Raw genomic sequence first — 57,671 nt, forward strand, 5'->3', positions numbered from 1 at the left:
GGGCTCGCCGCGCCCAACCGGCCAGCAGGCAAGGCGTCAGAACCGCCTTGCAGAAGCTGAGGGGCAGGTTAAGAGCCACACAACAGCACCAACACCAACACCAACACCAACACCAACACAGGGGGGGTGAAGAACCCACGCCTCAGCTCATCCATTAACCTCAAGTCCGACAGACTGCTAGGAAGGAACAGAGAGGCGAAGACCATTTTCAGCGCCCCAATAATGTTATATTATCACATAACATATACTATGAAAGGTCTTGGCAATGTCGTTGCTTTCTCCCTTACCCGTGACCGTGCTTTCCGGCTTTTTAGGTGCCGGCAAAACCACCGTGCTCAACCATATCCTGGCGAACCGTGAAGGCCTCCGGGTGGCGGTGATCGTCAATGACATGAGCGACGTCAATATCGATGGTGCCCTGGTACGCGGCGGCCCAGGCGAGTCAACACTCGACAGTAATGTTGCGCTCAACCGCGCAGACGAGCGCTTGGTCGAAATGAGCAATGGCTGCATCTGCTGCACCCTGCGTGAAGATCTGTTGGTCGAGGTCAGCCAACTGGCCCGTGAAGGTAAGTTTGATTACCTGGTGATCGAGTCGACCGGTATTTCTGAACCGCTGCCTGTCGCCGAAACCTTCACCTTTGAAGATGAGAGTGGTCAAAGCCTTTCCCACGTTGCCCGGCTAGACACCCTCGTGACGGTGGTGGACGGGGCTAACTTCCTCGCCCAATACCAGGAAGCGCAAAGCCTTGAAGAGGTCGGAGAGAGCCTGGGCGAAGAGGACGAACGTAACGTCGCAGACCTGTTGGTCGACCAAATTGAGTTTTGCAATGTCCTACTGATCAGCAAGACCGACCTGATCACTGAGAAAGAGCTGGACGCTTTGAAAGCGATTCTACGCTCGCTCAATCCCGACGCAGACATCGTGCCCATCACCCAAGGTGGCGTGCCGCTAGAAAAAGTGCTGAATACAGGCAAGTTCAACTTTGAACACGCGCAGCAAGCGCCCGGCTGGCTGAAAGAGCTACGTGGCGAACACATCCCCGAAACCGAAGAGTACGGTATTGGCAGCTTCGCCTACCACGCTCGCCGCCCCTTTCACCCTCAAAAGTTTCACGACCTGTTAAACGCCGAATGGTTTGGCAAAGGCCTGCTACGCTCGAAAGGTTTCTTCTGGCTGGCGACTCGCCCCCGTTACGCAGGCCAGTGGAGCCAGGCAGGTGGCATTGCCCATCACGGCCCGGCGGGCGTGTTCTGGAAAGCCATTCCTGAAGCCGACTGGCCAGAGGACCCGGAGTATCGCCAATTCATTATGGAGAAGTGGCAGGAGCCGTTTGGCGATATGCGCCAAGAGCTGGTATTTATCGGCCAAAACCTAGATGAGGCCAGAATGCGTGAAGCGCTGGACGGCTGCCTGCTCAGCGAGGCGGAGCTTTTGGAAGGTATGAAGGTATGGCAGCAACTGCCCGATCCATTCCCAGCCTGGGAGTGACAAAACCACGTCACACCGACACCACCCCAGCACTGGCCGGATGCGCCAACGCTTGCCAAGCGTCATAGGTGGTAAAGAACACTTGGCCGGTGAGCTCGTGGTAGAACGCCGTGTGCGTTAGGCGATCCATCACCGGCCCTTTCACCTCGGCCAAGTGGAGCATGGCACCGGCGTCTTTCAGCCGACCGTTGATCGCCTCCAGGCTCTCCAGGGCCGAAGCATCGATGACATTCACTGCCTGACAGGTGAGCACAATGTGCTTGATCGACGGCGAGCGGGAGGCCAGCGCCATGACGGTATCTTCAAGATAGCGGGCGTTGGCAAAATAGAGGCTTTCATCGATGCGCAGCATGGCGACATGCTCGTCGGTTTCTACCTGATGGCGCTTCACGTTACGAAAATGCTCGGTGCCCGGCACCCGCCCTACCACCGCACTATGGGGCTGGCTGGTGCGGTAAAGGTGTAGCCCCAGCGAGAGCACCACCCCGCTGATAATGCCCACTTCCACGCTGTGCAGAAGGGTCAGCAGCAAAGTAGCGACCATCGCCACCCCATCGCTGCTGGAGTATTGCCAGGTTCGCTTTACCGCAGGCAAATCAATCAACGTCCCCACTGCCACGATAATCGTGGCGGCCAGCGTGGCGGTGGGTAAAAAGGCCAGTAAGTCGGTGAGTAGCAGCGTGGCCAACACAATCCCAAGCGCGGTAAACGCCCCCGCCAGCGGCGTTGCTGCCCCGGCTTCAAAATTGACCACCGAGCGCGAAAAACCGCCCGACACCGGCGAGCCGCCGCTAATGCCAGCGCCAAGATTCGCCATGCCGAGCGCAATCAGCTCTTGGTTGGGGTCGATACGCTGACGACGCTTGGCGGCCAGGGTCTGCGCCACGGACACCGACTCTACAAACCCTACCAAGCTGATCAGCAGCGCCGCCGGGAGCAGACCGAGCCACAGCGATTGATCCAGACTCGGCAGCGTAATGGCAGGCAGGCCACTGGGCACAAAGCCCACCAAATCGACCCCGCGCTGCTCTAGTTGGAAGCCCCAGGCCAACAGGGTGGTCACTACCACGGCCGAAATAGGCGCGGCTTTGACCATTAACCCTGCCCCGCACCGATATACTCCGGGCTGCCCGGCGCGGCAAAACTGCTCAGCGCCGAGGCCGTCATGAGTGCTGCCACCGCCACCGGCCCTACTGCCAAACTCGCGCTGGTGCCAAAGACGGCGTACAGCACCAGCGGCAGCATGCTGGCATAGAGCCCCATTTCCGGCGGCAACCCTGCCAGCATGGCGTAGGCCAGCGCTTGCGGCACCAGCATCAGCGTGACGATCACCGCGGCAAGTACATCCCGCGTGAGCAAGCCCCGATGATACGTTCGCAGCCAGCCGATTAGCGGCACCCAGCGCTCAATGATCATGATGCAGTCTCATAATAGGTATCTGCTGATACGGGGCCTTCGTACTAGGGTTTCACGCGTCTTCGCTTTTTATTGGGCGCTTCGTTCAAGGCCATGGCGCTGATCTTCCAAGTCAACCCCTGCCGCATGGGCCGCCGCAAACAGCTCCGCCAAATCGCACTGCTCGTGCTGACGCTTGGCGTAGGCCCACAGGTGCGTGGCCCGCTTACCTGAGCGGCAAAATGCCAATAGCGGGCGCGGCAGTTGTTGGAGCGCTTCAGCAAAGGCGCGGATGTCAGCCTCACTGTACTCGCCTGGCTTCACGGGGATATGCACCCAGGCAAGGCCAAGCTGCTCAGCTTTTTCGCGGTAGCGCGCCTCGTCGGGAAAATCTTCGCTCTCACCCTCGATGCGGTTACACACCACCGCGTGAAAACCACGGGCTTTTACCTCTTCCAACTCATCCAACGTCAGCGCTGAGGTGATCTCAACGCCTGGCTCCAATGGCTTCGTTTGCATGACCACACCTCCTCTTGGTTTGGATAACATCAATCCCAGGCCGCACCTTCCAGGGCATCCAGGGGGATTTTTAGATAGCGCTTGCCGTTGGCTTCTGGTTCCGGTAAACGGCCACCGCGAGTATTCACCTGCAGCGCGTGCAAAATCAGCTTGGGCATGGGTAGCTCGCTATCCCGCTGGTGGCGTAGGGCGATGTACTCCTCCTCGCTTTTGCCAACCAAGTGCGGGTTGTTGGCTCGCTGCTCATCGACACTGCTCTGCCACGTTGGCTCACGGCCATCGGGCATATAGTCGTGGCCGGTGAACAGCCGCGTATCGTCCGGCAGCGTGAGAATCTGCTGAATGGAGTTCCATAGAGACTTGGCATCCCCACCGGGAAAATCGGCGCGCGCCGTCCCAAAATCAGGCTGGAAAAGGGTGTCATGCACAAAGGCGGCATCACCGATGACGTAGGTGATGGAGGCCAGCGTATGGCCAGGCGAGTGCAGCACGCGGGCGCTGAGTTCACCAATGGCAAACGTATCGCCCTCGACAAACAGCGTGTCCCACTGGCGGCCATCGGTGGGCATCTCCGGCCAGTGATAAATCTCCTTCCACAGGGCCTGCACTTGCGTGACGTACTGGCCAATCGCCGTCGGCGCGCCGGTTTTTTCTTTTAGGTACTGGGCTGCTGAAAAGTGGTCTGCGTGTGGGTGCGTATCCAGAATCCACGCCACTGTCAGTCCCTCTTCCTTAATATATTTCAGCAACGCATCAGCGCAGAAAGTCGCCGTTGCGCCGGATTTCTCGTCGAAATCCAGCACCGGGTCAATAATCGCGCACTGTTTGGTAGCGGGGTCGCTGACGATGTACTGAACGCTAAAGGTGCGCGGATCAAAAAAGCCCGCTACGTCGGGTGACCCCGCACCGGTGCTTTGAGATAGGGCAAAGGTCTTCATGCTTATCTCCTAGATACGTGAGTATGTATGCTTGACGCTTATGCGCCAACTATTGTTATAAAGATAGCTAATTATTGAATATAAGCAATCACCACCACAAAAATGCCGCCTCCCTGGCAACAGGGGGCGGCAATCCATAAGAGTACTAGTGGCGCAATCGATACGGGCTAAAACGCCTTCTCCAACGCAAAGCGCGGCTGGGTGCTCCCCTCTTTCGTCACGCTCTCCGTGAACATCGCTAGCGGGCGCACCCAGAGGCCGTAGTCGCCGTAGAGCGCGCGGTAGACCACCAGCGGCTCTTCGCTTTCGCTGTGCTGGGCGGTGCCCACCACCTCGTAAAGGCTGCCTTTGTAGTGGCGGTAAATACCGGGAACGGGAGTGGTCATTCGTTTTCCTCTTGAATGGCTTGAGTGGCGGCGGGCTGATTCGCTTTCTTAGCGAGGCGCTCCAACACTTTGGAGGCGGCCACGAAGCCAAAGGTGCCGGTTAGAAACGTCGCGGCGCCAAAGCCTGAAGCGCAGTCCAGCCGTGTAGCCTCGTTGCTGTCGGGCTTTTGCAGGCACACTTCGCCGTCGCCGCTGGGGTAGACCAGCTGCTCGTCGGAGTAGACGCACTCCACCGAGAAACGCCGTTTAGGGTTGCGGGAGAAGCCGTAATCCCGGCGCAATCTTGAGCGCACTTTGGAGAGCAGCGGGTCGTGCTCGGTGCGGGTCAAGTCCGCCACTTGAATGCGCGTGGGGTCGGTTTGTCCGCCCGCTGCGCCGGTGACGGTAATCGGGATTTTGCGTCGCTTGCACCAGGCGATTAGCGCCGCTTTGGCGATGACGCTATCAATGGCATCCACCACATGGTCGGCATCCTCAGGAATGCGCTCGGCTAGGTTGGTGGGCGTGACGAAAGCGGTATCCGCGATGATCTCGATCTCGGGAGCAATCAGGCGGCAGCGCTCGGCCAGCACGTCTACTTTGGGCTGGCCAATCGTGCCATCCAGCGCGTGGAGTTGGCGGTTGACGTTGGAGACGCACACGTCGTCCAGATCAATCAGCGTAAGTTTGCCGATGCCCGAGCGGGCGAGCGCCTCGACCGCCCAGCTACCCACGCCGCCAACCCCGACCACCACCACATGGGCACGGCGAAATGCCTGCACCGCACGCTGGCCGTAAAGGCGCCGAATACCGCCAAAGCGGAAGTCATAATCGCTAGAGGAAGTCGTGGATTCATTCAATGACATGGGCAGGCTCACAGTGCTTGCAGGGCAGAAGGCGTGGCAATGGGCGGCGTTCGCACGCTATCTAGCGGTAAATGCCCCTGCCAGCCAAACTGCTCGAACAGGTTTTTCATCGTCTCATCCACGGCGCAGCTGAGCTGAATGCGTTTATCCAGCAGCGGGTGATCAAACGCTAAATAGGTCGCGGCCAAGAGTAGCCTCGGTGCGGCCAGCTGCTCGGCAAAAAAGCGGTTGTGGACACTTTTGCCGTGCTTGGCGTCGCCAATGATCGGGTAGCCACGGCGGGATAAGTGGCGGCGTATTTGGTGCCGTCGACCGGTCAGCGGCCGCGCTTCCACCAGCGAGTAGCGCGCCACCGGGTAGCGGTCTACCTGCACGGGTAGCTCGACGCTGTCCAGGCGGCGAATGTCGGTCATCGCGGGCATGGCGGGCATTTCCGCCTTGGGGCGCGTGCCGTCCTCCTCCCGTAACGGGTAATCCAACCGCTCCTGCTCCGGCGCTTTGCCGCGCACTACCGCGAGGTAGCGCTTCTCCACTTGACGTTCGCTAAAGCCCTCGCTGAGCAGGGCGGCCACCTCAGAGGAGAGACCAAACACCATCACGCCGGAGGTAGGCCGGTCCAGCCGGTGCACCGGGTAGACCCGCTTGCCGAGCTGGTCGCGCAGGCGCTGAAGCAGGAACTCAGTTTCCCCACGCGCCAGCGCTGAGCGGTGCACTAACAGGCCTGACGGCTTATGCACCGCTACAAGATGCTCATCCTGATAAAGGATGTTAAGTGGCGGCATGGAACTCCTTGATACATAGGCAGAGCATTTGGACATGAAACAGAAACATGAAACAGGGACATAAAACAGAGATGTGGAATCGCGGGCTATTGTCGCGGCTTGGCGCGCTCATGTCATCCGTTGCCAGCACGCTAGGCGGAGATTTCGTCGCCATTGGCAGAGTAGCGGTAGGCCAACTACTGTTAAAGAGTGCCCTTTGTGAGGGCTTCCACGGAAAAGGAAAGGAGCAATTATTATGCGCTATTCACTACCCCTTACCGGTATCGCGGCGGGTGTGCTGCTGGCCACCACGGTACAGGCCAATGAACCGCTTAAGGTTGAAATGCATAAGGTCAGCGCCGACGGTGTGGAGGAGTCTATCGGCACGGCGGCCGTTGAGCATACCGAGCATGGCGTGCTGCTCACCCCTTCGTTAACCGGCCTGGAGCCGGGCGTGTACGGCTTTCACGTTCACCAAAACGCCAGCTGTGAGCCCGCCGAGAACGACAGCGGCGAGATGACCGCCGCGCTGTCAGCTGGCGGCCACTACGACCCAGAAGAGGCGGGCACCCACCAAGGCCCCTACGGTGACGGCCACTTGGGCGATCTACCTGTACTCACCGTCAATGGCGATGGCGAAGCCAATCTGCCGGTACTGGCCCCACGCCTCAGTATGGAAGATATGCCGGGCCGCAGCCTGATGATTCATGCTGGTGGCGACACTTACGCGGATGAGCCCCACCTCGGCGGCGGCGGCGCCCGCATGGCTTGCGGCGTTGTCTCCTCTTAACCCTCAATTTGATGGCATTTTCACTTCGGGCAGCCAAACGGTTGCCCGTTTTTCTTTGTTAATCAGCCACTAAAGTCGCAGACCACTAAAGTCGTAAAGCACTAACCGGTACGTCTCTGTACATTCACCCAGGCTAAATAAGCGCGGCTTGCTGCATGGCTGTTCGCTTGACACCCTCCCTGACCAGTTGAGTGCTTTCTATGATTACGTTCATTTTCTCGATAGTGCTATTAGTCGTGGGTTACTTTACCTACGGCAAGTTCGTCGAGCGCGTGTTTGTCGCCGATCGTAAGCGTCAAACACCGGCGTTCAGTATGCGCGACGACATCGACTATGTACCGATGAATACCACGCGCAACTCGCTCATTCAGCTGCTGAACATTGCTGGGGTAGGCCCCATTTTCGGCCCTATCCTGGGGGCGCTCTATGGTCCGGTGGCGTTTGTGTGGATCGTGATTGGCTGTATTTTTGCAGGCGCGGTTCACGACTACCTAACTGGCATGATCTCCATCCGTAACCACGGCGCTCACCTGCCCCAGTTGGCGGGCAAATTCCTGGGCAAAACGATGAAGCACGTGGTGAATGGCTTTGCGATTTTGCTGCTGCTATTGGTCGGCACCGTGTTCGTGACCTCTCCGGCGGCCCTGCTCGCTAACATGACATCGCTGTCGCTGACACTGATCATCCTGGCGATTTTTGCCTACTACCTGATTGCCACGCTGCTGCCGATTGATAAAGTGATTGGGCGTATTTACCCCTACTTCGGCGCGCTTTTGCTGTTCAGCGCCGCTGGCATCGGCATTGGTTTGGTGGTAACCGGCGCGCCTATCCCGGAGCTCTCTTTCCAGAACATGCACCCGGATAATGCACCGATCTTCCCGCTGCTGTTCCTGACCATCTCCTGCGGTGCGCTTTCCGGCTTCCACGCCACACAGACGCCAATCATTTCGCGCACTACTGAAAACGAAACCAACGGACGCAAAATCTTCTACGGCATGATGATCGCTGAAGGCGTGATTGCCATGATTTGGGCAGCGGCGGCCATGAGCCTGTTCCAAGGTGAACAGTCGCTTTCCGATGTATTAGCAGCAGGCGGCCCTGCCGCTGTTGTGGGCGAAGTCTCTACCACCATGCTGGGCGCCGTTGGTGGCACCCTGGCCGTGCTGGGTGTCATTGTGCTGCCGATCACCTCCGGCGATACCGCCTTCCGCAGCGCTCGGATGATTATTGCCGACTATTTGAAAGTAGAGCAGAAGCCTATCGTTAAGCGCATCCTGATTGCGCTGCCGCTGTTTGTGGCGTCTTACGCGCTCACCCATATGGACTTCACGCTGCTGTGGCGCTACTTCTCCTGGGCCAACCAAACCACCGCCGTGATTGCGCTCTGGACCGGCACGATGTATCTGGTGCTATCGCGTAAGCCTTACCTGATCACTTCGATTCCGGCGGTATTTATGACCATGGCGACCTTCACCTACCTCGCCTATGCGCCGATTGGCTTTAACCTGCCGCTGCAAACCAGCTATATCGTGGCGGCACTTGGCACGCTGGTCTGCATTGCGCTGTTTATGAAGCGCGTACGCCGCCTGAGCCGCGCCACCTTTAGCGTGGATGAGCCGGTGCCAGGTGCGCTGGATCAAGACGCTACGCTGGCCACTAGCAGTCGGTAAATATCAGGTCAACACTTTGCATTGAAATGCAAAACGGGCAGCCCCAAGGGGCTGCCCGTTTTGTATTAGCTAGCGCTCGGCGCTTAATCGCCTACTGCCAAGCGGACGAAGTCTTATTCTTCGTCAGTGGCCAGTGCCATATGTTTTTGCAGATAGTTCTGGATACCCACTTGCTCGATCAGTTTTAGCTGCGTTTCGATGTGGTCGATATGACCCTCTTCATCGGCCAGCAGGTCACGCAGCAGATCGCGCGTCACGTAATCTTTCACGCTTTCGCAGTAGGTAATGGCTTCGATGTAGTCGTTGCGGCCGTCATGCTCGATCTTCAAATCACACTCGAGCATCTCTTTGACGTTTTCACCGATATGCAGCTTGCCGAGATCCTGAAGGTTAGGAATACCTTCCAAGAACAGGATGCGCTCGATCAGCTTATCGGCGTGCCGCATCTCTTCAATGGACTCATCGTACTCCCACTTAGCCAGTACTTTCAGGCCCCAGTCTTTGTACATCTTGGCATGCAGGAAGTACTGGTTGATAGCGACTAGCTCGTTGCCCAGTGCGATATTGAGATGCTGAATAACCTTCGGATCACCTTTCATGCCATCACCTTTTTTTAGCGTACAAGTCTTATCGGACAGTACTGAAGCGTACTGTTTTTCAAAGGTACCATTACATTAACTAAGGAGTATAGGCCATTAAAAGGCTTACTCCCAACGATGTTGGGAGCATAGACAGGAAAGAAAAAATTTCAAATAAATCAATTATTTGCTAACGATAAGCCTAACAAGAGTGATTCGCGTCATACGGCGTAAGCAAGACTCATATCAGACTCTAAGCGAGCAGCTTGAACGGCCTCACGGGTGAGCGACTTGGCAAAGCAAGCGCACTTGCCGCACTGAGTGCCGCAGCCAGTGGCTTCGCGTACTTCTCGCCAGCTGCGCGCTCCGTCGCTAACCTGTTGGCGAATCTGGTGGTCGGTTACTCCCTTGCACACACATACGTACATGGCAACACCTCATAAAAATCATGAGGTGAATGTAAATGATTCGCATACATCTTTTCAAGTAGAAAACGTTGTTCTTTAGTATCGATTCGCCTTAAGGCAACTAAAGTTTTCGCTAACCTACTGGCTGAACAAATATTTTCTCTCCAGCTGCTGAAAATTATTTTTTCGGGAGCACCACGGTTTCGGTCTTGGAGGCGATGTCTGGCCAGCTTCTACGCTGCCCATCGAACAGCACCCACCAATAGCCGATACCGAAGGCCGCCAAGGACAGCCAGGCCGTCGCGCAGCGAATCAGGCTCTGCTTTAAGGTAATCGCGTGACCATCCAGGGTTTGTACGCGCAGCCGCCAGGCTTGCATGCCGAGCGTCATCCCTCCCCGGCGCCAGGAGTAGACGAAGAACAGCGTCACGAAAAACAGCAGCATGAGCCGCAGGCTCCAGATATCGAAGGCCGTGGTACCGATCTCTTCTGCCGTTTGGCCCAGCACGAAGCGGAAAAAGGCCAAGTGAGCCACGGTGACGGCGATCCAGATAGCCGTCACCAAAAAACCGTCGTACAGCATGGCGCCCAATCGGCGACCTATGCCGGCGGGCCAAACGTCATCCAACTGGGTAAAACGTCGCGTCGTCACTGCTCTATTCTCCTGATGTGCGTCTGCGCGGCCTTTAGCCATTTCGGCGCAAGAAATAGATCCCCACCGCGGCACAGGCAAGAGTCGGCACTAGCACCGCCCAGACTGGGGAAAAGCCAAAGATGGTCGACGCCGGGGCGAGCAAATCCTGCACGTACTTGAACACCAGACCGGTCACTACGCCATAAAAGACCCGCGTGCCCGCCGCCACCGAACGCAGCGGACCAAACACAAACGAGGCGGCAATCAGTACCAGTGACCCCATGGTGAGCGGCATCAATACCTTTTGCCAGAAATAGAGCAGCGGCTGGTCTGCCTGAAGGTTCTGGCTTTGGAGGAAATTGGCGTAGGCCCATAGCTCGCTGGGTGCCTGGCTTTCGATGTTACGTAGCAGCCGCTCCAACTGAGTCGGGGTGAGCGCCGTTTCCCAAGCCGCACTGGGCTGGTACTCCGACTCAGTGCGATTATCAAAAATGCGCGTGGTGGTCACGCCTTCCAGCTGCCATGCCCCCTCCTCCCAGTGGGCACGATTGGCATGGGTCGCTTCGATGAGACGGCGCTCGTCGAAGCGGTAGCGGGTTAAATCCAGCACCACGTTATCCGCCCGAATGGCCCCAAAGCGGTAAACGCTGTCGCCTTCGAACTGCCAGCCGCTGCGGGTGGTGAGCATGGCTCCCTCACCTTGGCGCTGCTCTAAGCGCCAGGCTTCGGCGTACTGCTCGGTTCGTGGGCTGACGAACTCTGCCACCAGCAGCACGACCACAACAACCAGCAGCACGGGCTTCATCACGCCCCACACAATCCGCGCCAGCGAACGGCCAGCAGCACGCATCACCGTAAGCTCATTGCTGGAAGCCATACTGCCCAGGCCAATGAGTGCCCCAATCAGCACCGCCACTGGAGCATACTGATAAAAGCGCCAGGGCAACCTCATACCTAAATAGAGCAGCACGTCTAGTGCGCTATAGTCGCCTTGGGTGTCGCCTAAATCACCAATGTAGGCAATGGTGATATCCAACCCCAGCAGTACAAACTGCACCACCACAATGGCTGCCAGCACGTTGCGGGCGATATAGCGATCCATTTGATCCATAGCGATCAGCATTAGCGCACTCCTTTACGTTGCGAGTGCCACAGCAGCAGCAATCCAAGCCCTAAGAACAGGCCATGCACGGGCCACACACCCACGGCAACCGCTAGAGAGCCGCTGCCAATAGCATCCACCGCTGCCAGCAACAGGCTTAAATAGGCGACGTAAAGAAATACCGCAGGAAGTAGCTTGCCAAAGCGCCCTTGACGCGGATTCACCCGAGAGAGCGGCTGGGCCAATAGCGCCAAAATAAATACCATTACCGGCAAGCCTGCCCGCCACTGAAACTGCGCCTGCGCTCGTGGGTCTGGGTCGTTCCACAGCTCAGTGGTGGTCGCATACTCAAGCGAGTTTAACTCTTGCCGGTCACGGCTTAGCCCCAGCCGCAGCGTATAGCGCTCGAAGGTCAAACGCTCGGCATCCTGGCGTCCGGGCGTTACGCCGTAGCGCTCGCCGTCTTCCAAAATGAGAAAACGGCTGCCGGTATCGACGTTCGTTTCCTGATAGCCCGACCCCGCGCGCGTGATGTAACTATGCGTTTTTTCTGCCCCCGCCATGGGCTGCTCGTGCACCAGCACTTCCTGCATTTCCGTGCCGTCGCTATTGAAGTCAGTGATATAGGCTGTGCGCCCGCCGCCAAAATCTTGGAAACGCCCTGGCGCCAGCACTGAGACATCTAAACGGCTGCGCTGCTCTTCTAATATGGCCTCAGTTTGCAACGCCCCGGCAGGGGTTAGCCACAGGCTACACAGCCCTACCAATACCGCGACCACTGTTGCGGGCAGCAGGGTTACCCGTAAAAGCCGAGTGGGGCTCATACCGCAGGCCACCATCACGGTGATTTCGCTGTTCATATAAAGCTGCCCATAGGCCAACAAAATGCCTAAAAAAAACGACAGCGGCAGGATCAGCTCCATAAACCCAGGCAAATGAAAAACCATCAGGCTGCCTAGAATCGTGACGGGAAAATCGCCCTCGGCGGCATCTGAAAAGTAGCGGATAAAGCGGCTGCCCATAATCACCAGCAGCAGGATGCCCGCCACAGCGGACATCGTCAGTAACACTTCGCGAGTTAAGTACCGAAATAAAATCAACGCACTCTCCGACTAGTGGTGCAGGTTGCCATGCAATGCGCCCATGGCTTGGGTACACTAATCAAACTGGTAGCAAACACTAAATAACGGGGCATTATCCCGAATCACTCGTTGCTTGTCTTGTTGGAGACGTCATGGAATTTTCCGTTCAGACCACGAACCCAGCCAAAGCCGAAACGGCTTGCCTCGTTCTCCCTGTCTATAAAGGTAGCGACTTACTGCCCTCTGTCGCCAAATTAGACGACGCCAGCGAGCGGTTAATCGGCCAACTGCTGGAGCGCGGCGACTTCGATGCCGCGCTGGGCAACACGCAATTGGTGCCTTTCGCACCGGGCCTGGGGGCTGATCGCATCCTATTGGTAGGCTTGGGCGAACGCGCCAAATGTCAGGAAGCGGCCTTTATTAAAGCGCTGGACGCAGCCATGGTTGCGCTCACCAAACTGCCTATCGATGAAGCCAACGCCACCTTTACCGATGTGCCGCTTGAAGGCCGCGACGCCGTCTGGAAAGCACGTAAAACGCTGGAAGCCGCCGAACGCGCGATTTACCGCTTTGATCAATTTAAGTCATCGCCTGCCAAAGCGCCCAGCTTGGCCAAGCTCACCCTGATCGTTAGCGATGCCAGCGACGCCCCCCTCGCCAAGCAGGGGGCTGCTTTAGGCACCGCCATTGGCCAGGGCATTAATTTCACCCGCACGCTCGGCAACCTACCGGGCAATGTGTGCACGCCGCGCTACTTAGCCGAGCAGGCAGAAGCATTAGGTCGCGATTCTCAAGGCGCGCTCGACGTTGAGATTCTAGACGAAGCGGCGCTAGAGGCCCTGGGCGCTTATTCACTGCTGTCAGTAGGCCGTGGCAGCGTCGAGCCAACACGGCTCATCGTGATGAAGTATCAGGGTGCAGAAAACCCAGAGGAAGCGCCCCATGTACTGGTAGGTAAAGGCATCACCTTCGATACCGGCGGTATTTCACTGAAGCCCGGCGAAGGCATGGATGAAATGAAGTTTGATATGGGCGGCGCGGCCAGCGTCTTTGGCACCGTAAAAGCCGTGCTGGCGATCAAACCCAAGCTCAACGCCGTGTTTATCGTTGCCGCTGCCGAGAACATGCCTGATGGCGCCGCCACCAAGCCGGGCGACATTATCAAAACGCTCAAAGGCCTGACGGTTGAAGTCCTCAACACCGATGCCGAAGGCCGTTTGGTGCTGTGCGATGCGCTCACCTATGCCGAGCGCTTTACCCCGGCCAGCGTGGTCGATATCGCCACGTTGACAGGCGCGGCCATTATTGCCCTTGGCCACCACGCCACCGGCCTGCTCTCCAACGACGATGACCTAGCGCTTGATCTGCTGGATGCTGGTGAAACCGCCTGGGACCGCGCGTGGCACCTGCCGCTATGGGATGAGTATCAGGAGCAGCTGGACTCCAACTTCGCCGACTTAGCCAACATTGGCGGTCGCCCGGCGGGTACGATTACCGCCGCCTGCTTCCTATCACGCTTTGCCGACCACTTCCCCTGGGCGCACCTGGATATTGCCGGCACCGCTTGGCATTCGGGCAAACAAAAAGGCGCCACCGGCCGCCCGGTGGGTCTACTGACCCAATACCTGCTCGACCGTGAAGCCGACGCTCAAGTCGAAAATGGCGACGCCTAACCACACAAACAGGCCACCAATGGTTGCCTTTCGTTAACGCAACCGTTAAACCTGAAAGTATGAGCGTGTGCCGCTGCCAAGCAGGCACATGCTATCCAAACGATACGCTTAATAGATGCCCTTCGGGGCTTGGCTCTAGCGGAGAGAACACGCCGTGCCCACAGCTTCAGATGCTCAACTTGAATCACGTTTTGAAATTTTGCCGTCCAACCAGCCGGCGGCCGATGACATTCGTGACAACATCCTGCAAAACCCAGGATTTGGTAAATACTTCACCGACCACATGGCCCACGTGCGCTGGACCGTCGATGCCGATTGGCACGGTCACCAAGTACGCCCCTACGGCCCGCTGACCCTGGACCCCGCCGCCTCGGTGCTGCACTACGGCCAGGAAATTTTTGAGGGAATCAAGGCGTACCGCCATGCCGATGGCTCTATCTGGACCTTCCGCCCAGAGAAAAACGCCGAGCGTTTTCGCCGTAGCGCTCGCCGTTTAGCGCTGCCCGAGCTTTCCGATGACGACTTCATCGGCTCGCTGAAAGCACTGCTGGCCCAAGACCACGCCTGGGTACCCACCCCGGCTAGTGAAGCCGACGAGTGCAGCCTCTACCTGCGTCCGTTCATGATCGCTTCGGAAGCGTTTCTGGGCGTGCGTCCGGCTCACGAAGTCGACTACTACGTGATTGCATCCCCGGCGGCGGCCTACTTCAAAGGCGGAATCGAGCCGGTCTCTATTTGGCTCTCCTCACACTACAAGCGCGCGGCCCCTGGCGGTACCGGTTTTGCCAAGTGCGGTGGCAACTACGCCGCCTCGCTGGCCGCCCAAAAAGAAGCCGCTGCCAACGGTTGCAGCCAGGTCGCCTTCCTGGACGCTGCTGAAAACAAGTGGATCGAAGAGCTGGGTGGCATGAACCTGTTCTTCGTTTACAAGGATGGCCGCATCGTCACACCGCGCCTGACCGACACCATCTTGGAAGGCGTGACCCGCAACTCTGTCCTGACCCTGGCTAAAGACGCGGGCCTCATCCCCGAAGAGCGCGCGATCAGCATCGACGAGTGGCGCGAAGGTGCCGCCTCCGGCGAGATTACCGAGGTCTTCGCCTGCGGTACGGCCGCCGTAATTACCCCGGTTGGCGAGCTGGTCACGGAAAACGAGCGTATTCGCCTGCAGGGCGATGGCAATAACGAAGTGGCCAAGCGCATTCGCAAGACACTGCTCGACCTTCAGTATGGCCGCAGCGACGATAAATACGGCTGGCTGACCCGCTTGGTATGACCCTCTAGCGTTACTCAACACCTGGCCGCCACTCACCGTGGCGGCCAGGCTGCCAAGCGCGTTGACCCCGCTGGAGCCACCGATGGCACGCATCGATTTTTATATTCTGCCCGATACCACCCTTGAAGCGCGTTTACAGTTTGCCTGCAAGCTCGCCGAAACGATCCACCGCAAAGGGTACCGACTGCACCTGCACTGCGAAGACAAAGCGCTGGCCGAACAGGCCGACGAAGCGCTGTGGCAGTTCCGCGATGATGCTTACCTGCCCCATGCATTGGAAGATAGCGAGCTAGCCGACAGTGTGCCCATCACACTAGGCTGGCAGCAGCTACCGGTGCCCACTGAAGAGACGGCGCTGCTGAACCTACACCCCGATATTCCCGAAGGTATTGAGCACTTCGCCCGGATTGCCGAGATCATCAACCAACACCAACATGTGCTGGTCGCTAAACGCGCCTGCTGGCAGCGCTACAAGGCGCTTGGGCATGAGGTCGTGCCGCATAAATTAGGGTAGTAAAACAACCACTCAATGGATGAGACACCCCATGCTTTCTCATGCCCTGTTAGCCCGCACACCGCTGGCGGTCATCGTTATCGCCCAACTGTTTGGCACATCACTCTGGTTTAGCGTTAATGGCGTTGGCTTGGCGCTGCAAGAAGCCGTGGGGCTAAGTGAAAGCGACCTGGGGCTGCTTACCATTGCCGTGCAGGCGGGGTTTATTACCGGTACGCTGCTGATTGCCACTACCGGCCTCGCCGACCGCATACGTGCCAGCCACCTGTTTGCGATGTCCGCTGTACTCGGCGCGCTGATTAACGCAGCGTTTATTGGCGTGGCAGAAAGCGTCACGCTGGCGGCAGTGGCACGCTTTTTAGTCGGGCTTTGTCTGGCGGGCATTTATCCGCTGGGCATGAAGCTGGTGGTGAGCTGGACACCCACTCATGCAGGCTCGGCGCTTGGCTGGTTGGTCGGCATGCTCACCCTTGGCATTGCTTCGCCGCACCTGCTGCGCGGGCTTACCCTGCATCTTCCCTGGCAGTGGCCACTGCTGTTGGCCTCTGCCCTTGCTCTTCTGGCAGCGCTGATGATTTTTAAGCTAGGCGTGGGGCCACACCTGCCTGCTAAGGCCAACGGCGGGCGACCCTGGGCGGGGCTTGCCGCATTTAAAGAGAAGAACTTCCGCGCCGCCGCGCTGGGCTACTTCGGCCACTGCTGGGAGCTTTACGCCCTCTGGGCGCTGGTGCCTTTTTTGGTCGCCAGAGAGCTGGAACGCTTAGGCGCAGCCCCGGGCCTGCAGCCGTGGCTAAGCTTTGCGGTCATCGCCTTGGGGCTTCCCGGCTGCGTATGGGCCGGCTGGTGGAGCCGACGCATCGGTAGCGCGCGGGTCGCGTTTATCGCGCTGGCGGTATCTGGCACCCTGTGCCTTATCTATCCGCTGCTAGGTGGCCTCTCCCCCTGGCTGCTACTGGCGCTACTCGCGCTTTGGGGCGTGAGCGTGATTGCCGACTCGGCCCAGTTCTCTGCCCTGGCCTCCGCCAGCGCGCCGCCCGAGCGGCTGGGCGCGGCGCTGGCCATGATGAATGCGATTGGCTTTGGCCTCACGATTCCCTCCATCGCGTTAGTGACAGCCCTATGGGCAAGCCAAGGGCCTTGGGTGATTTGGTGGTTGCTGCCTGGGCCAGTGCTTGGACTGATAGCCATGCGTGGATTGCATCTGCGAACACACCTACGCACAACACAACCCTGACGAGCGCGGGGCGTTCGCGCTATACTTGCCACCATTTTTTGCAAGCCGTGAGCCGACTCCCCATGGAAAAGACCTACCAACCCGAACAGATCGAAACCCGCTGGTACGAACGCTGGGAAGCCGATAACCGCTTCGCGCCGTCTGGCCGCGGCAAGCCCTTCTCGATCATGATTCCGCCGCCCAACGTCACCGGCAGCCTGCACATGGGCCACGCGTTCCAGGACACCATCATGGATACCCTGACGCGCTGGAAGCGGATGCAGGGCAACAACACCCTGTGGCAGGTAGGCACCGACCACGCCGGTATCGCCACGCAGATGCTGGTGGAGCGCAAGATTGCAGCCGAAGAGGGCAAGACCCGCCATGACCTCGGCCGCGAGGCGTTCATCGAAAAAGTGTGGGAGTGGAAGGAAGAGTCCGGCGGCCACATTACCCGACAGCTGCGCCGCATGGGCGCCAGCGTCGACTGGAGCCGTGAGCGCTTCACCATGGACGATGGCTTCTATAAAGCGGTTCAAGAAGTTTTCGTGCGCCTGCACGAAGAGGGCCTGATCTATCGCGGCAAGCGGCTGGTGAACTGGGACCCCACCCTGCACACCGCCATTTCCGACCTGGAAGTCGAAAACAAGGAGCAGCAGGGTAGCTTCTGGCACTTCCGCTACCCGCTGGCCGACGGCGTCAAGACCGACGACGGCAAGGATTACGTAGTGGTCGCCACCACCCGCCCGGAAACCCTGTTGGGTGACACCGGCGTGGCGGTCAACCCAGAAGACCCGCGCTACGCCTCCTTGGTAGGCAAGTTCATCGAACTGCCGCTGGTAGGCCGCCGTATTCCCATCGTGGCGGACGAGCACGCCGATATGGAGAAAGGTTCGGGCTGTGTGAAGATTACCCCGGCCCACGACTTCAACGACTACGAAGTCGGCAAGCGCCAGAACCACCTGCTGATCAACGTCTTCACCAAAGATGCGACGATTCTTGAGCAGGCAGAAATTTTCGACCTGAAAGGTCAGCCGCAGCCCGATGAAGACGCTACCCTGCCGGCCAAATACGCGGGCTTGGATCGTTTCGAAGCGCGCAAGCAGATCGTCGCCGATATGGAGGCCCTCGGCCTGCTGGAGCAAGTGGAAAGCGTCAACAACACCCTGCCCTACGGCGACCGCTCCGGCGATGTCATCGAGCCGCTGCTGACTGATCAGTGGTTCGTGGCCGTGGAGAGCCTCGCCAAGCCCGCCATCGAAGCGGTAGAGAACGGCGACATTCAGTTCGTGCCGAAGAACTACGAGAACATGTACTTCGCCTGGATGCACGACCTACAGGACTGGTGTATTTCTCGCCAGCTGTGGTGGGGCCACCGCATTCCGGCTTGGTACGACGCCGACGGCAATGTTTACGTGGCTCGCAGTGAAGAGGAAGCCCGCGAGAAGCATGGTCTTGATGCTGACGTCGCCCTGACCCAGGACGAAGACGTCCTGGACACCTGGTTCAGCTCGGGCCTATGGACGTTTGGCACCCTCGGCTGGCCGGAGAAAACGCCGGAGTTGGAAACCTTCCACCCCTCCAGCGTGCTGGTGACGGGTTTCGACATCATCTTCTTCTGGGTCGCCCGGATGATCATGATGACGCTGAAATTTACCGGTGAAGTCCCCTTCAAGACCGTTTACGTCCATGGCCTGGTGCGCGATGGCCAGGGCCAGAAGATGTCCAAGTCCAAGGGCAACGTGCTGGACCCCATCGACCTGATCGACGGCATCAGCCTGGACGCGCTGCTGGAAAAGCGCACCGGTAACATGATGCAGCCCCAGAAGGCCAAGGCGATTGCCAAGGCGACCAAAGAAGAGTTCAAAGACGGCATCGAGCCCCACGGTACCGATGCACTGCGCTTTACCTTCCTTTCCCAAGCCACCACCGGGCGCGATATCAAGTTCGATATGAACCGCCTGGATGGCTACCGCAACTTCTGTAACAAGCTGTGGAACGCCTCGCGCTATGTGCTGATGAATGCCGAAGGCGAAGATTGCGGCACCAGCGGCGAAGAAGTGGAGCTGTCGCTAGCCGATCGCTGGATTATCTCCCAGCTACAGAAAACCGAAGCGCAGGTCACCAAGGCGATGGACGAGTACCGCTTCGACCACGCCTCCCAAGCGCTGTACGAGTTCGTCTGGAACGAGTACTGCGACTGGTACCTGGAGCTTTCCAAGCCTGTTTTATGGGACGAAGCGGCCAGCGCCGAAGCCAAACGCGGCACGCGCCGCACCCTGGTGCGGGTGCTGGAAACCATCCTGCGCCTGGCCCATCCGATGATGCCCTATATCTCGGAAGAGATCTGGCAGCGGGTCGCCCCTCTGGCGGGCACCTATGTGGGCGACGATGCCTCCATCATGCATCAAGCGTGGCCGGAAGCCGACGAGAGCAAGATCGACGAGCAGGCCACCCGCGACATCGAGTGGCTGAAAGGCGTGATCATCGCCGTGCGCAACATCCGCGCCGAGATGAACATTGCCCCCGGCAAGCCGCTGGACGTGCTGCTGACCAAAGGTCAGCCCGAAGACGCCGAGCGCCTGGAGCAGAACCGCCGCTTCCTGGCCAAGCTAGCGAAACTGGAAAGTGTGACGTGGCTGGCCAACCCAGAAGACGCCCCGCTTTCGGCCACGCAGCTGGTCGGCGATATGGAAGTGTTGGTGCCGATGGCAGACCTGATCGATAAAGACGCGGAGCTTGCCCGCCTCGCCAAAGAGATCGAGAAACAGGATAAGCTCATCGGCGGTATCGAGAAGAAGCTGGGCAACGAAGGCTTTATCGCCAAAGCCCCCGACGCCGTGATCGAGAAAGAGCGCGGCAAACTGGCAGAGTACCAGTCCGCCAAAAAGCTGTTGGAAGAGCAGCAGGCGAAGATTGCCGCGATGTAATCCCCCGCTCATGACAGTCTCACAACGGCACCTACTGGGTGCCGTTGTCGTATCTACAGCGCCTTTTTCACGCGATGACTAAGCCGATAGCGGCTTAGTTAGCTTCCCGCCAACCGCCGAGCACACGGCTATCCGGTCCGAAGAACACCAAACGGTCGTGGTCAATCAAGTAACGATACGCGGTATCCAGCATATCGGTGACCCGCTTGGCGTCTTCCATATTGGGGCAGGCCATTCGGGTGGAGGCCAGTTCGCTGAACTCAATGCGCTGGCTTTCGCCCAGACTCACCTTGCCGGTGAACTGGTTGCAACCATCCGAGCCGCTAACCTTGCCGTCGCGGCCGATGCGGAAAAATGGCGTACTGCGCATCGACAAACGCTCATCGGTCCCCACCAGCAGCAGGTTCCAGCGCTGCTCGACGATCGGCCCCGACAAATCACCACGAGGGGGCGCATCCACTCGCTCCTGCTGCGGAGAGCTACCACAGGCAGCCACCAGTAGCGCCAGACTCAACCCCATCAGCGTATTGCGATAGTGTGCTTTCACCTTGCGTGTGCTCCTGCTCATTCACCAGCTGCCGCTGTTTTCCATGGATGCCCAAGGCTCTTGAGGCGTCAGGGCATCGCCTTTTTGCAATAACTCGATGGAGATGCCATCCGGCGACTTCACGAACGCCATATGGCCGTCCCGAGGCGGGCGATTGATGGTGACACCATTGTCCTGGAGCTTCTGGCACAGGTCATAGATGTTCTCGACACGATAAGCCAGGTGACCGAAATTGCGCCCGCCGGTGTACTCCTCGGGATCCCAGTTATAGGTCAGCTCCAGCTCGGGTGCCGTCAGGCGCGCTGAGCGCTCTTCATCGTCCGGCGCGGCCAGAAATACCAATGTAAAGCGCCCCTTCTCGTTCTCTTTGCGGCGCACTTCTTTCAGGCCGAGCAGGTCACAATAAAAGTGAAGCGAGGCGTCTAAGTCGCTGACACGTACCATGGTGTGTAAAAACTGCATGTCATTTCCTCTTCATTGAAGAATGGTAATTATATCCCGTGCTACCGCCGAGTGCGGTGCCGAGCTGGTCACGTAGCACCATTAAAACATAGACAATAGTGCGACACTAAAATAGAAAGTAGACACGTTGTATAATGGCATCACGGCTGTTCATCTAGTGTGTCACTCTTCAGTGACAATCACGATTCGCTATCGGCTCGTCGAGGAGAGGTCTGTGGATTCGATTACGCAAGCGGCGCTTGGCGCAGCGGTAGGTGGTGCCGTGTTAGGTAAGCGACTGGGCCGCAAGGCCATCGTCATAGGTGCGCTACTGGGTACTCTACCCGATTTGGATGTGGCGCTGGATTATGGCGACGCCATTGCCAACGTCACCGAGCACCGTGGCTTCAGCCATTCGCTGTTCGTATTGACGGGCCTTGCCACGCTGCTGGCCGTGCTGTGTGCCCGCTTTGCTCCAGCGCGGGACATCTCGTTGGGTTGCTGGTGGTGCTTTTTTACGTTGATATTAGTGACTCACCCGCTGCTCGACTCGCTGACCACCTACGGCACGCAGTTGCTCTGGCCGCTAGACGCACCGCCCGCCGCGTGGCCTATCGTCTTCATCATCGATCCGTTCTACACGCTACCGCTGCTTATGGCGCTGATCATCGGCAGCGTGTCGGGCAAGGTACGCAGTGCCTGCCGCACGGGGCTGGTGATCTCCTGCGCTTACCTCATGATGGCCGCAGGTGCCAAATGGAGCGTCGAGCAGCGCCTAACGCCAGCCCTAGCCGAAGCGGACTTAAAAGCAGCCCCCGTACTCATCCAACCCACGCCGTTCAATATCGCACTATGGCGGGCAACGGTCATCGATGAAGACCGCTATTACGAGAGTTTGATCAGTGTATTTGATCGTGACCGAGTCCCCGCACTGGAACCGCTGCGTCGTAACGTCGAACTGGAGGCCAGCGCTTTGGAGGGACCGCTAGGGCAGCGGCTGACGTGGTTCACCGGGCCGTTTTTGCGCTTTGAGACGCGCTATATTCATGGCCAAGAGACGTTGGTCGCCACCGATATTCGGCTGGGTTTTCCCGGTTTTCATCCTTTCAGCTTTACCCTAGCAACCCGAGAAGGCGATCGCTGGGTACCCGTTGCGATCAGTGAAGAAGTACGCAGCCCCAGAGGAGTGCACTTGGCGACACTGGCACGTCTTGCCGCCCGGGCAGGCGGCGATGTATCGGCCCTGTGCGCCAGCGACTACGTAGAGCCACAGTGGCGCGCAGAGCCGTTCCTCTATCGCTGCTAGTGGCCGTACAAGGCCATGACAGGCTACGGCGCAATGCCTTGTGCACATCCTTTATATTGTTCGCCACCAATGGTGAACGTCACGCGAGCAGGATAGGGTTCGCCACTCATATCGTCGAAACAGGCACCTGACTCAATACGTACGCGGAAAAACTGCTCGGCGTTGGCATTCTCGATCACCACCCGGCCCGCGTCGTTATCCATCACGCTGACCATATAAGGCATGGTGGTGGTGTCGCTGCCGTAGTTGGTAGTCCAGGTCATTACTGGCGCATCGTTCGCCAGCTCGATCGTCCAACCCGGCTCGTTGCCGCGGGCTAATAACATCACGCCTGGGTGGCGTGATCGGGTCGCAACCTCCCGGTCAACCCCTTGCTGGCACTGCAATTGCCCACGAGGCGTTTCAATTTGCGCCTGATCGCCGCGGTTCCAGAAGCTGATATCGCCATTTTGATAGCGGGCACCGCTGGCCACCACGGCTTGAGGCAGTCGCCACGCGCCATGTAGCGACCACAGCCGTAACTCTTCACCATTGACGGCCGTGACTAAGTCTTGATTGGCTGGTTGGCAGTTCCAAGCTTGAAAGCGCTCAGCGCTACCGGGAAACAGCACCGAAGGCAACAGTGGTGCACTGCTCTGCACGGTGGTTTTTACCGGCTGCTCCGGGGCGGGCGCACTGGTCGCGCAGCCCGCTAGCAGTAAACCGGCAGCCACCGCCGTGGCGAATCGTAGTGACGTAACATTAACACTCATTAAATACGCTCCCTGTTAATCCCTCATCGCTAATACCCTTGCGCGCGACTTACTTTTGTTTGAAAGCGCTCAAGTCATGCGGGTCAAACGTGGTGACTTCTTTGGGTAGGCCCAACGCTTCACGCTTCACTTTAACCTGCATTTTTTCCGCTAAACGCTCGGCATCGTCGTCGGTGGTGCGTCCATTTAGCTCGGCAAGCTGGGCCATGCCCTGGTGGTAAAAGGTCAGGATATCCAGCGCTAGGTGATTATCCTCTTCCACCGCGCGGCGCAGCGGCTGTAGGTAGCTGCTAATACGCGACAGGTGATGCTTGAGCTGCCAAACATAGCGCACCTCAGTCATCCATGGGCGCTCTCTTAACGCAGCGAACATAGCGCTGGTGGCGAGCAGGCCCAACAATACGCCCAGAGCGTTCAGCCAGACGCTGCTGCCAAAGGTAGTGGTGAGGAGCATTGAAAACAGCAGGCCAAAAATAATCAGTTGCCCGGCCATCGCCACGCTGATAATGCGGGCTTTGCGCTGGTAAGACGCGGGGTCGTGCTGTTCAAGGGAAAAGGCCATGGCCAACCTCGTGATCAAAAGGAACTCTTATGATACGGGGCTGGCCGGGGCAGTCAACGCGCTAGGTCAGTCGTTCCGCGGCGGTTTTCAGCAAGCGCTCGGTGGTCTCCCAGCTGACGCAGGCATCAGTGACCGAGACGCCGTAGCGTAGCGCACTGGGCGTCAACGCTTGTTTGCCTTCGTACAAATGGCTCTCTAGCATCAGTGCCACCAAATTTGCGTCGCCCGCTTGACGCTGAGCCAATACATCCAGCATCACTTCGCTTTGGCGGCGGTGATCTTTGCGGGCATTGGCGTGGCTGCAGTCCACCATCAAACGCGGATTCTGGCCTGCTTCGCGCAGTGTATTAACTGCGCTGCGTACATGGTGGGCTTGGTAGTTGGGCTCGCCGTGGCCGCCGCGTAGCACCACGTGGGTGTGCGGGTTGCCTGCGGTCTCCTGCATGATAGGGCGGCCCTGGAGATCCATGGCAAAACGCTGATGGGAGTGGGCGGCAGCCTGCATAGCATCAATGGCCACCTGCACATCGCCGCTGGTGGCATTTTTGAAGCCTACGGCGGCGCTGAGGTCGCTGGCCAGCTCACGGTGCAACTGGGATTCCGTCGTGCGCGCCCCAATCGCTACCCAGCTCAGCAGGTCATCCAGGTACGGGGCTAACATGGGCTGTAACAGCTCGGTGGCCACCGGCAGGCCGCGAGAGGCGACGGCGTGCATAAGCTCACGGGAAAGGGCGATACCGCGCGGCATGTCGCCGCTGCCATCAAGATCAGGGTCGTAAGCCAGCCCCTTCCAACCGACCGTGGTGCGCGGCTTTTCAACGTACACTCGCATCACTGGCAAAATCTGCTCGCTGACCTCATCGCTAAGCGCTGCTAGCCGATCCGCATACTCCAAGGCAGCATCCGGGTCGTGGATGGAGCACGGACCCACTACGACCAGCAGACGGTTATCTTGACCACTGAGAATGCGCTGTACCGCTTGGCGCTGCTGGTCGATTTGTGCACTCAGCGTGCTATTCACCACCACACGCTGGCGTAGCTCAGCGGGTAGCGGCAGCGCCGTCGCAGACATAAGCGTGGAGGCCTGGGCAGTAGAGGAACAAGCGGTGTTGATTGGGGCATTCATAGGGTTAACTCTCCGAATTCGTATGACATAACGCGTGACATCGCATCATCAACTTGCCACCCAGGTGGGCACGATCGGAGGTGGCAGCTTGCACCGAACGCGCGTCGCTAAATCGCCAGCCATAGCCATAACCGAGATAACGGATGGCGTTGGGGCTAGCAATTGAGTGGGCGCGATAAGACATGGTGCAGCTCCTTAATAATCTACCTATGAAAAAATGAGGGTTAATAAAACGAAAGAAGCCTCGGTGGGATTACCCACCGAGGCTTCTTTGCATGCGGCAGGCAACCGGGGCGGTGTGCCTGTTGGCGCGACGCTAGGCGTCGGCCAGGGGCACACCGTGGCTAAACCAATACGCTGCATAGTTAAAGCTATAGGAAGTACCCACCTTCGCCCAGGCCTCAACCACCGTTTCCGGTTTGGTGTGAGTGCGCTGTAAAGGCTTGCCATGTGGCATGGTTACTTCCTCAATATGACGTGTGTACTACGTAATGACCTAATCCTGCCTGCCTGCGCGCTAAATGGCAACAAGCAATTACCGCGAGCGGTCAATTTCCTAGCGACGAGTATTAGCTGCTAAACGCCTGAATCCAGCCAATAGTGGCAGGCAATGCGCTCATACCTACCAATACCACGATACCGAGAATAATCGACAGAATGCCGGAATCGTCTTTAAAATTATCGTCGTGATGGCCCATGAAAGCCTCCTAGTGATCAGTAGTATCTACGGTGTATGCCGTACGCCAGAAAGTGACCCACTATTTTAGTGAGGGCGGGGTGCGTAGGCAAATACATCCGAGAACATACGTTCATTGCCCACGCCCAAACGCTCCAGCACGTCCACACAGGCATATACCATGCCCGGTGAGCCTGAGAGGTAAATATCGCAGTCGCTAGGCGTGACCGGTGCATTCGACAGCTCGCTTTCTAACACCAAATCAACGCGCCCCTGATGGTGGGCAATGCGCTCGCCCGACGCCAGCGGCTCGGTCAGCGGGAATTCAGTGACCGCATGAAACGCAACGTTTTCATACTGCTGCGCCCATTCGCAGGCAAGGTCTTCCGCATACAAATCGCGGTGCTCACGGTTCGCCCACCATAATGAAATGGGCCGTGTGGGCTGGTCACGAAGCGCAGCTTCGACGATGGCCTTCATTTGGGCAAAACCGGTCCCCGCGGCAATCAACAGCAGCGGGCGCTCACTTTGCGTATCCAGCACGCAATCACCGCTGGGCAGGCGCACCGTTAGCTGGTTGGCGACCTGCAACAGTTGGCGCAGCCGCTGAGAGTTATCACGCTCGGGCCAGTGCTGAATTTGCAGCTCCAGCGTGCCATCGCCACGATCACAGCTAGCAATCGAGAAAGGCACCCATGTGGCCTCGTCTAGCATTAGCTCAAGATACTGACCAGGGGCGTGCTGCATTGCTTCAGCGCGACCGGCAAGCGTGACTTTAAATACGTCAGGGTTAAGATCCTCGACGGCGGTGACTTGGCAGGTTAGCGTTTTACACGTTAACGTCCTAGCGCTCATGAAAGCCTCTTTATGGAAAATCGTTCGACCCAGACGGCCGATTAACCGTGGCGCGGTGTGGGTAGCGGAATATCAATGCCCAGCTCATCCCAACGCTCGTCAACGCGGGCTTTCACCGTCTCATCCATCACGATGGGAGTGCCCCACTCCCGGTCGGTTTCGCCGGGCCACTTATTCGTTGCATCCAGCCCCATCTTGGAGCCAAGTCCGGATACCGGTGAGGCGAAGTCGAGGTAGTCGATAGGCGTGTTTTCCACCATCACCGTGTCGCGGGCGGGATCCATGCGCGTGGTAATCGCCCACATCACGTCTTCCCAGTTACGCGCATCCACGTCATCATCCAGCACGATGACGAACTTGGTGTACATAAACTGGCGCAGGAAGCTCCAAACCCCCATCATCACGCGCTTCGCGTGGCCGGGGTACTGCTTCTTCATCGTCACAACCGCCATACGATAGGAGCAGCCTTCTGGCGGTAGATAGAAGTCGACGATCTCGGGGAACTGCTTGCATAGAATGGGCACGAACACTTCGTTAAGCGCTACACCTAAAATGGCGGGCTCATCGGGTGGACGACCAGTATAGGTAGAGTGATAAATGGCATCGCGGCGCATGGTCATCCGCGTCACGGTAAACACAGGGAAATGATCCACTTCGTTATAGTAACCGGTATGGTCACCAAACGGCCCTTCCGGTGCCATATCGTCCGGATAAATAAAGCCTTCCAGAATAATTTCGCTGGAGGCGGGGACTTCCAGGTCTGCGTGACCGCACTTCACCAGTTCGGTACGCGAACCGCGCAGCAGGCCAGCAAAGGCGTATTCTGAGAGCGAATCGGGCACCGGCGTGACCGCGCCTAATATAGTCGCCGGGTCAGCGCCTAGCGCCACGGCGACAGGAAAGGGCTCACCGGGATGGGCTTTTTGAAACTCAAGAAAGTCCAGCGCCCCGCCACGGTGGGAGAGCCAGCGCATAATCAGGCGATTCTTGGCGATTTTCTGCTGGCGATAAATCCCCAGGTTCTGGCGCTTTTTATGCGGGCCTTTGGTGATGACCAGCGGCCAAGTGACAAGCGGTGCCGCATCGCCGGGCCAGCAGTGCTGAATCGGCAGGCGGCCGAGGTCCACTTCATCGCCTTCGTAAACGACTTCCTGCACAGGAGCTCGCTTAACGCTTTTAGGCCCCATACTGAGTACCTGCTTAAAGATCGGCAGCTTATCCCAGGCATCTTTCAGGCCTTTGGGCGGATCTGGCTCTTTCAGAAATGCCAGCAGCTTCCCCACTTCACGCAACGCTTCTACTGAATCCTGGCCCATACCCAGCGCTACCCGCTTCGGGGTGCCGAACAGGTTGCCCAGTAGCGGCATATCGTGGCCCTTTACATTTTCAAACAGCAGTGCAGGGCCACCGGCGCGCAGCGTACGGTCGCAGATTTCAGTAATTTCTAGGTAAGGATCAACTTCCGCTTTAACTCGCTTTAGCTCACCCTGGGCTTCAAGCGCCGCAATAAAATCGCGCAAGTCGTTATACTTCAAAACACTCTCCTCAACCCGGCTGTCAGACGCTGCTCTTGCAAACGCATGGCAGTAGATGCAGCGCCTTAACGACGCTTCATCGCTTCAAAGAATTCCAGATTGGTCTTGGTATCTTTCAGACGATCAATCAGGAACTCGGTCGCTGCGGTATCTTCCATCGGGTTAAGCAGCTTGCGTAGAATCCACATGCGCTGCATTTCGTCTTCCGACGCCAGCAGGTCTTCGCGACGCGTGCCGCTGCGACGAATGTTGATGGCCGGGAAGACGCGCTTTTCGGCCAGCTTGCGGTCCAGGTGGGCTTCCATGTTGCCGGTACCCTTGAACTCTTCGAAGATGACTTCGTCCATTTTCGAACCAGTATCGACCAGCGCGGTGGCAATAATCGTCAGGCTGCCGCCCTCTTCGATATTACGCGCGGCACCAAAGAAGCGTTTCGGCTTCTCCAGCGCGTGGGCATCCACACCACCGGTGAGCACTTTGCCGGAGCTAGGCACCACGGTGTTGTAGGCCCGCGCCAGACGGGTAATGGAGTCGAGCAGAATCACCACGTCTTTTTTGTGCTCAACCAAGCGCTTGGCTTTCTCGATGACCATTTCGGCCACCTGAACGTGGCGGGCGGGCGGCTCGTCGAAGGTAGAGGCGACCACTTCACCGCGTACGGTGCGCGACATCTCGGTGACTTCCTCCGGGCGCTCATCGATCAGCAGGACGATCAGATGACACTCGGGGTTGTTCCGCGTGATAGACGTGGCGATGTTCTGCAGCATCAGTGTCTTACCCGCCTTGGGGGGCGACACCAGCAAACCACGCTGCCCTTTGCCGATGGGCGCGGTCAGGTCGATGATACGTGCAGTGAGGTCTTCAGTAGACCCGTTGCCAATCTCCATGCGCAGACGCTCGGTGGGAAACAGCGGCGTCAGGTTCTCGAAGAGAATCTTATGCTTGGCGTTTTCCGGGCGGTCAAAGTTGATCTGGCTAACTTTGAGCAGGGCAAAGTAGCGCTCGCCCTCTTTGGGCGGGCGGATTTTGCCGGAAATGGAGTCGCCTTTGCGCAGATTGAAACGACGAATCTGTGAGGGCGATACGTAGATATCGTCCGGCCCAGCGAGGTACGAGCTGTCGGCGCTACGCAGGAAGCCGAAGCCATCCTGAAGAATTTCCAGCACACCGTCGCCATAGATATCCTCGCCGCTTTTGGCGTGTTTCTTGAGGATGGCGAAAATGATGTCCTGCTTGCGCGAACGGGCTAAGTTGTCGATACCCATTTCGCGGGCGATATCGAGCAGCTCGGGAACGGTTTTTTGCTTGAGTTCAGTGAGATTCATCGGTGTGTTAGAAAATTGCTCATGAAAGCTAGGCGCTAGGCGCCGGGAATAAGACAGGAGGCTTGGCCTAAATATAGGGCTAAGCGCCGAGTGATGCGTTCAGAACCCCATCTAGGCACACGCTCGAGTGGTGAAAGCTGGGCAGTCGCTGTAACAATGCCTAAAGCATAACAATGACATCAATGACTGCTTGGCGTGAGGGTGCAAACAAACTAGTTAATCTGATTGGCACAGAAAAATGCTGTTTCAGCGGGTTATCTGACGACTTGGACATCTGGCTGATGCCATCTGGATACGTACTGCTCGGGGTGCCCGAGTCAGTGCGCTTGTTAGACGAACAAGCCAACTCGGATCAAGCCAGTAGCTCGATGGTAGTCAAGGCCCGCGACAAACGCAAGCCTTTGGCAATTGACAATAGTCAGAGGTCACCGCAACCTTGGCATAGCCAATTTGAAGGATAGCTCATGCCCAAGGACACTTCGCTCCCCATCGCCGCACCCAATGCCGAATTTGAGAGCGGTGAACCGCAGCGCCTAGCCGCCATTGACCTTGGCTCCAATAGCTTTCACCTACTGGTTGCTAACTACCAAAATGAACGTTTACAAGTAGTGGCACGACTAGGTGAAAAGGTCCAACTGGCGGCAGGACTTGACGAGAACGGTTACCTCAGTGAAGCCGCCATGCAGCGCGCCCTGGATTGCTTAGGCCGTTTTGCGCCGTTTTTAACCGATATCGAAGGCCCTAACCTTCGTATTGTGGGCACCAATGCTCTGCGTGACGCCTACAACAGCCAAACGTTTATCGAGCGCGCGGAAGCCCAGCTTGGCCACGCCATCGAGATTATTGCCGGGCGCGAAGAAGCCCGCCTAATTTATTTGGGTGCCGCCCACGCCCTGGCCGAAAGCGGCCGCCGCTTGATTGTCGATATTGGCGGCGGCTCTACCGAGTTTATTATCGGTGAAGCCTTTGAGCCCAAAGCGCTGGAAAGCCTGCGCATGGGCTGTGTCACGTTTACCGGATGCTTTTTTGCCGATGGCGAACTTACCGAAAAGCGCATGCGCCGCGCCGAGCTGGCAGCGCTTTCAGAGCTGGCCAACATCCAGCGCCCTTACCAGCGCTTAGGATGGGATGATCCGGTAGGCTCCAGCGGCACGATTAAGGCCGCTGCCAGCGTGCTGCACGCTTACGGCGACACGCCCCAAGAGGGGGTGATTACCCGCAGCGGCTTGAAAAAACTGCGCGAGCGCCTGTTGAAATGCAAACATCTGGAAAAGGTCGAGCTGGACGGCCTCAAACCCGATAGGGCTCGGGTATTTCCGGCGGGCATTGCCATTTTGAGCGCCATTTTTGAAGCCTTCGACCTTCACCAAATGCGCTTTGCCGACGGCGCACTGCGTGAAGGCGTGCTCTATGACATGGCGGGGCGTAACAGCGCCGAAGATACCCGCTCCAAAACCCTCGACATGCTCAAGCGAGTGTATGACGTAGATACCCGGCAAGCAGAAAATGTGGCGGAAACCGCCAAGCACTTGTTTGCCGTAGTGAAGCAGCCGTGGGGCTTAACCGCCGAACAGGGCCACTATTTGAGCTGGGCAAGCCATGTGCATGAAATTGGGCTAGCCATCTCCCATAGCCAGTTCCACCGCCACGGCGCGTATCTATTAGAGCATTCGGACCTAGCCGGGTTTTCTCGCCCCGAGCAGCGCTTGTTGGCGTTTTTAGTGCGTGCTCACCGGCGTAAATTCCCGCTTAAGGAGTGGCAAGCGCTGCCTGCCTCACAGCAGCCAAGCGCGGCTAAGCTTGCCCGCTTGCTACGCCTCGCCGTGCTGATTAATCATTCGCGGCCTGAAGGCGCGCCCATACCGCCCCAAATTGCTGCTGACAGCAATGGCGACGCGCTCACCATTACGCTGCCCCCCAGCGATGAACCCACGCTGCTCAGCACCGATTTAGAGCAGGAACAGACGTTCATGGCCAACGCCGGGTTTTCGTTCAACCTGAATACGCCCTCCTAACCCTCGCGATGAAACGTCGCCCCTTCCGCCTGCCACAGAACGTAGGCAGGCGGTTGGAGCACGCCCAGACAGCGCTCTCCGGCCATCACAACAATCAGCCGCTCCCGCTCCCAGGGCGGAAGCGCCCGTTCTTGCAGCAAGCGTTTGAGGTCGCGTCGGCCACGCCCAGGCAATACGAGCACTTCCCCGCCCTGCCGCCAGCGCAGCATGAACGATTCTGCTAAGTAGGCGTCGCATTCCAGACGAAGCTGTAGCGGCCCAAGAGGAGTACTCACCCCTGGCTCTCCGTTCCAAGGCGCTTGCCAATCCGGCAACGCAGCCAACGGCGTCATAAGATAAAGCCTGCGCCGCCACACCCGGGCCTGGGCTCCGGGCCACTCTACTAGCACCTGGGCATCCTGGGCGGCGGTAAGCTGGCCGAGCAGGCTGGCCAGACGCGCCTGTGGAGGCGTGGGCAGCCTTAGCTGCTGACACAGCGTACGAACGAGCAGCCGCTGACGGGGTAACGGCAATGCGGCCAATGCTGACGCATCGAGACAGCCCGTTCCCAACGTAAGCACGGCCAACTCCTCGGCGGCGTAGCTGGCAAGGAGCGTGTCGGCCTCACCGGCCAAGCCAGCGCTCTTGGCCAACGAACGTACCGCACCAGGCCAGCGCTGAGTCAGCATTGGCAGCACTTCGTGGCGCAAACGGTTGCGATCAAATTCAATATCGCGATTGGTGGGGTCTTCACACCAAGTCAGCGCCATAGCGTGGGCCGTATCGGCCAGAGTTTGGCGGCTGATGCTGAGCCAAGGGCGCACAAGCGTAATGCCTTGCCACTCCCGTTGATATGGCATGCCCGCCAACCCACGAATACCGCTCCCCCGCAGCGCTGCCAGTAAGAGGGTTTCCGCTTGATCATCCTGATGCTGACCAAGCCATAGCGCGTCACCCGGCTTCACATGCTGCGCAAAGGCCGCGTAGCGAGCGCGCCTAGCAGCGCCCTCTACCCCTTCGCCTCGCGATTCAATCGCCACACGCTCAACCGTTAGCGGCACGCCAAGGCGCTGACACAGCTGTCGGCAGTGGGTTTCAAAGTCGGCCGCTGCCGCCTGCAGGCCGTGATTAACATGTAGGGCGCGTAGCACTTGGCCGCTGTCTTGGCAGGCCTCCGCGGCTAGCATCAGCAGCAGCGACGAATCCAAGCCACCGGAGAGTGCGACCCAAACGCAACGCCCCGGCGGGGTTTCCGCCAGGGCGTCGTGAAGCAAGCGCAAAAGCCGTTTAGGCGGCTGGGGCGCCATAGCTCATCAGGCGCTCATAGCGGCGCTCAAGCAGGGCATCAATATCCAGCGCTTGCAGGCGCTCAAGGCTGGCAGAGAGCGCGTCTTTAACCCGCGCTGCGGTGTCTATCGGGTGACGATGGGCGCCGCCCAACGGCTCTTTGATCAGCGAATCTACAAATCCCAGCTCTTTTAAGCGCTCGGCGGTGATTCCCATGGCCTGGGCCGCATCGGGGGCTTTTTCGGCGCTCTTCCACAGAATGGAGGCGCAGCCTTCTGGGGAGATGACCGAGTAGGTAGAGTACTGCAGCATGTGCAGCTCATCGCACACGCCAATCGCCAGGGCTCCGCCGGAGCCGCCTTCGCCCACCACGGTGGAAATAATCGGCGTCTTCAGGCGCGACATCACCGCCAGGTTATAGGCAATCGCTTCCGACTGACCACGCTCTTCCGCGTCGATACCGGGATACGCGCCGGGAGTGTCGATGAAGGTGAGAATGGGCATCTTGAAGCGCTCGGCCATTTCCATCAACCGGCACGCTTTGCGGTAGCCTTCCGGGCGCGGCATACCAAAGTTACGGCGCACCTTCTCTTTAACATCACGGCCTTTTTGATGGCCAATGACCATCACCGGCGCATCGTTTAAGCGGGCAATGCCGCCGACGAGGGCAGCGTCATCCGCAAATTTTCGGTCACCGTGCAGCTCATCGAAATCGGTAAAAATATGTTCTAAATAATCCAGCGTATAGGGGCGCTGGGGGTGCCGCGATAGCTGGGAAACCTGCCAAGGGGTCAAATCTTTGAAGATTGATTCCGTTAACTTGCGGCTCTTCTCCTCCAGCCGTGAAATCTCATCTGAGAGGTTCACCTGGCTGTCGGAGCTCACCAAACGCAGCTCCTCAATTTTTGCCTGGAGTTCGGCAACGGGCTGTTCAAAATCGAGATAGTTAGGATTCATCGGCTCTGCCTGTAAGCTGCCTATAAAAAAATAAGCCTTGTCGAAACGAGCATATTGGGCGCCATTATCGCACCCTGACCCTGCCACGCAAGGCAATGCCCGCTCAATTCCGTACGAGCGCCCTGGGGCGCTCGTACGCTAGGTGATTAACGGTAGCGTAACTGGACGCCTACCTGCCCTTGCACATCGCGCAGCGCAAGCAGCAGATCATCGCTCGGTGCAACCTTCCACTCATCGGCCAGCTCCAGCCACCCTACGGCCTCGGGATGGCGGTACTGCAGCCTCACCGGCAGGCCTTCGCCATCCCGGTAAGGCGAGAGGCTGTCACGCAGGCTATCCACCAGGCGGCCATTGATCTGCTCGGCATCCAGCGCCAGTTCCACGGCCTGGCCATAGCGCACCCGGGCGGTGACCATCGGGGTGACGTCCTTGCCGCGCAGGCGCAAACCGCCCGAGAAGTCATCACTGGAGACCTCTCCCTCGACGATGATGACCTGATCCGACTCGATCTGACCGCGCAACTGGTCGAACAGCTCACCGAACAGCGACGCTTCGATACGCCCGGTGCGGTCGTCCAGCGTGATGAAGGCCATGGTGTCGCCACGCTTGGACTTCATGGTGCGCATGGCCACCACCAGCCCTGCCACCCGCTGGGGCTCGCGGGACGGCTTGAGGTCGCTGATGCGCGTAGAGACGAAGCGCTTGAGCTCGCGCTCGTACTCATCGATGGGGTGGCCGGTAAGGTAAAGCCCCAGGGTGTCTTTTTCACCAGAGAGCCGCTCACGGTCCGTCCATTCGCGCACATGACGATACTCGGCGTAAACATCGCTGGCCTCTTCTTCGGCAACGAAGGCATCACCAAACATGTCCATCATGCCCAGGTTCTGGTTGGCGTGATTTTGTGCAGCGGCCTTCAGCGCATCTTCCATCGCCGCGAACAGCACCGCCCGATTGGGCCCCAGGTTATCCAACGCGCCAGAGCGTATCAGCGCTTCCAGGGTACGTTTGTTCATCCGTTTCGGATCGATGCGGCGGCAGAAGTCGAACAGATCGTTGAACGGCCCGCCCGCGTTTCGCGCTTCCACAATCGCGCCAATCGGGCCTTCCCCGACGCCACGTATCGCGCCCAAGCCGTACACCACCCGCCCTTCGGTATCCACGGTGAACTTGTAGCCACCGACGTTGACATCCGGTGGCGTCACCGTCAGTTTCAAGTGACGACACTCTTCGATCAGCGGCACCACCTTGTCCAGGTTGTCCATCTCGGTGGACATCACCGCCGCCATGAACGGGCCTGGGTAGTGGGCCTTCAGCCATGCGGTTTGGTAAGACACCAGCGCGTAGGCCGCCGAGTGCGACTTGTTGAAACCGTAACCGGCAAACTTCTCCACCAGGTCGAAGATATTGCCCGCCAAGTCTTTGTCGATGCCGTTGGCGGCACACCCTTCCATGAAACCGGAGCGCTGCTTGGCCATCTCTTCGGGCTTTTTCTTACCCATGGCACGGCGCAGCATGTCGGCCTGCCCTAGGGTGTACCCCGCCATCACCTGGGCGATCTGCATGACCTGCTCTTGGTAGAGAATGATGCCGTAGGTAGGCGTCAACACCGGTTTCAACAGGTCGTGCTGATAATCCGGGTGTGGATAAGAGACTTCCGCCCGGCCATGTTTGCGGTTGATGAAGTCATCCACCATGCCCGACTGCAGCGGGCCAGGGCGGAACAGCGCCACCAAGGCGATCATATCGTCCAGGGAGTCGGGCAGCAGCCGCTTGATCAGCTCCTTCATGCCGCGGGATTCGAGCTGGAACACCGCCGTGGTTTCTGCCCGCTTGAGCATCTCGAAGGTTTTGCCGTCGTCCAGGGGAATGGCGTCGATATTGAGCGGGCCCTGGCCTGCTGCGTCACGCACCTTATCCACCATCTCAAGTGCCCAATCGATGATGGTGAGGGTACGCAAGCCCAGGAAGTCGAATTTGACCAGGCCGGCGTCTTCGATATCGTTCTTATCGAACTGCACCACCAAGCCCGCGCCGTCTTCATCGCATAGCAGGGGTGAAAAGTCGGTGAGTTTGGTGGGAGCGATCACCACCCCCCCTGCGTGTTTACCGGTACCCCGCGTGGTGCCTTCGAGCTTCAGGGCCATTTCCCAGATCTCTTCCGCCTCTTCGTCGTTCTCGATGAACTCTTTGAGCGCGGGCTCCTGCTCGATGGCCTTGGCCAGCGTCATGCCCACTTCGAACGGGATCAGCTTGGAGAGCTTGTCACCCAGCGAGTAGGGCTTGCCCTGGGCACGGGCCACGTCGCGCACCACCGCCTTGGCGGCCATGGTGCCGAAGGTGACGATCTGGGACACCGCGTTACGACCGTAGCGGTCGGCTACGTACTCGATGACCTTGTCACGCTTCTCCATGCAGAAATCGACGTCAAAGTCGGGCATCGAGACACGCTCAGGGTTAAGAAAGCGCTCGAACAGCAGATCGTAGCCGATGGGGTCGAGGTCGGTGATCTTCTGCGCGTAGGCCACTAGTGAACCGGCACCGGAGCCACGCCCCGGCCCCACCGGTACGTTGTTGTCCTTGGCCCACTGGATAAAGTCCATCACGATCAGGAAGTAGCCGGGGAAGCCCATCTGAATGATGACGTTGAGCTCAAACTCCAGCCGGTCGCGGTAGCGCTGATCAATCTCGCGGAACGCCTCGCTATCGCGCGGATACTGCTCGGCGGGAAACAGAAAATCGAGCCTCTCCGTTAGGCCATCGTGGGAGACCTTGCGGAAGAATTCATCCTGGGTCATGCCCTCGGGGATGCCGAACTCTGGCAGGAATATCTCTCCCAGGCGCACATCGACGCTGCAGCGCTCGGCGATCATCACGCTGTTTTCCAGCGCCTCGGGGATATCGGCAAACAGCGCCGCCATCTCGTCGGGGCTTTTGAGGTACTGCTCTTCGGTATAGCGGCGTTCGCGGCGCGGGTCGTCCAGGGCTTTACCCTCACCAATGGCGACGCGGGTTTCGTGGGCCCAGAAGTCTTCCCGTTCCAGAAAGCGCACATCGTTGGTGGCGACAACCGGCGTGCCGGTCTCGATCGCCAACTGAACGCTAGCGTGTACGCAGGCCTCTTCCAGAGGGCGGCCGGTGCGGATGAGCTCCAGGTAGAAGCGGTCGGGAAACGCCTGCTGCCACTCTTCCAGCAGCTGGCGCGCTTCCCGCTCGTGCTCGGAGAGCAAGTGGCGGCCAATCTCGCCTTCGCGCCCGCCCGACAGGGCAATCAGACCTTCGCTCTGCGCCAATACCCACTGTTTATCGAGGATCGCCCGTCCCTGGCGTTGACCGTCGGTCCAGCCTTTGGAGATCAGCTCGGTCAGGTTACGGTAGCCCACGTCGTTCATCGCCAACAGCGTGATGCGATAGGGGTGCGCTTCATCGTGGGGATTCGAGAGCCAGAGATCGCTGCCGATGATCGGCTTCAACCCGGCGCCCTGGGCGGCTTTGTAGAATTTGACCAAGCCAAACAAGTTGGCTTCATCGGTGAGCGCCAGCGCCGGCATCCTGCGCTCAGCGGTCGTGCTGACCAGCGACTTGAGTTTGACCAAGCCATCGACCAGAGAGTATTCACTGTGCAAACGAAGATGAACGAACGGAACCGTCATGGGACTCTCAGCATAAAACGCTAAATAAAATAAATAGAACGGCTACAGCAGCGCTAACTGGCGCTGTACCGGCGCGAAGCTTTTGCGGTGCTCTGCCAGCGGCCCGTGGGCTTCCAGCGCTGCCAGGTGCTCTTTGGTGGGGTAGCCCTTGTGCCGCGCAAACCCGTATTCAGGATAGCGCAGATCCAGCTCGGCCATTTGCGCATCCCGCGCTACTTTGGCCAAAATAGACGCAGCGGCAATGGCCGGATGGCGGGCATCGCCCTTCACTACGGCCTGACCCGGCAGCGCGTGCCCCGGCAGCCGGTTGCCATCCACCAGCAGATACTCCGCCTGGGGAGCTAACGCATCCACTGCACGACGCATGGCCAGATGCGTCGCGTGATAGATATTGAGCGAGTCGACCTCTTCAGCACTCGCCTCTGCCACTGCAAACGACAGTGCACGCTCGCGAATGAGCACATCCAACGACTCACGCCTGCGGGCAGTGAGCTTCTTGGAGTCGGTTAAGCCGTCGATAGGTGCCTTGGGGTCCAGAATCACGGCGGCGGCTACTACGCTCCCCACCAGCGGCCCGCGGCCGACCTCATCGACCCCCGCCAGAAAATCCCCCGTATACTCCACCACCAGCGGCGGAAAGTCGGCTGGTTTAGTCGCCATCCGGTTTAGCCTCCAGCGGCTCGCCTGCAACCAAGGCGGTAATCGCCTGCGCGGCGCGCTCGCTGGCCGTGCGCTGCAGCGTGGCATGCATCGAGGCAAAGCGTGCCTCTAGTGCGTGACGCGTCTCGGCATCGCTAAGTAGCTGGCTTATCTGCTCGGCAATCGCCTCCGGCGTGGCCGCGTGCTGAATCAGCTCAGGCACCACGCTCTCCTGGGCAATCAAATTGGGTAGTGAGATCCACTGGGTTTTCACCAGCCGTTTGGCGAGCCAATGGGTCGCGGGCGCCATTTTGTACGCCACGAGCATGGCGCGGTGGCACAACATGGCTTCCAACGCCGCCGTACCGGAGGTCAGCAGTACCGCATCGCTGGCGACCATCGCCTCGCGGGCTTGGCCCTCCAGCAGCGTGACCCGCTGGGCCAACGTGGGGTAGCCTGCCAGCAGCTCGCCAAGCTCGGTATAGCGCTGTGCGGTGGCCGCTGGGATCACCACCTGCAACTCCGTATGGCGCTGGCATAGCAGCGTCACCGCCTCCAAGAAGGTGGCCCCCATGAAACGAACCTCGTTCCGCCGAGAGCCGGGCAGCAGCGCTAATACCGGTGCGCCCGGGTCCAAGCCCAGCGCACGGCGGGCCGCCTCGCGATCATTTTCCAGCGGCAGTTCGTCGGCCAACGGATGGCCTACGAAGGCCACGGGAACGTGGTGGCGATGATAGAAGTCCGCCTCGAAGGGCAGCAGCGTGAGCATGGCATCCACGGCGTTGGCGATCTTCTTCACCCGCCCCTGCCGCCACGCCCATACCGAGGGGCTCACGTAGTGGGCCGTCGTGACGCCAGCGGCACGCAGCTGCTTCTCCAGCCCAATGTTGAAGTCCGGGGCATCGATACCGATCATGACGTCCGGCTGCCAAGCCAGCGCCTCTTCACGCAGGGTACGGCGCACACGGATGAGTTCGGGCAGGTGCTTGAGTACCTCGACCAAGCCCATCACCGAAAGGGTTTCGAGAGGAAAGCGGCTCTTCAAGCCTTGGGCCTCCATACGAGGGCCGCCCATGCCGCGAAACTCCACCTGGGGATGCCGGGCGCGCAGCGCCTGCATCAGTCCCGCACCGAGGATATCGCCGGAGAGTTCGCCTGCCACAAGGTATACGCGCTGCAGTGTCATAGTGACGGGAGAGCCGGTTAGATGAGTATTAGCGAACGATACCGCGTGTTGAACGCTCGATGGAGTCAGCGAACAGGGCCACTTCAGGCAAATCAAAGCGATTACGAATTTCGCTCACTGCCTGCTCGACGGTTAAGCCTTGACGATAAACCAGCTTGTAGGCCGTGCTGAGTGCAGCAATCGCTTCGCGGCTAAACCCTCGGCGCTTCAACCCCACGAGGTTCAGTCCGCGCGCTTCTGCCGGGTTGCCGTTAATCATCACATAGGCAGGAGTGTCTTTAGTGATAATCGAACCGCCGCCCGCCATGGCGTGATCGCCAAAGTGACAGAACTGATGCACTGCCGCCAGGCCGCCCAAAATAGCGTGATCACCTAGGGTGACATGGCCTGCCAGCGTGACTTGGTTCGCTAAAATGCAGTCATTGCCAATCACACAGTCATGCCCTACATGCACGTAGGCCATAAACAGATTACGTGAACCGATGGTGGTTTCGCTGCGATCCTGAACAGTGCCGCGATGGAGGGTCACCCCTTCACGAATGACGTTATCGTCACCCATCACCAGCCGCGTTGGCTCGCCCGCGTACTTTTTGTCCTGGCAATCTTCGCCCACCGAGGCAAACTGAAAAATACGCGTGCGCTCGCCTAGCACCGTGGGGCCTTTCACCACCACATGGGGGCCAATGACAGAGCCAGCGCCAATCGTGACATCTGGTCCAATCACGCTGAACGGGCCAACCTCAACGTCATCAGCAAGCTGTGCCGCTGGGTCGACCAATGCAGTAGGATGTATCAAGCCACCTTCCTCTCGGCACAAATGATTTCCGCTTCGCAGGCCAGCTCGCCGTCAACCGTGGCACGGCAGGCAAACTTCCAGATACCGCGCTTGCCGCGAATCACGTTCGCCTCCAGCGTCAGTTGATCACCCGGCATGACAGGACGCTTGAAGCGGACATTGTCGCTGCCTACGAGGTAATAGACATAGCCGTCGGCCGGCAGCTTATTGACCGTTTTGAACCCTAGGATACCGCATACCTGTGCTAGCGCTTCAACGACCAGCACGCCGGGCATGATGGGGTGGTGAGGAAAATGGCCGTTGAAGAATGGCTCATTGATGCTTACGTTCTTGTACGCCACGATGGCTTCGCCCACGGTCAGTTCCGTGACTCGATCCACCAGCAGGAAGGGATAGCGGTGGGGCAAGTACTCGCGAATTTCGTTGATATCCATAACCATCGTAACGACCTCTAAATAGACATAGCGCCTGAACAGCGTCAGGCAGGCACCAGCACTCCTGCTGGCCAAAAGGCAGAGGATTATAACGCGCTGCTATCGAGCCTCAAGCCACGCATCCTCAAAATCCTTGTTTGCTTCACGATCAACGCTGGCTTTTTTCCACTCGCGCCAATCGTTTGGCAATATCATCCAACTGCTTGAAGCGCACCGCGTTCTTGCGCCATTGAGTGTTGCTCATGGCGCCCGTGCCGGAGGAGTAGACACCTGGCTCATGAATCGAATTGGTCACCAGACTCATACCCGTCACCTGGACCCCATCGCACAAGGTCAAGTGGCCCGACAAGCCAACGCCGCCGCCCAGCATGCAGTGCTTGCCCACTTTGGTAGAACCCGCAATGCCCACACAGCCCGCTAGGGCGCTGTGGTCGCCAATCGTGACGTTATGGGCAATCTGCACCTGGCTGTCGATCTTGACGTCATTACCAATGACCGTATCGCCCAATGCGCCGCGGTCGATACTCGAACAGCTGCCGACTTCCACGTCATCACCGAGGATGACGCCGCCCAACTGGGCGATCTTGTGCCAGCCTGCGCCATCATGGGCAAACCCAAAGCCATCACCACCAATCACACAGCCACTGTGCAAAATCACTCGCTTGCCCACGACCACACCGTGGCAAACGGTGACATTGGCATGCAGCCGCGTGTCGTCACCGATGACACAGTCAGCGCCAATCACGCTACCCGCGCCAACCACTACACGGTCGCCCAGGACAACGCCTGACTCAATCACCGCATTGGCTTGGACGCAAACCTCGGCCCCAAGCGTCACGCCCTCTGCGACTACTGCAGAGGGATGAATACCCGACACATCCCGCGCTGGCAGCGGATCAAATAGCTGGGAGAGCTTGGCGTAGCCCAAGTAGGGGTTATCCATCTCTAGGCGCGGCACAGGGCAGTTCTTGCCGTGCTCCGGGTGCAGCAGTACCGCTGCCGCTTTGGTGGTAGCGAGATCTTTTAAGTACGCACGGTTGGCTAAAAATGCGACTTGGTCTGGCGCTGCTTCCTTGAGCGTTGCCAAACCACGAATTGACTGGTCGGCGTCGCCCTCGAAATCAACGTCCAGGTGACGTGCGATATCCGCAAGGGTGAGGTGATGAGAAGCGTGCGTCATGAGAGCCCAAGGAAGCAGTGGCGCGGCTAAGCCGCACCAGTAATCATTAAATTAGTTCAGCGAATCAAAAATCTGAGTGACTTCGTTCGTCACGTTGGGCAGGTCCGTCGAGGAGTGCAGCACGCCCTGAGGCTCAACCAACACGTCGATATTATGACGTTCTAACACCTGCTCTACCGCCTGTTCCAGCTTAGCTTCTGCCCCCTGCAGGAACTGCTGCTCGGAAGCCTGCTGGGCCTGCAGCACTTCACGGCGCAGCTGCTCAAAGCGGCCGCCTTTCTGCTGCAGCTCGGCAATCAGCGATTCACGTTCGGACTGGGACATAGCCTCCCCTTCCTGCTGTAGGCGGGTTTGCAGTTGCTGCAGCTCGCCGCCCAACGCTTCGGCTTCGCGTTGCTGGCTACCGATTTGTCCTTCCAGCTGGCTCAGTGATGACTGAGCCGACTGGGTGTTCATCAATGCAGCGCGCCAGTCCAGAACAGCCACTTCGGCAGCATAGGTAGGCAGGGTCATCGCTCCGAAAAGGCACACCGCGGCGGTCAGTTTACGCATTATCATGACACTCCTTGAGTTAGAACGTTTGGCCAAGCGAGAACTGGAAGAACTGCGTGTCATCGCCACTCTCATCGTTTAACGGCTCTGCAATGCTGAAGGTCAAGGGACCCACGGGCGTCAGCCAGGAGAGACCAATACCCACACTGTAGCGTAAATCGCCCAGATCAACGCCAGAGCTGCACTGCTGGCGGCCAGCATCCTCTTCCAGCACGTCGTAGCAGGAGCTCAGGAAGGTATTCCCCGCATCCAGGAACAGCGTAGGCTGTACCGAGCGCTGGTTCTCGACGAACGGCATCGGGAAGAGGACTTCGGCACTGCCTTGCACCAGCACGTTCCCCCCAAGGGTACGATCACGGCCACCCTCGCGGGCGGGCGTAGTGCGCTGCCCCAGGGTGTTGGACGTGAAACCACGCACCGAGCCCAGGCCCCCTGCATAGAAGTTCTCATAGAAGGGGTAAGGATCGTTGCTGGCCAGGGTATCGGCATAGCCCAGGTTACCGCTGAACTTGAATGCCCAGGTCTGATCGTCGTTGATCGGGAAGAGCTGTTGGGCGCGGGCCTGAACCTTGTAATATTCCGCATCGCTGCCCGGCACCCCGGTTTCCAGCGAGAGACGCTGATAGTTGCCCGCCGTCGGCATGATACCGCGGTTCAGGTTGTTACGGGTCCAGCTGGCGGTCAGCTTCAAGCTCTGGGCATTGTCGCCTTCGTCTTCCACGTAACGGCGAATTTCAGAGGCCGTGTCGAAGTAGGTCTTGACGGTGGTGTCTTCGATGCTCGCCCCGAAGTTGAGCCGCGACAGCTCACTGACAGGGTAACCGAAGTTGATGCCCGCGCCGTAGGCGTCGGTGGAGAACGTAGAGATATCGGAGTCGGCGTAGTCCGTCTCGCGATAGAAAACGTTATAACCTCGGGAGATGCCGTCCAGGGTCCAGTAGGGGTCGGTAAAGGCAAAGTTCACGCTGGTGAAGGTGTCGCTGCGCTGCGCGCCGACGTTGACTCGGTTACCGGTGCCCAGGAAGTTGTTCTGGGCCAGGCCAACGCCGTAGATCACCCCGGCACTTTCCGAGAAACCGACACTGGCCGAGATGGAGCCGGAAGGCTGCTCTTCCACGTTGTAGGTGACATCCAGCAGGTCGGGCTGCCCCGGTACGGGCTGAGTGTCGACTTCCACCTGGCTGAAGAAGCCAAGCCGCTCCAGGCGCTGACGCGACTGGGTAATAGACTCGGTGGAGGCGGGCGCGCCCTCTAGCTGAATCATTTCCCGACGCAGTACTTCATCCTGTGTCGTGGTATTGCCGTAGAACTCGATGCGGCGAACATAGGCCCGCTGGCCGGGATTAACGGCAATGACCAAATCGACGGTTTCACCGTCATCGGCCATTTCAGGGACACCCTGTACATCGGCAAAGGCAAAGCCCTCGGCGCCTAAACGCTGGCGCAATGCTTCTGTGGAGGCGTTCACCTCTCCGCGAGAGAAAATATCACCACTGCTGATTTCCAGCAGATTACGAGCTTCGTTCTCGCTGATTTGAAGGTCGCCAGCGAAACGAATATCGCCCACGCGATACTGGTTGCCTTCATCAATATTCAGGGTGATAAAGATTTCTGACTTTTCAGGGCCGATAGAGACTTGCGTAGAAGTAACATCAAAGTTGACGTAGCCACGGTCAAGATAGAACGAGCGTAGGCGTTCGATATCACCAGAGAGCGCTTCTCGGGAGTACTCATCTTTCGAGAACCAGCCGAAGATACGGCCAGGGCGGTCGTTTAGCTCGAACACTTCACGCAGGGTTTCATCGTCGAAATCCTGGTTACCGACGATATTGATCTGGCGGATCTTGGCGACTTCACCTTCATTGATATCGATGTTGACCTGGACCCGGCCCTCATCAATCTCTTCCACCTCAACATTAATGCCAGCGCTGTAGCGACCCTGAGCCTGATACACGCCCTCAAGCTCGCGCTCAATCTCGTCAAGGGTAGAGAGTTGCAGTACCTGACCTTCCGACAGGCCAGACTGACGCAGACCATTACGCAGGTCGTCATCGGAAATCTGCCGATTGCCGGTAATGTTCAGACGCGCAATGGTGGGCCTTTCGACGACCTGAATGACCAGAACATCGCCTTCCCGGGCTAGCGAGACGTCTTCGAACAGGCCAGTGGCAAACAGGTCACGTGCGGCAGCGGCCAGCTGCTGCTCACTGACGCGGTCGTTGGCACTGACAGGAAACGCATTAAAGACCGAGGCGGCGGATACCCGCTGCAGTCCTTCCACACGAATGTCTGAAACGTCAAAGGATTGTGCTTGGGCGCCGCTGGCGCCTACCAGCAAGAGTGCCGCCATTCCAAGGGTCTTGATTTTCATGCAGTCAGTTCGCTCGCGTTGGTCTGCCCGTCGGTTAAGACAGGCACCATATACATTTGTGCAGGCAGATGACAAGGCATCCTGCGCGCTACACGCGTTATTACCACAGGCGCATCAAATCAAAATAGAGCGCCATCAGCATCAGGGTGCCAACCATGGCAAGTCCGATGCGCAGCCCTATCGCTTGTGTCTGCTCAGATACCGGCCGCCCACGTACGACCTCGACAAAATAGTAAAGCAAATGACCGCCGTCGAGCACGGGAATGGGCAGCAAATTCAGTACACCTAAACTAATCGAAAGATACGCTAAAAAACCAACGAAGGCTTCTACCCCAGCACGCGCAGAGTCTCCGGAAATTTGCGCAATCGTGATCGGCCCCGATAGGTTAGAGGGCGAAATTAACCCCACTAACATTTTGCGAATGGCGTCGACCGTCAGCAGCACCATTTCACCAGTACGCGATAGCGCTTGGCCTACGGCCTCCATCGGCCCGTAACGAATTTCACGCTGCAGCGACTCAGGCCAGCTAAACGGCGCTGCACCGGCACCAATGTACCCAACCTCGGCACCACTCTCCAGCGTATTACGTCTTGGCGTGAGCGAAAGCGTTCCTGCTTCGCCATTACGCTGATAACCAACGCTCAGCGTCTCGCCTGCGCTATCGCGGATCACCGCGACAAACTGCATCCAGTCATTAATGGGCTCACCGTTAAGGGCGACGATGCGATCTCCTGCTTGAAGCCCGGCTTCAGCGGCGGCTTGCCCATCCACCACTTGGCCAAGCACGGCGGGCACATCGGGTCGCCAGGGCGAGAAGCCAAGGCTCTGCAGCGGCTGTGGCGGATCCTGGCGAACCATGTAGTTGTTAAGCGGCAGTTGATAGCTGCGGGTGGCACTAGCGCCTTCCGGCACTGCCTCAATAGTTAAATCACCGCTGAAGCCAATCATGGAGACCAGCTTTAAATTAATCTCTTCCCAGGAGCGCATTGCATCGCCCTGAATCGCGGTAATTTCACTCCCCTGCTCCAACCCCGCCTCTGCGGCTGGGGAGTTAGGCGTAATATCGCCAACTACTGGCGCTACGGTGGTTGTACCCGCCACAAACAGCGCCCAGTAGGCCACAATAGCCAGCAGGAAATTGGCGATGGGGCCCGCGGCCACAATAGCAATACGTTGCCAAACGGTTTTACGATTAAACGCTTGGTCTAGCTGCTCTTCCGGTACCGGCGCTTCACGCTCGTCGAGCATTTTGACGTAGCCGCCCAATGGAATGGCCGCCACCGCAAACTCGGTGCCATGGCGATCAATTGTTGACCACAGCGGCTTGCCAAACCCTACGGAGAAGCGCAACACCTTGACGCCGCAGCGGCGTGCAACCCAAAAGTGACCAAACTCGTGAAAGGTCACCAGCAGCCCCAGCACCACGATGACGGCTAAGATATTCTGTATCAGGCCCACTTTTTGCTCCTTTGCACGACACGCTGCTCAACAATAGCTGAGGCTAAGCGGTTAACTGGCGTATGGTGTGCGCGGCTTGTTCTCGCGCCCAGCGGTCCGCAGCAAGCACGCGTTCAAGTGAATCCGCCTGACCGGGATACGGCAGGGCCATCACCTTCGCGACAACATCCGGAATCGCACCAAACGCGATGTTCCCCGCTAAAAATGCCTCAACAGCCACTTCATTAGCAGCGTTAAGCACCGCCGGAGCGGCCCCACCTGCCTGCATCGCCTCTCGGGCTAGTCGCAGGCAGGGAAAGCGTGTTTCATCCGGGGCTTCAAAATCGAGCCGCGCAACTTGGAACAGATCTAGCGTTTCCACGCCGGCATCAATGCGCTCTGGCCAAGCAAGCCCATAGGCAATCGGTGTGCGCATATCGGGATTACCCAACTGAGCAATCACAGAGCCGTCGTTATAGGCTGCCATAGAGTGGATAACGCTTTGCGGGTGAACAACGACCTGAATCTGCTCGGGTGTGGCATCAAACAGCCAGCACGCTTCGATTAATTCGAGTCCTTTATTCATCAGCGTGGCGCTATCTACGGAGATTTTACGCCCCATGGACCAGTTAGGATGAGCGCAGGCCTGCTCTGGTGTTACGTTAGCAATATCGGCAGCCGACCAGCCGCGAAACGGCCCGCCCGATGCGGTTAGAAGCAGCTGACGCACGCCGTGTTTGGCTAATCCGCCGCGATGCTCGCTGGGTAGACACTGGTAGATGGCATTATGTTCAGAATCGATCGGCAACAGCGTCGCCCCGGAGCGTGCCACGGCATCCATAAACAGCGCCCCGCTCATCACCAGGGCCTCCTTATTGGCCAATAGCACGCGCTTACCGGCTTCGGCTGCTGCCAGCGACGGCAACAGGCCTGCCGCCCCGACAATCGCCGCCATCACGGTGTCGACCTCAGGCGCTTGGGCGACCTCGCACAGCGCATCCTCCCCCGCCAGCGCCACAGTGTTGGAGCCTGCTTGGCGGAGCGCTTGCTGCAACCATTGGGCATCTGCGACGTCATCCAACACGGCAAACCGGGGAGAGTGCGCTTTACACTGGTCAAGCAGCGCCTCTTTTGAGGTATGCGCCGTTAGGGCATAGACGCGGTAACGCTCCGGATGGCGCGCGATGACATCCAAGGTGCTTTTACCGATGGAACCGGTGGCACCGAGCACAGTGACCGACTGAACCGAGACGTGACTCATAGCGCGCTCACCTGAAGTGATAGTACCTGCAGATACAACAGCGCAAAGATGGGGATGGCTGCGGTGAGACTATCGATACGGTCCAGCACACCACCATGACCCGGCAGCAGCTGGCTGGAGTCTTTAATATTACGGTAGCGTTTCAACATACTTTCAAACAGGTCGCCAAGCACTGAAGTCAGCGTCACCACTGCGGTAATCACGATCAGCGCCACGCCCCCCATCACTCCAAGGGGCTGCCAAAGGGCAAACAGTAGGGCTAGCAGCATCGTGGCAGCAAGCCCCCCATACACGCCCTCCCAGGACTTGCCTGGACTAACCCGCGGGGCTAATTTGCGCTTACCCCAGCGGCGACCAGCAAAGTAGGCGCCAATGTCTGCCGTCCATACCAGCAGCATCACAAACAGAAGCCACACCGCCCCGCTATCACGCAGCACGTTAAAACCTACCCAGCACGGCAGCAGTACCCAAACGCCCATGAGTAGACGGCGTGAAGTGGCTTGCCACTGCTGACTGCTTTCCGGGTAGTGCGTCACCCAGTAGAGGTTCAGCAACCAGCCAGCTGCGGCCAGCCACAACGGCCAAACTGCAAAGGCAGCGCCGCTCAGCCACAGCAGGGCCATGAGCACCGCCATACCGGCCACCAGCGCCAGGCGCGTGCGCGAGACGATAACCCCCGCCAAGTTGGTCCACTCCCAGGTACCTAACAGCACGATCAGCGCTGTAAACAGCGCAAAGGCACCTCCCTGTAATCCAAACAGACCAATTAGCGTGACAGGAGCTAACCAGGCTGCGGTGATCATCCGCTGTTTAAGCACCTTGCGCCTCTATTTGTTCGTCGGTCATGCCAAAACGGCGACGTCGTAAGCAGAAATCATCGAGCGCTTTGTCGAAGGCCGCCCCATCAAAATCTGGCCATAACAAGGGCGAAAAGTGCAGCTCGGCATAGGCCAGCTGCCATAACATAAAGTTCGAGAGCCGCTGCTCGCCGCTGGTACGGATGCACAGATCCACCGGCGGTACTTGATCGGTGTTCATGGCCGCATCCAAGCGCGCTTCGTCGATGGCCTCGGGCGCCAGCTCTCCGGTAGCCACCTGCTCGGCGAGCTGGCGCGCGGCGCGGGCGATGTCCCACTGGCCGCCGTAGTTCGCGGCAATCACCAGATGCATGCCCGTGTTCTCGGCGGTCAGCGCTTCGGCGCGCTGAATATGCTTTTGAATCGCGGGGGAAAAGCCACGCTGTTCGCCAATAATCGACAGACGGATATTGCGCTCATTAAGTTTTTTGACTTCGCGTTTAAGCGCCATCAAAAACAGCTCCATCAGCGCATTCACCTCAGCGGCAGGACGTTTCCAGTTTTCGCTGGAGAACGCAAACAGGCTTAGCGTTTGAACGCCTCGCTCAGTTGCACGCTCAATCACCGCTCTTACGGCTTCGACACCGGCGCGGTGGCCGCGCACTCCCGACAGCCCCCGTGCCCGCGCCCAGCGGTTGTTACCATCCATAATGATAGCAACATGAGACGGCAGCGCTTCCTCGGATAGAGAAAGTGTCGTGCCGCCCGGCTGCTCTTGGGGAAGCTGCGGAGACATCATGGGTTCTCGCACCAAAGATCAGTCATAAGTAAGCCAAGCGATGGCCCACGGACGACCAAGCCGCCCGTGGCAAAGTGAACGCAGGCAGTGATGTTAACAACAATCACTAAACCTGCATGAGATCCTGTTCTTTTGCGGCAAGTGCCTTATCGATCTCAGCGATATATTTATCGGTCAGCTTCTGGATTTCGTCTTCGCCCTGGCGCTGATCGTCCTCGGTAATCTCTTTATCCTTAAGCAAGGATTTGAAATCACCGTTAGCATCACGACGAACGTTACGCACAGCCACGCGCGCGCTTTCTGCCTCGCTACGTGCCTGCTTAATGTAGCCCTTGCGTGTCTCTTCAGTCAGCATCGGCATCGGTACACGAATCACGTTGCCTGCGCTTGAGGGGTTGAGGCCCAAGTCAGAGGTCATGATCGCTTTTTCGATTTTAGCCACCATGGACTGCTCCCAAGGAGCCACCGCCAGGGTACGGGCGTCTTCAACGTTGACAGAAGCCACTTGGTTCAGCGGCACTTGGCCACCGTAATACTCAACGGTCACGGCATCCAGGATGCTGGGGTGAGCGCGACCCGTGCGGATCTTGTTGAAGTTGCTGTGCAGCGCCTCAACGCTCTTCTTCATGCGAGACTCTGCATCTTTCTTGATGTCGTTGATCACGTTGTTACCCTCTGTCTATCAGCGTGCCTTCCTTGCCCCCAACCACGAGGTTGAGCAGGGCACCAGGCTTGTTCATATCAAATACCCGCACCGGCATATCATGGTCACGTACCAGGCAGATTGCGGTCAAATCCATTACGCCCAGTTTCTGATCCAGAGCGTCGTCATAGGAGAGCTGGTCGTATTTTACGGCGTCGGGGTGCTTCACCGGGTCCTTATTGTACACGCCGTCCACCTTGGTGGCCTTGATGACAACGTCTACATCCACTTCAATGCCGCGCAAACAAGCAGCAGAGTCGGTGGTAAAGAAAGGGTTACCGGTGCCAGCAGAGAACAGCACCACGTCGCCAGACGTTAAATAACGGATGGCAGTGCGGCGGTCATAGTGCTCCACCACACCGCTCATGGGAATCGCTGACATCACCCGCGAGCGAATATTAGAGCGCTCCAGAGCATCACGCATGGCGAGGGCATTCATCACCGTTGCCAGCATTCCCATGTGGTCACCCGTGACCCGATCCATGCCGGCTTCGTTCAACGCCGCACCACGGAACAGGTTACCACCACCAATCACAATACCGACCTGTACGCCAATACCGACCAGCTGGCCGATCTCAAGCGCCATACGATCCAGCACTTTTGGATCAATACCAAAATCGTGCTCACCCATCAGCGCTTCGCCCGATAGCTTCAGCAAAATACGCTTGTATTTTGACTTTGACTTATCGATTTTGGGGGCAGCAGTGGGGGTAGACTCTTGAATATCACGTGACATGGCATCTCTCCTGGGGGCAGACCTGGGCACAGGTGGGCGAGGTGGCACCTGTATTATTTCACAGGGGCCGGATACACGAAGGCGTGCGCTCGCGCGCACGCCATCTTCTTACTAGAACCTCTGACCTTAGCGACGGCCAGCCTGTTCCATGACTTCTTTAGCGAAGTCGACTTCTTCTTTCTCGATGCCTTCGCCCACTTCAAAGCGAGTGAAGCTAACCACTTCACCACCGGCGGCTTTGACGAATTCAGCAACGGACTGGTTCGGGTCTTTAACAAACGGCTGCTCGGTCAGGCTGTTCTCGGCCAGGTACTTCTTCAGGCGGCCTTGAACCATCTTCTCAGCGATTTGCTCGGGCTTACCGGCCATGTCCGGCTGGGCCAGGATGATTGCCTTCTCTTTGTCCAGCTGCTCTTGCGGCATCTCTTCAGGATGCGCAACCGCCGGGTTGATCGCCGCTACGTGCATCGCAACATCTTTGGCTGCTTCGCTGGTGCCGCCTTTCAGAACGGTCAGAACGCCAATACGGCCACCGTGAACGTATTCGCCCACCAGACCACCTTCAACGGCATTCACGACAACGGCACGACGCACGCCGATGTTTTCGCCGATTTTCTGAACCAGCTGCTCACGAGCGGACTCAAGGTCACCCGCCATCACCGCTGCAACGTCTTCGTTTTTCGCCGCAAAGAACGCATCAGCAATCTTGTTGGCGAAGTCGATGAAGTTGTCGTCACGGGCAACGAAATCGGTTTCAGAGTTGATTTCGACCATTACGCCGTAGCTGCCATCTTCTGCTACACGAGTAACAACCGCACCTTCTGCAGCGGTACGACCCGCTTTTTTCGCGGCTTTAAGACCAGAGCTTTTACGCAGGTTTTCGATCGCGACTTCGATGTCACCGTCGGCTTCGGTGAGTGCTTTTTTACACTCCATCATGCCAAGACCGGTACGTTCGCGCAGTTCCTTAACCTGAGAGGCGCTGATAGCTGCCATGAGATTTCACCTCGGAAATGGTTCTAACTGAGAGTTAAACGCGCTACAGAGTATAAGCACGGTAGATGACCGTTGCGTATCACTGTGCAGAGCGCTTGCCGGCATTCATCCGGCATAATCGGCCCGCCTGAGCGAACTCAAAGCGGGAAAAAGGGGGCATAAGGCCCCCTCTTAACACGATGCGGCTCAACCTGCCCGCCGCACCACTGCAGCCTTACTCGGCAGCTGCGCTTGTGTCGGCGGAAGCGGCTTCTTCAGTCACTTCGACGAACTCGTCCGGACGACCTTCTTTCGCGCGGCCACACGCGTCGGCAATCGCCTTCACGTAGATCTGGATAGCGCGGATGGAGTCATCGTTACCCGGGATCACGTAATCAACGCCATCTGGGTTAGAGTTGGTATCTACCACGCCAATAACCGGGATACCCAGCTTGTTGGCTTCGTTAATCGCGATGCGCTCGTGGTCAACGTCGATCACAAACAGTGCGTCCGGCAGGCCGCCCATGTTCTTGATACCACCGATAGAACGCTCAAGCTTCTCTTGCTCACGCGTGGCCATCAAGACTTCTTTCTTGGTCAGCTTCTCGAAGGTGCCGTCTTCGCGCATCACTTCCAGATCACGCAGCCGTTTGATGGACTGACGAATGGTCTTGAAGTTGGTCAGCATGCCGCCCAACCAGCGATGGTTGACGAACGGCTGGCCAACGCGATTCGCTTCTTCTTTGATGATCTTGCTAGCGCTGCGCTTGGTGCCAACAAACAGAATTTTGTTGTTGGATGCCGCCATCTTCTCGACCACGTCGATCGCTTCGTTCAGCGCCGGCAGGGTGTGCTCGAGGTTGATGATGTGAATCTTGTTGCGCGCGCCGAAGATGTATTTGCCCATCTTCGGATTCCAGTACTTGGTTTGGTGACCGAAGTGAGCACCTGCTTTCAGCAGGTCACGCATATTAACGTGAGACATGGTAAAACTCCTGAAACTCGGGTTAGGCCTCCACGCACCCCATGGATCCGACCAGTAGCGTCGTTAAACGTCGCTAAAGGCACCCGGGACCATGTGCCGGTACATGTGTGTTTTCAAGGCTTGCTGTTGTGCAACCCAGCGGTGCTGCGTTGCGATCTCGTTGCCCTTTCGCGTAGCGCCAGCCAGTATAGAAGCATTGGATGGCGATTGCAGGAAAGCGCGCGGCTTTATACCATATATCCTTACCAAGATGAAGTCACCGCCCATAAAACGGCGTTACTTCGCCGCTTCCATTTGCCGTTTATCACTTGCATTCCAATACTTGCTGTCACCCACTTACTTAAATCCCACATCGAGAATTCATGAACGTTCCTATTAAGACGCCTTCTGAAATCGAGAAAATGCGCGAAGCCGGTCGCCAGGCGGCCAGCGTTATCGAAATGATCACTCCCCACGTTAAAGCGGGCATTAGCACTGGCGAGATCGACCGTCTGTGCCACGAGTACATTGTTAACGAGCTGGGCTCGACACCGGCACCGCTGAACTACCACGGCTTTCCCAAAGCAACCTGTACCTCCATCAACCACGTGGTGTGCCACGGCATCCCCGATGACGCCAAAAAGCTCAAAAACGGCGACATCATGAACCTGGATATCACCGTGCGCACACCGGATGGCTACCACGGCGACTCCAGCGTGATGTTCGTGGTGGGCGACACCATTCAGGGCGAACGGCTGTGCCGCATCACCCAAGAGTGCCTATATAAAAGCATTGCGCTGGTGAAACCCGGCGTGCGTCTTTCTGAGCTTGCCCGTGTGATTCAGCAGCACGCCGAAGCCCATGGTTACTCGGTGGTGCGTGATTTCTGCGGCCACGGCATTGGCGCGGACTTCCACGAAGACCCGCAGTTCCTGCACTACGACGGCTATGCACCGGATGCCGACATCCGCCTAGAAGCGGGCATGTGCTTCACCATCGAGCCGATGATTAACGTGGGCGGCTACAAAACCAAAGTGCTGCGCGACGGCTGGACCGCCGTCACCAAAGACCGCAGCCTTTCGGCCCAGTGGGAACATACTCTACTGGTCACCGACACCGGCGTTGACGTGCTCACTGCGCGCAGCGACGAAGACTTTAGCTTTCTGAACGCCTGATGCTTCTTCACCACTACCGGTTCGAGCCGGACACGTCGCTTTATGATCTCGACCTGTTTCGCACCGAGCTTGCCGGGTCGCGCTCTCCTATCGCCCCGTTTAAAGCCGCGCTGCGGGAAATCCAAGCACGCCTGGATGAACGCTTTCGCGCCGGTAGCGATATTCGCGACTTGGTACGCGGTCGGGCGTGGTATCTCGACCAGCTTCTCGCCATTGCCTGGGCGCAGCATGCTTGGCCCGATGACGGCGTTGCGCTGGTGGCCGTGGGCGGCTACGGGCGTGGTGAACTGCATCCCCATTCGGATATTGATCTGCTCTTGCTGCTTGAGCACGACGACGATACCCCCTACCGGGAGCCGCTGAGCGCTTTTATCACCTTCCTCTGGGATATCGGTCTGGAGATTGGCCACAGCGTTCGCTCGCTCAACGACTGCGAGCGGGAAGCCGAAGCAGACGTCACGGTGATTACCAACCTGCTGGAGTCGCGCCTCATTGCCGGGCCGGACAGTCTGCGTGAGAAGATGCGCGAGCGCCTGAGCACCCCGAACCTATGGCCCGCCGACCGCTTTTTTGAAGCCAAGTGGCAAGAACAAATTGCTCGCCACTACCGCTACAACAACTCCGAGTACCACTTGGAGCCCAACCTCAAAAGCTCCCCCGGCGGCCTGCGGGATATCCAGATGATTGGCTGGGTGGCTAAGCGGCACTTCGGCACCGAGCAGTACACCGACATCGTCGCCAACGGCTTTATGAATGACGCCGAGCTGCGCATTCTCAGCCAGGGCCAAGCGTTTCTTTGGCAGGTGCGCTACGCCCTGCACATGCTGACCGGCCGAGCCGAAGACCGCCTGCTGTTTGATCACCAGCGCACCATTGCCGAAATGTTTGGCTTTAGGGATACCCCCGAGAGACTCGCGGTCGAGCAGTTCATGAAACGCTACTACCGCCACGTGACGGCCCTCGCCGGGCTCAACGATATGTTGCTACAGCACTTCGACGAAGTGATTTTGCGCGGCAAGGAGTCGTTGGAAACCGTTAAGCTGAACGAACGCTTTGAAACCAAGGGCGGCTACATCCAGGCGCGCTCCCGCAACCTGTTCCGCGAGCGCCCGGCGGCCATGCTAGAGCTCTTCCTGCTGATGGCCAAGCATCCGGAAATCGAAGGGGTACGCGCCGATACTATTCGGCTGATTCGTGACCATCGCCACCAAATTGACGACCACTACCGGGAAGACCCACGCCACCAGCGGCTGTTTATGGCCATTATGCGCGCGCCGGGTAACGTCCCCCGCCAGCTGCGGCGTATGAACCGCTACGGCATTCTCGGCAAGTACCTGCCGGAGTTTGGCCGCGCGGTGGGGCTGATGCAGCACGATCTGTTCCATATCTATACGGTGGACGCCCACACCCTGCGCCTGCTGAAATTTCTGCACGGCTTCCGCAAGCCCGAGGCAAAGGACGACTTCCCGGTGGCCGCCAACCTGATCCATCAGCTGCCTAAGCTGGACCTGCTGTGGATTGCCGGCCTGTTCCACGATATCGGCAAAGGACGCGGTGGCGACCACTCAGAAATCGGCGCGCGGGACGTCGAACAGTTCTGCCAACGCCACCACATCTCCCAGCACGACACCAACCTGGTGAGTTGGCTGGTGGAGCATCACTTGCTGATGTCCATGACCGCCCAGAAGCGTGATATCAGCGACCCGGATGTGATCCGCGATTTCGCCCTCATCGTGCGCGACGAAACCCGCCTGGACTACCTCTATGTGCTCACCGTTGCCGACATCAACGCCACTAACCCCACACTGTGGAACGGCTGGCGGGCGTCGCTGCTTCGTCAGCTTCACGCGGAAACCAAACGCGCCCTGCGCCGCGGCCTGAAAAATCCACCGGATCGAGACGACTGGGTGCGCGAAACCCGCACTGAGGCGCGCTCGCTGCTGCAAACAGTCGGCGTCGATAGTGGCCAAATAGACCAGCTCTGGGAGTCGCTGGGGGAAGATTACTTCCTGCAGTACGCACCCAGCGAAATTGTCTGGCAGACTCAAGGTATTCTGGCGCACCAGCCGTCACCGCTGCCGTTGGTGCTGATCAGTGCTCCCACCGCCGACATGGCCGAAGGCGGCACCAAAGTGTTCATCCACACCCGCTCGGTGGATGACCTGTTCGCCGCCACTGCTGCCGCCATGGAGCAGCTCGGACTCTCGATCCACGATGCCCGCATTGCTACTTCCCACAACGACTGGACGCTCAACACCTTTATCGTACTGGATAGCCACGGCCAGCCGATTCGCGACCCGGAGCGCATTGAAGAGATGCGCCAGCACTTGGTAGAAGAGCTGGATGACCCGGATGACTATCCAGAAATCGTCACTCGACACACGCCGCGCCAGCTCAAGCACTTCAAAGTGCCTACCGAAGTGGTGATCGAGCAGGACCCGGCCAATGAACGCACCCTACTGGAACTGACCGCCCCCGACCGCCCCGGTCTGCTGGCTCGGGTAGGGCGCATTTTCATGGAGCAGGATATCTCGCTCTCAGCCGCTAAAATTGCCACGCTAGGCGAACGGGTTGAAGATGTTTTCTTCATCACCACCAAAGCAGGCGAGCCGCTCACCGACCCCGAACGCCAGCAGCAGCTCCGCGAACGACTGATTGAGGTATTGGGGGTTTAACCTAGAAAGTAGGCACACCCTGGTGGTTAGGTTTGAGCCTGCACCAGGGCTTGCCTATAATCGGCGGTTCGATAAATGGTTTTGCCCACAGTTCCCGCCCTTACGCTCTCAACGGACGCGCCATGAACCCTGATCTCAACGCCCTACACCCCTATCCGTTTGAAAAGCTGGCCGCCCTCAAAGCGAGCCTAACGCCCCCGGCGGGACTGGCGCATATTCCGCTGACGATTGGCGAACCCCAGCACGCCCCCTACCAAGGCGCGCTGGAGGCACTCATCGCCCACCAGTTAGAGATGGCCCGCTACCCGGCCACCAACGGCCTTCCCGCCCTACGCGACGCGATTGCGACCTGGGCCACCCAGCGCTTCCAGCTGGCGGGGTTGGATGCCGAGCGCCAAGTACTGCCGGTGAACGGCACTCGCGAAGCCATCTTCGCTTTTGTACAGGCCGCGTTGGACCGCACTCGCCCCGCAAAAGTGGCCGTACCCAACCCCTTCTACCAGATTTACGAAGGCGCCACGCTGCTGGCAGGCGGCGAGCCGCTCTACCTGGACTGCACCGCCGAGAACGGCTTCCGCCCCGATTTTTCAGCGGTCAGCGCCGACACCTGGCGCGACGTGCAGATCGTGTTTATCTGCTCGCCGGGCAACCCGACCGGCGCCGTCACGCCGCTGGCCGAGTTCAAACAGCTGATTGCCCTGGCCGACGAGCACGACTTTATCATCGCCTCTGATGAGTGCTACTCCGAGCTTTACCTAGACGAGAACACGCCACCGCCAGGGCTTTTGCAGGCCTGCGCCGAGCTTGGCCGCGATGACTACCGCCGCTGCGTGGTCTTCCACTCGCTCTCCAAGCGCTCCAACCTACCAGGGCTGCGCTCGGGTTTCGTGGCAGGTGATGCCGACCTACTCGCCCCGTTCAAGCGCTACCGCACCTATCACGGCTGCGCCATGTCGCAGCCACTACAGCACGCCTCCATTGCCGCTTGGCAAGACGAAGCCCACGTGCGCGCCAACCGAGACGCCTACCGCGAAAAATTCAGCGCGGTGACGGATGTGCTTGCCCCGGTGATGGATTTTCCCACTCCGGAAGCGAGCTTCTACCTCTGGCCTGCGGTGCCGGGTGGCGACGATATCGCCTTTACCCAGCGGCTATTCAGCGAACAGCACGTGAGCGTACTGCCCGGCAGCTTGATGGGTCGCCCAGGGCAAAACGGCCTTAACCCCGGCGCGGGTCGGCTACGCTTAGCGTTAGTGGCGGAGCTTGAGCCGACCTTAGAAGCGGCCAAGCGCCTTCGCCAACTGATCGAGCGCAGCTAACGCGCCGCGCCGCTTAAGACGACGAAAGGAGGCTCTATGCTAACGCTCTACATGATTCATAACTGCGACACCTGCCGTAAAGCGCGTAAAGCGCTGGACGACAAAGCGCTGATGTATAAAACCCACGACCTGCGTAAAGATGGCCTTTCTGCGGCGCTGCTTGAGCACATCTTGAATCGCGTACCGTTGGTTGAGGTGATCAACAAACGCAGCAAAACCTGGCGGGATCTTTCTGACGAAGAGAAAGATTACGATGCCAACTCGGCGCGCCAGCTGCTGCTCCAGCACCCCACGCTGCTCAAGCGGCCGCTGCTGGAACTCGACGACGGCACCATCATGATCGGCTACCGTGACGGCGACTATGACAAGCTAAGCGGCTAACCCTGACTCACTTTCTTTCACCCACTTTCTCTCACTAACCTCTAAGGAATACGCGTTATGCTGAGCTTCGCA

General features: G+C 58.5%; 54 protein-coding genes and 1 pseudogene (1 of these 55 running past the window's edge). 15 read left to right on the forward strand and 40 right to left on the reverse strand.

Annotated elements, in window-relative coordinates:
* Positions 1-265: 265 nt before the first annotated feature.
* Positions 266-1,492: a zinc metallochaperone GTPase ZigA gene (zigA, locus tag NH344_RS05690; RefSeq protein WP_058579659.1), complete on the forward strand. Its 1,227-nt coding sequence runs from the start codon at positions 266-268 to the stop codon at positions 1,490-1,492.
* A 10-nt stretch (positions 1,493-1,502) separates the two neighbouring features.
* On the opposite strand, the pseudogene NH344_RS05695 reads toward zigA, so the two are convergent.
* The 6 genes and pseudogenes from NH344_RS05695 to NH344_RS05720 all read right to left on the reverse strand — a co-directional run bounded on the left by NH344_RS05695 (position 1,503) and on the right by NH344_RS05720 (position 6,357).
* Positions 1,503-2,908: pseudogene (locus tag NH344_RS05695) on the reverse strand (SulP family inorganic anion transporter).
* 69 nt (positions 2,909-2,977) lie between these two features.
* Positions 2,978-3,406: a TIGR01244 family sulfur transferase gene (locus NH344_RS05700; RefSeq protein ID WP_253027627.1), complete on the reverse strand. Its 429-nt coding sequence runs from the start codon at positions 3,404-3,406 to the stop codon at positions 2,978-2,980.
* 29 nt (positions 3,407-3,435) lie between these two features.
* Complete coding sequence (locus NH344_RS05705; RefSeq protein ID WP_253027628.1) at positions 3,436-4,344, reverse strand: MBL fold metallo-hydrolase; 909 nt, start codon at positions 4,342-4,344, stop codon at positions 3,436-3,438.
* Positions 4,345-4,511: 167 nt separating this feature from the next.
* The gene (locus tag NH344_RS05710; protein ID WP_089675157.1) at positions 4,512-4,730 is read right to left on the reverse strand and encodes a DUF1653 domain-containing protein; all 219 of its coding nucleotides are present in this window, start codon (positions 4,728-4,730) and stop codon (positions 4,512-4,514) included.
* Positions 4,727-5,575 carry a tRNA cyclic N6-threonylcarbamoyladenosine(37) synthase TcdA gene (tcdA, locus tag NH344_RS05715; RefSeq protein ID WP_228219051.1) on the reverse strand — a complete coding sequence of 283 codons (849 nt, stop codon included), beginning with the start codon at positions 5,573-5,575 and terminating at the stop codon, positions 4,727-4,729. Before tcdA ends, NH344_RS05710 begins: the two co-directional genes overlap by 4 nt.
* Before the next feature lie 8 nt (positions 5,576-5,583).
* The gene (locus NH344_RS05720; protein WP_172415884.1) at positions 5,584-6,357 is read right to left on the reverse strand and encodes a pseudouridine synthase; all 774 of its coding nucleotides are present in this window, start codon (positions 6,355-6,357) and stop codon (positions 5,584-5,586) included.
* A gap of 235 nt (positions 6,358-6,592) precedes the next feature.
* Between NH344_RS05720 and sodC the strand changes: the two genes are divergently transcribed.
* Entirely contained in the window at positions 6,593-7,126 is a 534-nt protein-coding gene (sodC, locus tag NH344_RS05725; protein WP_253027629.1) for a superoxide dismutase [Cu-Zn] SodC, read from the forward strand.
* 200 nt (positions 7,127-7,326) lie between these two features.
* Positions 7,327-8,796, forward strand: a complete 1,470-nt coding sequence (locus NH344_RS05730) for a carbon starvation protein A (protein ID WP_089675153.1) — start codon at positions 7,327-7,329, stop codon at positions 8,794-8,796.
* A 113-nt stretch (positions 8,797-8,909) separates the two neighbouring features.
* Here NH344_RS05730 and bfr read toward each other — a convergent pair whose 3' ends face one another.
* The 5 genes from bfr to lptF form a co-directional block, all read right to left on the reverse strand.
* Positions 8,910-9,395, reverse strand: coding sequence for a bacterioferritin (gene bfr, locus NH344_RS05735; protein WP_172515379.1), 486 nt, complete (start codon positions 9,393-9,395; stop codon positions 8,910-8,912).
* A 200-nt stretch (positions 9,396-9,595) separates the two neighbouring features.
* Positions 9,596-9,802 carry a bacterioferritin-associated ferredoxin gene (locus NH344_RS05740; RefSeq protein WP_044630650.1) on the reverse strand — a complete coding sequence of 69 codons (207 nt, stop codon included), beginning with the start codon at positions 9,800-9,802 and terminating at the stop codon, positions 9,596-9,598.
* Between the two features lie 157 nt (positions 9,803-9,959).
* Positions 9,960-10,433, reverse strand: a complete 474-nt coding sequence (locus tag NH344_RS05745; protein ID WP_230834473.1) for an RDD family protein — start codon at positions 10,431-10,433, stop codon at positions 9,960-9,962.
* 34 nt (positions 10,434-10,467) lie between these two features.
* Positions 10,468-11,532 (reverse strand): LPS export ABC transporter permease LptG, encoded by a 1,065-nt coding sequence (gene lptG, locus NH344_RS05750; RefSeq protein ID WP_253027658.1) that lies wholly within the window; start codon positions 11,530-11,532, stop codon positions 10,468-10,470.
* Positions 11,533-11,537: 5 nt separating this feature from the next.
* On the reverse strand, positions 11,538-12,617 hold the full coding sequence (lptF, locus tag NH344_RS05755; protein ID WP_253027630.1) for an LPS export ABC transporter permease LptF: 1,080 nt from the start codon (positions 12,615-12,617) through the stop codon (positions 11,538-11,540).
* A gap of 134 nt (positions 12,618-12,751) precedes the next feature.
* Between lptF and NH344_RS05760 the strand changes: the two genes are divergently transcribed.
* The 5 genes from NH344_RS05760 (at position 12,752) to NH344_RS05780 (ending at position 20,205) form a co-directional block, all read left to right on the forward strand.
* On the forward strand, positions 12,752-14,272 hold the full coding sequence (locus NH344_RS05760) for a leucyl aminopeptidase (RefSeq protein WP_172515377.1): 1,521 nt from the start codon (positions 12,752-12,754) through the stop codon (positions 14,270-14,272).
* Between the two features lie 154 nt (positions 14,273-14,426).
* On the forward strand, positions 14,427-15,548 hold the full coding sequence (locus NH344_RS05765) for a branched-chain amino acid aminotransferase (protein ID WP_044630654.1): 1,122 nt from the start codon (positions 14,427-14,429) through the stop codon (positions 15,546-15,548).
* 82 nt (positions 15,549-15,630) lie between these two features.
* Complete coding sequence (locus NH344_RS05770; protein WP_044630655.1) at positions 15,631-16,062, forward strand: DNA polymerase III subunit chi; 432 nt, start codon at positions 15,631-15,633, stop codon at positions 16,060-16,062.
* Positions 16,063-16,093: 31 nt separating this feature from the next.
* Complete coding sequence (locus NH344_RS05775; RefSeq protein ID WP_137092976.1) at positions 16,094-17,296, forward strand: MFS transporter; 1,203 nt, start codon at positions 16,094-16,096, stop codon at positions 17,294-17,296.
* A gap of 62 nt (positions 17,297-17,358) precedes the next feature.
* Positions 17,359-20,205, forward strand: coding sequence for a valine--tRNA ligase (locus tag NH344_RS05780; RefSeq protein WP_137092974.1), 2,847 nt, complete (start codon positions 17,359-17,361; stop codon positions 20,203-20,205).
* A gap of 94 nt (positions 20,206-20,299) precedes the next feature.
* Here the strand turns inward: NH344_RS05780 and NH344_RS05785 are convergent, their stop codons facing one another.
* Together NH344_RS05785 and gloA are read right to left on the reverse strand one after the other, a co-directional pair.
* Positions 20,300-20,752 carry an META domain-containing protein gene (locus NH344_RS05785; RefSeq protein WP_253027631.1) on the reverse strand — a complete coding sequence of 151 codons (453 nt, stop codon included), beginning with the start codon at positions 20,750-20,752 and terminating at the stop codon, positions 20,300-20,302.
* 21 nt (positions 20,753-20,773) lie between these two features.
* Complete coding sequence (gloA, locus tag NH344_RS05790; protein WP_253027632.1) at positions 20,774-21,214, reverse strand: lactoylglutathione lyase; 441 nt, start codon at positions 21,212-21,214, stop codon at positions 20,774-20,776.
* 214 nt (positions 21,215-21,428) lie between these two features.
* Between gloA and NH344_RS05795 the strand changes: the two genes are divergently transcribed.
* On the forward strand, positions 21,429-22,499 hold the full coding sequence (locus NH344_RS05795; RefSeq protein ID WP_253027633.1) for a metal-dependent hydrolase: 1,071 nt from the start codon (positions 21,429-21,431) through the stop codon (positions 22,497-22,499).
* A 23-nt stretch (positions 22,500-22,522) separates the two neighbouring features.
* On the opposite strand, the gene NH344_RS05800 is transcribed toward NH344_RS05795, so the two are convergent.
* The 9 genes from NH344_RS05800 to rho form a co-directional block, all read right to left on the reverse strand.
* Complete coding sequence (locus NH344_RS05800) at positions 22,523-23,251, reverse strand: MliC family protein (protein WP_054640796.1); 729 nt, start codon at positions 23,249-23,251, stop codon at positions 22,523-22,525.
* A 49-nt stretch (positions 23,252-23,300) separates the two neighbouring features.
* On the reverse strand, positions 23,301-23,813 hold the full coding sequence (locus tag NH344_RS05805; protein WP_172515373.1) for a DUF3087 family protein: 513 nt from the start codon (positions 23,811-23,813) through the stop codon (positions 23,301-23,303).
* A 61-nt stretch (positions 23,814-23,874) separates the two neighbouring features.
* On the reverse strand, positions 23,875-24,939 hold the full coding sequence (locus tag NH344_RS05810; RefSeq protein WP_253027634.1) for a 3-deoxy-7-phosphoheptulonate synthase: 1,065 nt from the start codon (positions 24,937-24,939) through the stop codon (positions 23,875-23,877).
* 4 nt (positions 24,940-24,943) lie between these two features.
* Positions 24,944-25,123, reverse strand: coding sequence for a hypothetical protein (locus NH344_RS05815; protein ID WP_044629700.1), 180 nt, complete (start codon positions 25,121-25,123; stop codon positions 24,944-24,946).
* 132 nt (positions 25,124-25,255) lie between these two features.
* Complete coding sequence (locus NH344_RS05820; RefSeq protein ID WP_164834378.1) at positions 25,256-25,396, reverse strand: hypothetical protein; 141 nt, start codon at positions 25,394-25,396, stop codon at positions 25,256-25,258.
* 112 nt (positions 25,397-25,508) lie between these two features.
* Positions 25,509-25,637 (reverse strand): hypothetical protein, encoded by a 129-nt coding sequence (locus NH344_RS18250; protein ID WP_269474858.1) that lies wholly within the window; start codon positions 25,635-25,637, stop codon positions 25,509-25,511.
* Positions 25,638-25,702: 65 nt separating this feature from the next.
* A complete protein-coding gene (locus NH344_RS05825) occupies positions 25,703-26,470 on the reverse strand; it encodes an NAD(P)H-flavin reductase (protein ID WP_089675578.1) in 768 nt (255 codons plus the stop codon).
* Positions 26,471-26,511: 41 nt separating this feature from the next.
* Positions 26,512-28,005 carry a 4-hydroxy-3-polyprenylbenzoate decarboxylase gene (gene ubiD / locus NH344_RS05830; protein ID WP_062373280.1) on the reverse strand — a complete coding sequence of 498 codons (1,494 nt, stop codon included), beginning with the start codon at positions 28,003-28,005 and terminating at the stop codon, positions 26,512-26,514.
* A gap of 65 nt (positions 28,006-28,070) precedes the next feature.
* Positions 28,071-29,330, reverse strand: coding sequence for a transcription termination factor Rho (gene rho / locus NH344_RS05835; protein ID WP_016915030.1), 1,260 nt, complete (start codon positions 29,328-29,330; stop codon positions 28,071-28,073).
* A 464-nt stretch (positions 29,331-29,794) separates the two neighbouring features.
* Here rho and ppx point away from each other — a divergent pair, with 464 nt between their 5' ends.
* Positions 29,795-31,345, forward strand: coding sequence for an exopolyphosphatase (ppx, locus tag NH344_RS05840; protein ID WP_253027635.1), 1,551 nt, complete (start codon positions 29,795-29,797; stop codon positions 31,343-31,345).
* Here the strand turns inward: ppx and tilS are convergent.
* From tilS to rpsB, 18 genes are all read right to left on the reverse strand, one after another.
* A complete protein-coding gene (gene tilS / locus NH344_RS05845) occupies positions 31,342-32,631 on the reverse strand; it encodes a tRNA lysidine(34) synthetase TilS (RefSeq protein ID WP_062359988.1) in 1,290 nt (429 codons plus the stop codon). The genes ppx and tilS overlap by 4 nt on opposite strands.
* Positions 32,612-33,568 (reverse strand): acetyl-CoA carboxylase carboxyl transferase subunit alpha, encoded by a 957-nt coding sequence (gene accA, locus NH344_RS05850; RefSeq protein ID WP_058579682.1) that lies wholly within the window; start codon positions 33,566-33,568, stop codon positions 32,612-32,614. Before accA ends, tilS begins: the two co-directional genes overlap by 20 nt.
* Positions 33,569-33,714: 146 nt before the next feature.
* Positions 33,715-37,218: a DNA polymerase III subunit alpha gene (gene dnaE, locus NH344_RS05855; protein ID WP_253027636.1), complete on the reverse strand. Its 3,504-nt coding sequence runs from the start codon at positions 37,216-37,218 to the stop codon at positions 33,715-33,717.
* Between the two features lie 42 nt (positions 37,219-37,260).
* Positions 37,261-37,878: a ribonuclease HII gene (gene rnhB, locus NH344_RS05860; RefSeq protein WP_044629709.1), complete on the reverse strand. Its 618-nt coding sequence runs from the start codon at positions 37,876-37,878 to the stop codon at positions 37,261-37,263.
* Positions 37,868-39,043 (reverse strand): lipid-A-disaccharide synthase, encoded by a 1,176-nt coding sequence (lpxB, locus tag NH344_RS05865; RefSeq protein WP_253027637.1) that lies wholly within the window; start codon positions 39,041-39,043, stop codon positions 37,868-37,870. Before lpxB ends, rnhB begins: the two co-directional genes overlap by 11 nt.
* 28 nt (positions 39,044-39,071) lie before the next feature.
* A complete protein-coding gene (gene lpxA / locus NH344_RS05870) occupies positions 39,072-39,839 on the reverse strand; it encodes an acyl-ACP--UDP-N-acetylglucosamine O-acyltransferase (RefSeq protein ID WP_253027638.1) in 768 nt (255 codons plus the stop codon).
* The gene (gene fabZ / locus NH344_RS05875) at positions 39,836-40,279 is read right to left on the reverse strand and encodes a 3-hydroxyacyl-ACP dehydratase FabZ (protein ID WP_058579687.1); all 444 of its coding nucleotides are present in this window, start codon (positions 40,277-40,279) and stop codon (positions 39,836-39,838) included. Before fabZ ends, lpxA begins: the two co-directional genes overlap by 4 nt.
* Before the next feature lie 142 nt (positions 40,280-40,421).
* Entirely contained in the window at positions 40,422-41,453 is a 1,032-nt protein-coding gene (lpxD, locus tag NH344_RS05880; protein WP_137092967.1) for a UDP-3-O-(3-hydroxymyristoyl)glucosamine N-acyltransferase, read from the reverse strand.
* Between the two features lie 51 nt (positions 41,454-41,504).
* Positions 41,505-42,005 carry an OmpH family outer membrane protein gene (locus tag NH344_RS05885; RefSeq protein ID WP_137092965.1) on the reverse strand — a complete coding sequence of 167 codons (501 nt, stop codon included), beginning with the start codon at positions 42,003-42,005 and terminating at the stop codon, positions 41,505-41,507.
* Positions 42,006-42,024: 19 nt separating this feature from the next.
* Positions 42,025-44,355, reverse strand: coding sequence for an outer membrane protein assembly factor BamA (gene bamA / locus NH344_RS05890; protein ID WP_253027659.1), 2,331 nt, complete (start codon positions 44,353-44,355; stop codon positions 42,025-42,027).
* A 121-nt stretch (positions 44,356-44,476) separates the two neighbouring features.
* The gene (rseP, locus tag NH344_RS05895) at positions 44,477-45,835 is read right to left on the reverse strand and encodes an RIP metalloprotease RseP (protein ID WP_044629716.1); all 1,359 of its coding nucleotides are present in this window, start codon (positions 45,833-45,835) and stop codon (positions 44,477-44,479) included.
* Between the two features lie 43 nt (positions 45,836-45,878).
* Complete coding sequence (gene ispC, locus NH344_RS05900; protein WP_044629717.1) at positions 45,879-47,075, reverse strand: 1-deoxy-D-xylulose-5-phosphate reductoisomerase; 1,197 nt, start codon at positions 47,073-47,075, stop codon at positions 45,879-45,881.
* Positions 47,072-47,893 (reverse strand): phosphatidate cytidylyltransferase, encoded by an 822-nt coding sequence (locus NH344_RS05905; RefSeq protein WP_253027639.1) that lies wholly within the window; start codon positions 47,891-47,893, stop codon positions 47,072-47,074. The genes ispC and NH344_RS05905 overlap by 4 nt, the downstream gene beginning before the upstream one ends.
* A complete protein-coding gene (gene uppS, locus NH344_RS05910; protein WP_062359996.1) occupies positions 47,886-48,671 on the reverse strand; it encodes a polyprenyl diphosphate synthase in 786 nt (261 codons plus the stop codon). The genes NH344_RS05905 and uppS overlap by 8 nt, the downstream gene beginning before the upstream one ends.
* 106 nt (positions 48,672-48,777) lie before the next feature.
* On the reverse strand, positions 48,778-49,335 hold the full coding sequence (gene frr, locus NH344_RS05915; RefSeq protein WP_062359997.1) for a ribosome recycling factor: 558 nt from the start codon (positions 49,333-49,335) through the stop codon (positions 48,778-48,780).
* Between the two features lie 4 nt (positions 49,336-49,339).
* Positions 49,340-50,110 carry a UMP kinase gene (gene pyrH / locus NH344_RS05920; RefSeq protein WP_062360000.1) on the reverse strand — a complete coding sequence of 257 codons (771 nt, stop codon included), beginning with the start codon at positions 50,108-50,110 and terminating at the stop codon, positions 49,340-49,342.
* Positions 50,111-50,236: 126 nt separating this feature from the next.
* A complete protein-coding gene (tsf, locus tag NH344_RS05925) occupies positions 50,237-51,106 on the reverse strand; it encodes a translation elongation factor Ts (RefSeq protein WP_054644934.1) in 870 nt (289 codons plus the stop codon).
* Positions 51,107-51,320: 214 nt separating this feature from the next.
* Positions 51,321-52,070, reverse strand: a complete 750-nt coding sequence (gene rpsB / locus NH344_RS05930; RefSeq protein ID WP_044629723.1) for a 30S ribosomal protein S2 — start codon at positions 52,068-52,070, stop codon at positions 51,321-51,323.
* Positions 52,071-52,432: 362 nt separating this feature from the next.
* Between rpsB and map the strand changes: the two genes are divergently transcribed.
* The 5 genes from map to dapD form a co-directional block, all read left to right on the forward strand.
* Positions 52,433-53,224 carry a type I methionyl aminopeptidase gene (map, locus tag NH344_RS05935; RefSeq protein ID WP_062360004.1) on the forward strand — a complete coding sequence of 264 codons (792 nt, stop codon included), beginning with the start codon at positions 52,433-52,435 and terminating at the stop codon, positions 53,222-53,224.
* Positions 53,224-55,899 (forward strand): [protein-PII] uridylyltransferase, encoded by a 2,676-nt coding sequence (locus NH344_RS05940; protein ID WP_253027640.1) that lies wholly within the window; start codon positions 53,224-53,226, stop codon positions 55,897-55,899. The genes map and NH344_RS05940 overlap by 1 nt, the downstream gene beginning before the upstream one ends.
* A gap of 122 nt (positions 55,900-56,021) precedes the next feature.
* Positions 56,022-57,218: a succinyldiaminopimelate transaminase gene (gene dapC, locus NH344_RS05945; protein WP_253027641.1), complete on the forward strand. Its 1,197-nt coding sequence runs from the start codon at positions 56,022-56,024 to the stop codon at positions 57,216-57,218.
* Positions 57,219-57,254: 36 nt separating this feature from the next.
* Positions 57,255-57,599 (forward strand): Spx/MgsR family RNA polymerase-binding regulatory protein, encoded by a 345-nt coding sequence (locus tag NH344_RS05950; RefSeq protein WP_228219038.1) that lies wholly within the window; start codon positions 57,255-57,257, stop codon positions 57,597-57,599.
* A 57-nt stretch (positions 57,600-57,656) separates the two neighbouring features.
* A protein-coding gene (gene dapD / locus NH344_RS05955; protein WP_253027642.1) for a 2,3,4,5-tetrahydropyridine-2,6-dicarboxylate N-succinyltransferase crosses the window boundary here: on the forward strand, positions 57,657-57,671 show its start. 1,011 nt of this gene lie beyond the right edge of the window; only the first 15 of its 1,026 coding nucleotides appear in the window; it begins with the start codon at positions 57,657-57,659; its stop codon lies off the right edge, out of view.

Origin of the sequence: Halomonas sp. Ps84H-12 (assembly GCF_024124725.1) — a bacterium.
In the GTDB taxonomy this organism is placed as follows: Bacteria; Pseudomonadota; Gammaproteobacteria; order Pseudomonadales; family Halomonadaceae; genus Vreelandella; species Vreelandella aquamarina.

What these genes read in the sequence shown, in the direction of transcription:
- NH344_RS05740 (WP_044630650.1), bottom strand. Translation starts at nt 9,802, where the DNA reads ATGTACGTATGTGTGTGCAAGGGAGTAACCGACCACCAGATTCGCCAA.
- NH344_RS05805 (WP_172515373.1), bottom strand. Translation starts at nt 23,813, where the DNA reads ATGGCCTTTTCCCTTGAACAGCACGACCCCGCGTCTTACCAGCGCAAA.
- bfr (WP_172515379.1), bottom strand. Translation starts at nt 9,395, where the DNA reads ATGAAAGGTGATCCGAAGGTTATTCAGCATCTCAATATCGCACTGGGC.
- lpxD (WP_137092967.1), bottom strand. Translation starts at nt 41,453, where the DNA reads ATGACGCACGCTTCTCATCACCTCACCCTTGCGGATATCGCACGTCAC.
- gloA (WP_253027632.1), bottom strand. Translation starts at nt 21,214, where the DNA reads ATGCAGTTTTTACACACCATGGTACGTGTCAGCGACTTAGACGCCTCG.
- dapC (WP_253027641.1), top strand. Translation starts at nt 56,022, where the DNA reads ATGAACCCTGATCTCAACGCCCTACACCCCTATCCGTTTGAAAAGCTG.
- NH344_RS05730 (WP_089675153.1), top strand. Translation starts at nt 7,327, where the DNA reads ATGATTACGTTCATTTTCTCGATAGTGCTATTAGTCGTGGGTTACTTT.
- fabZ (WP_058579687.1), bottom strand. Translation starts at nt 40,279, where the DNA reads ATGGTTATGGATATCAACGAAATTCGCGAGTACTTGCCCCACCGCTAT.
- uppS (WP_062359996.1), bottom strand. Translation starts at nt 48,671, where the DNA reads ATGATGTCTCCGCAGCTTCCCCAAGAGCAGCCGGGCGGCACGACACTT.
- map (WP_062360004.1), top strand. Translation starts at nt 52,433, where the DNA reads ATGAACGTTCCTATTAAGACGCCTTCTGAAATCGAGAAAATGCGCGAA.
- dnaE (WP_253027636.1), bottom strand. Translation starts at nt 37,218, where the DNA reads ATGACGGTTCCGTTCGTTCATCTTCGTTTGCACAGTGAATACTCTCTG.
- tilS (WP_062359988.1), bottom strand. Translation starts at nt 32,631, where the DNA reads ATGGCGCCCCAGCCGCCTAAACGGCTTTTGCGCTTGCTTCACGACGCC.
- NH344_RS05710 (WP_089675157.1), bottom strand. Translation starts at nt 4,730, where the DNA reads ATGACCACTCCCGTTCCCGGTATTTACCGCCACTACAAAGGCAGCCTT.
- NH344_RS05825 (WP_089675578.1), bottom strand. Translation starts at nt 26,470, where the DNA reads ATGAGCGCTAGGACGTTAACGTGTAAAACGCTAACCTGCCAAGTCACC.
- NH344_RS05885 (WP_137092965.1), bottom strand. Translation starts at nt 42,005, where the DNA reads ATGCGTAAACTGACCGCCGCGGTGTGCCTTTTCGGAGCGATGACCCTG.
- sodC (WP_253027629.1), top strand. Translation starts at nt 6,593, where the DNA reads ATGCGCTATTCACTACCCCTTACCGGTATCGCGGCGGGTGTGCTGCTG.
- rho (WP_016915030.1), bottom strand. Translation starts at nt 29,330, where the DNA reads ATGAATCTCACTGAACTCAAGCAAAAAACCGTTCCCGAGCTGCTCGAT.
- NH344_RS05700 (WP_253027627.1), bottom strand. Translation starts at nt 3,406, where the DNA reads ATGCAAACGAAGCCATTGGAGCCAGGCGTTGAGATCACCTCAGCGCTG.
- NH344_RS05760 (WP_172515377.1), top strand. Translation starts at nt 12,752, where the DNA reads ATGGAATTTTCCGTTCAGACCACGAACCCAGCCAAAGCCGAAACGGCT.
- pyrH (WP_062360000.1), bottom strand. Translation starts at nt 50,110, where the DNA reads ATGTCACGTGATATTCAAGAGTCTACCCCCACTGCTGCCCCCAAAATC.
- NH344_RS05820 (WP_164834378.1), bottom strand. Translation starts at nt 25,396, where the DNA reads ATGCCACATGGCAAGCCTTTACAGCGCACTCACACCAAACCGGAAACG.
- NH344_RS05720 (WP_172415884.1), bottom strand. Translation starts at nt 6,357, where the DNA reads ATGCCGCCACTTAACATCCTTTATCAGGATGAGCATCTTGTAGCGGTG.
- lpxB (WP_253027637.1), bottom strand. Translation starts at nt 39,043, where the DNA reads ATGACACTGCAGCGCGTATACCTTGTGGCAGGCGAACTCTCCGGCGAT.
- NH344_RS05940 (WP_253027640.1), top strand. Translation starts at nt 53,224, where the DNA reads ATGCTTCTTCACCACTACCGGTTCGAGCCGGACACGTCGCTTTATGAT.
- NH344_RS05810 (WP_253027634.1), bottom strand. Translation starts at nt 24,939, where the DNA reads ATGAATGCCCCAATCAACACCGCTTGTTCCTCTACTGCCCAGGCCTCC.
- NH344_RS18250 (WP_269474858.1), bottom strand. Translation starts at nt 25,637, where the DNA reads ATGGGCCATCACGACGATAATTTTAAAGACGATTCCGGCATTCTGTCG.
- rnhB (WP_044629709.1), bottom strand. Translation starts at nt 37,878, where the DNA reads ATGGCGACTAAACCAGCCGACTTTCCGCCGCTGGTGGTGGAGTATACG.
- NH344_RS05775 (WP_137092976.1), top strand. Translation starts at nt 16,094, where the DNA reads ATGCTTTCTCATGCCCTGTTAGCCCGCACACCGCTGGCGGTCATCGTT.
- tsf (WP_054644934.1), bottom strand. Translation starts at nt 51,106, where the DNA reads ATGGCAGCTATCAGCGCCTCTCAGGTTAAGGAACTGCGCGAACGTACC.
- bamA (WP_253027659.1), bottom strand. Translation starts at nt 44,355, where the DNA reads ATGGCGGCACTCTTGCTGGTAGGCGCCAGCGGCGCCCAAGCACAATCC.
- rpsB (WP_044629723.1), bottom strand. Translation starts at nt 52,070, where the DNA reads ATGTCTCACGTTAATATGCGTGACCTGCTGAAAGCAGGTGCTCACTTC.
- NH344_RS05770 (WP_044630655.1), top strand. Translation starts at nt 15,631, where the DNA reads ATGGCACGCATCGATTTTTATATTCTGCCCGATACCACCCTTGAAGCG.
- NH344_RS05815 (WP_044629700.1), bottom strand. Translation starts at nt 25,123, where the DNA reads ATGTCTTATCGCGCCCACTCAATTGCTAGCCCCAACGCCATCCGTTAT.
- NH344_RS05950 (WP_228219038.1), top strand. Translation starts at nt 57,255, where the DNA reads ATGCTAACGCTCTACATGATTCATAACTGCGACACCTGCCGTAAAGCG.
- accA (WP_058579682.1), bottom strand. Translation starts at nt 33,568, where the DNA reads ATGAATCCTAACTATCTCGATTTTGAACAGCCCGTTGCCGAACTCCAG.
- zigA (WP_058579659.1), top strand. Translation starts at nt 266, where the DNA reads ATGTCGTTGCTTTCTCCCTTACCCGTGACCGTGCTTTCCGGCTTTTTA.
- tcdA (WP_228219051.1), bottom strand. Translation starts at nt 5,575, where the DNA reads ATGTCATTGAATGAATCCACGACTTCCTCTAGCGATTATGACTTCCGC.
- NH344_RS05780 (WP_137092974.1), top strand. Translation starts at nt 17,359, where the DNA reads ATGGAAAAGACCTACCAACCCGAACAGATCGAAACCCGCTGGTACGAA.
- ppx (WP_253027635.1), top strand. Translation starts at nt 29,795, where the DNA reads ATGCCCAAGGACACTTCGCTCCCCATCGCCGCACCCAATGCCGAATTT.
- ispC (WP_044629717.1), bottom strand. Translation starts at nt 47,075, where the DNA reads ATGAGTCACGTCTCGGTTCAGTCGGTCACTGTGCTCGGTGCCACCGGT.
- NH344_RS05705 (WP_253027628.1), bottom strand. Translation starts at nt 4,344, where the DNA reads ATGAAGACCTTTGCCCTATCTCAAAGCACCGGTGCGGGGTCACCCGAC.
- NH344_RS05800 (WP_054640796.1), bottom strand. Translation starts at nt 23,251, where the DNA reads ATGAGTGTTAATGTTACGTCACTACGATTCGCCACGGCGGTGGCTGCC.